Annotated in this window: 53 protein-coding genes and 2 pseudogenes (1 of these 55 cut by a window edge); 34 read left to right on the top strand and 21 right to left on the bottom strand. The window is 69.8% G+C overall.

What is annotated here, in order from left to right:
* The first annotated feature begins 149 nt into the window (after window positions 1-149).
* The 3 genes from ACU6WZ_RS09130 to ACU6WZ_RS09120 all read left to right on the top strand — a co-directional run bounded on the left by ACU6WZ_RS09130 (window position 150) and on the right by ACU6WZ_RS09120 (window position 3,521).
* Window positions 150-1,466 (top strand): Nramp family divalent metal transporter, encoded by a 1,317-nt coding sequence (locus tag ACU6WZ_RS09130; RefSeq protein ID WP_447032614.1) that lies wholly within the window; start codon window positions 150-152, stop codon window positions 1,464-1,466.
* Window positions 1,467-1,642: 176 nt separating this feature from the next.
* Window positions 1,643-2,569: an NADP-dependent oxidoreductase gene (locus ACU6WZ_RS09125; RefSeq protein WP_447032613.1), complete on the top strand. Its 927-nt coding sequence runs from the start codon at window positions 1,643-1,645 to the stop codon at window positions 2,567-2,569.
* Window positions 2,570-2,573: 4 nt separating this feature from the next.
* Window positions 2,574-3,521 carry an AraC family transcriptional regulator gene (locus ACU6WZ_RS09120; protein WP_447032612.1) on the top strand — a complete coding sequence of 316 codons (948 nt, stop codon included), beginning with the start codon at window positions 2,574-2,576 and terminating at the stop codon, window positions 3,519-3,521.
* Between the two features lie 75 nt (window positions 3,522-3,596).
* On the opposite strand, the gene ACU6WZ_RS09115 is transcribed toward ACU6WZ_RS09120, so the two are convergent.
* Entirely contained in the window at window positions 3,597-5,318 is a 1,722-nt protein-coding gene (locus ACU6WZ_RS09115) for a chitinase (protein WP_447032611.1), read from the bottom strand.
* 317 nt (window positions 5,319-5,635) lie between these two features.
* Here ACU6WZ_RS09115 and ACU6WZ_RS09110 point away from each other — a divergent pair, with 317 nt between their 5' ends.
* The 13 genes from ACU6WZ_RS09110 to ACU6WZ_RS09050 all read left to right on the top strand — a co-directional run bounded on the left by ACU6WZ_RS09110 (window position 5,636) and on the right by ACU6WZ_RS09050 (window position 17,668).
* On the top strand, window positions 5,636-6,523 hold the full coding sequence (locus ACU6WZ_RS09110) for a hypothetical protein (protein WP_447032610.1): 888 nt from the start codon (window positions 5,636-5,638) through the stop codon (window positions 6,521-6,523).
* A gap of 131 nt (window positions 6,524-6,654) precedes the next feature.
* Window positions 6,655-7,362, top strand: coding sequence for a Flp pilus assembly protein CpaB (cpaB, locus tag ACU6WZ_RS09105; protein ID WP_447032609.1), 708 nt, complete (start codon window positions 6,655-6,657; stop codon window positions 7,360-7,362).
* A 10-nt stretch (window positions 7,363-7,372) separates the two neighbouring features.
* Window positions 7,373-9,013, top strand: coding sequence for a CpaE/TadZ family protein (locus ACU6WZ_RS09100; RefSeq protein WP_447032608.1), 1,641 nt, complete (start codon window positions 7,373-7,375; stop codon window positions 9,011-9,013).
* Window positions 9,010-9,459 carry a TadE/TadG family type IV pilus assembly protein gene (locus tag ACU6WZ_RS09095; RefSeq protein ID WP_447032607.1) on the top strand — a complete coding sequence of 150 codons (450 nt, stop codon included), beginning with the start codon at window positions 9,010-9,012 and terminating at the stop codon, window positions 9,457-9,459. The genes ACU6WZ_RS09100 and ACU6WZ_RS09095 overlap by 4 nt, the downstream gene beginning before the upstream one ends.
* A gap of 249 nt (window positions 9,460-9,708) precedes the next feature.
* Entirely contained in the window at window positions 9,709-11,046 is a 1,338-nt protein-coding gene (locus tag ACU6WZ_RS09090; protein ID WP_447032606.1) for a TadA family conjugal transfer-associated ATPase, read from the top strand.
* 7 nt (window positions 11,047-11,053) lie between these two features.
* The gene (locus ACU6WZ_RS09085; protein ID WP_447032605.1) at window positions 11,054-11,989 is read left to right on the top strand and encodes a type II secretion system F family protein; all 936 of its coding nucleotides are present in this window, start codon (window positions 11,054-11,056) and stop codon (window positions 11,987-11,989) included.
* 57 nt (window positions 11,990-12,046) lie between these two features.
* Window positions 12,047-12,934, top strand: coding sequence for a DUF5936 domain-containing protein (locus ACU6WZ_RS09080; RefSeq protein ID WP_447032604.1), 888 nt, complete (start codon window positions 12,047-12,049; stop codon window positions 12,932-12,934).
* Between the two features lie 9 nt (window positions 12,935-12,943).
* Window positions 12,944-14,359 (top strand): sensor histidine kinase, encoded by a 1,416-nt coding sequence (locus tag ACU6WZ_RS09075; protein WP_447032603.1) that lies wholly within the window; start codon window positions 12,944-12,946, stop codon window positions 14,357-14,359.
* A gap of 47 nt (window positions 14,360-14,406) precedes the next feature.
* Window positions 14,407-15,327 (top strand): response regulator, encoded by a 921-nt coding sequence (locus ACU6WZ_RS09070; protein ID WP_447032602.1) that lies wholly within the window; start codon window positions 14,407-14,409, stop codon window positions 15,325-15,327.
* A 167-nt stretch (window positions 15,328-15,494) separates the two neighbouring features.
* Entirely contained in the window at window positions 15,495-15,731 is a 237-nt protein-coding gene (locus tag ACU6WZ_RS09065; RefSeq protein WP_447032601.1) for a hypothetical protein, read from the top strand.
* Window positions 15,731-16,348 (top strand): pilus assembly protein TadG-related protein, encoded by a 618-nt coding sequence (locus ACU6WZ_RS09060; RefSeq protein WP_447032600.1) that lies wholly within the window; start codon window positions 15,731-15,733, stop codon window positions 16,346-16,348. The genes ACU6WZ_RS09065 and ACU6WZ_RS09060 overlap by 1 nt, the downstream gene beginning before the upstream one ends.
* Complete coding sequence (locus ACU6WZ_RS09055) at window positions 16,345-16,992, top strand: hypothetical protein (RefSeq protein WP_447032599.1); 648 nt, start codon at window positions 16,345-16,347, stop codon at window positions 16,990-16,992. The genes ACU6WZ_RS09060 and ACU6WZ_RS09055 overlap by 4 nt, the downstream gene beginning before the upstream one ends.
* Before the next feature lie 4 nt (window positions 16,993-16,996).
* Entirely contained in the window at window positions 16,997-17,668 is a 672-nt protein-coding gene (locus ACU6WZ_RS09050) for an OmpA family protein (RefSeq protein WP_447033943.1), read from the top strand.
* A 225-nt stretch (window positions 17,669-17,893) separates the two neighbouring features.
* Here the strand turns inward: ACU6WZ_RS09050 and ACU6WZ_RS09045 are convergent, their stop codons facing one another.
* From ACU6WZ_RS09045 to ACU6WZ_RS09030, 4 genes are all read right to left on the bottom strand, one after another.
* Entirely contained in the window at window positions 17,894-18,025 is a 132-nt protein-coding gene (locus ACU6WZ_RS09045; protein WP_447032598.1) for a hypothetical protein, read from the bottom strand.
* Window positions 18,022-18,330 (bottom strand): hypothetical protein, encoded by a 309-nt coding sequence (locus tag ACU6WZ_RS09040; RefSeq protein WP_447032597.1) that lies wholly within the window; start codon window positions 18,328-18,330, stop codon window positions 18,022-18,024. Before ACU6WZ_RS09040 ends, ACU6WZ_RS09045 begins: the two co-directional genes overlap by 4 nt.
* 184 nt (window positions 18,331-18,514) lie before the next feature.
* Window positions 18,515-18,706, bottom strand: coding sequence for a hypothetical protein (locus ACU6WZ_RS09035; RefSeq protein ID WP_447032596.1), 192 nt, complete (start codon window positions 18,704-18,706; stop codon window positions 18,515-18,517).
* An 11-nt stretch (window positions 18,707-18,717) separates the two neighbouring features.
* Window positions 18,718-19,569, bottom strand: coding sequence for a helix-turn-helix domain-containing protein (locus tag ACU6WZ_RS09030; protein ID WP_447032595.1), 852 nt, complete (start codon window positions 19,567-19,569; stop codon window positions 18,718-18,720).
* A gap of 295 nt (window positions 19,570-19,864) precedes the next feature.
* On the opposite strand from ACU6WZ_RS09030, the gene ACU6WZ_RS09025 reads away from it, so the two are divergent.
* Both ACU6WZ_RS09025 and ACU6WZ_RS09020 read left to right on the top strand, forming a co-directional pair.
* Window positions 19,865-20,353, top strand: coding sequence for an ATP-binding protein (locus tag ACU6WZ_RS09025; RefSeq protein WP_447032594.1), 489 nt, complete (start codon window positions 19,865-19,867; stop codon window positions 20,351-20,353).
* A gap of 262 nt (window positions 20,354-20,615) precedes the next feature.
* Complete coding sequence (locus ACU6WZ_RS09020; protein WP_447032593.1) at window positions 20,616-21,368, top strand: class I SAM-dependent methyltransferase; 753 nt, start codon at window positions 20,616-20,618, stop codon at window positions 21,366-21,368.
* Window positions 21,369-21,705: 337 nt separating this feature from the next.
* Here ACU6WZ_RS09020 and ACU6WZ_RS09015 read toward each other — a convergent pair.
* Window positions 21,706-22,173: pseudogene (locus tag ACU6WZ_RS09015) on the bottom strand (nuclear transport factor 2 family protein); the annotation flags it as partial.
* A 107-nt stretch (window positions 22,174-22,280) separates the two neighbouring features.
* Between ACU6WZ_RS09015 and ACU6WZ_RS09010 the strand changes: the two are divergent.
* The 4 genes from ACU6WZ_RS09010 (at window position 22,281) to ACU6WZ_RS08995 (ending at window position 25,667) form a co-directional block, all read left to right on the top strand.
* The gene (locus ACU6WZ_RS09010; protein WP_447032592.1) at window positions 22,281-22,889 is read left to right on the top strand and encodes a PadR family transcriptional regulator; all 609 of its coding nucleotides are present in this window, start codon (window positions 22,281-22,283) and stop codon (window positions 22,887-22,889) included.
* Window positions 22,876-23,448: a GNAT family N-acetyltransferase gene (locus ACU6WZ_RS09005; protein WP_447032591.1), complete on the top strand. Its 573-nt coding sequence runs from the start codon at window positions 22,876-22,878 to the stop codon at window positions 23,446-23,448. Before ACU6WZ_RS09010 ends, ACU6WZ_RS09005 begins: the two co-directional genes overlap by 14 nt.
* Window positions 23,449-23,487: 39 nt before the next feature.
* On the top strand, window positions 23,488-24,297 hold the full coding sequence (locus ACU6WZ_RS09000) for a prepilin peptidase (protein ID WP_447032590.1): 810 nt from the start codon (window positions 23,488-23,490) through the stop codon (window positions 24,295-24,297).
* Between the two features lie 170 nt (window positions 24,298-24,467).
* On the top strand, window positions 24,468-25,667 hold the full coding sequence (locus tag ACU6WZ_RS08995) for a baeRF3 domain-containing protein (protein WP_447032589.1): 1,200 nt from the start codon (window positions 24,468-24,470) through the stop codon (window positions 25,665-25,667).
* A gap of 456 nt (window positions 25,668-26,123) precedes the next feature.
* Here the strand turns inward: ACU6WZ_RS08995 and mgrA are convergent, their stop codons facing one another.
* Window positions 26,124-27,113 (bottom strand): L-glyceraldehyde 3-phosphate reductase, encoded by a 990-nt coding sequence (gene mgrA, locus ACU6WZ_RS08990; RefSeq protein WP_447033941.1) that lies wholly within the window; start codon window positions 27,111-27,113, stop codon window positions 26,124-26,126.
* A 225-nt stretch (window positions 27,114-27,338) separates the two neighbouring features.
* On the opposite strand from mgrA, the gene ACU6WZ_RS08985 reads away from it, so the two are divergent.
* From ACU6WZ_RS08985 to ACU6WZ_RS08965, 5 genes are all read left to right on the top strand, one after another.
* A complete protein-coding gene (locus tag ACU6WZ_RS08985) occupies window positions 27,339-28,100 on the top strand; it encodes an isoprenyl transferase (protein WP_447032588.1) in 762 nt (253 codons plus the stop codon).
* Between the two features lie 353 nt (window positions 28,101-28,453).
* Window positions 28,454-29,776: an RNA 5'-3' helicase PhoH2 gene (phoH2, locus tag ACU6WZ_RS08980; protein ID WP_447032587.1), complete on the top strand. Its 1,323-nt coding sequence runs from the start codon at window positions 28,454-28,456 to the stop codon at window positions 29,774-29,776.
* Window positions 29,777-30,252: 476 nt separating this feature from the next.
* Entirely contained in the window at window positions 30,253-31,020 is a 768-nt protein-coding gene (locus ACU6WZ_RS08975; protein ID WP_447032586.1) for an aggregation-promoting factor C-terminal-like domain-containing protein, read from the top strand.
* Window positions 31,021-31,217: 197 nt separating this feature from the next.
* Window positions 31,218-32,555, top strand: a complete 1,338-nt coding sequence (locus tag ACU6WZ_RS08970; protein WP_447032585.1) for an AI-2E family transporter — start codon at window positions 31,218-31,220, stop codon at window positions 32,553-32,555.
* Window positions 32,552-33,280, top strand: coding sequence for a hypothetical protein (locus ACU6WZ_RS08965; RefSeq protein ID WP_447032584.1), 729 nt, complete (start codon window positions 32,552-32,554; stop codon window positions 33,278-33,280). The genes ACU6WZ_RS08970 and ACU6WZ_RS08965 overlap by 4 nt, the downstream gene beginning before the upstream one ends.
* A gap of 74 nt (window positions 33,281-33,354) precedes the next feature.
* Here ACU6WZ_RS08965 and ACU6WZ_RS08960 read toward each other — a convergent pair whose 3' ends face one another.
* Window positions 33,355-33,888 (bottom strand): alkyl hydroperoxide reductase, encoded by a 534-nt coding sequence (locus ACU6WZ_RS08960; RefSeq protein ID WP_214920191.1) that lies wholly within the window; start codon window positions 33,886-33,888, stop codon window positions 33,355-33,357.
* A 3-nt stretch (window positions 33,889-33,891) separates the two neighbouring features.
* Window positions 33,892-34,446, bottom strand: coding sequence for a peroxiredoxin (locus tag ACU6WZ_RS08955; RefSeq protein ID WP_447032583.1), 555 nt, complete (start codon window positions 34,444-34,446; stop codon window positions 33,892-33,894).
* A gap of 132 nt (window positions 34,447-34,578) precedes the next feature.
* Here ACU6WZ_RS08955 and ACU6WZ_RS08950 point away from each other — a divergent pair, with 132 nt between their 5' ends.
* The gene (locus ACU6WZ_RS08950; protein WP_447032582.1) at window positions 34,579-35,532 is read left to right on the top strand and encodes a hydrogen peroxide-inducible genes activator; all 954 of its coding nucleotides are present in this window, start codon (window positions 34,579-34,581) and stop codon (window positions 35,530-35,532) included.
* A 93-nt stretch (window positions 35,533-35,625) separates the two neighbouring features.
* Here ACU6WZ_RS08950 and ACU6WZ_RS08945 read toward each other — a convergent pair whose 3' ends face one another.
* Both ACU6WZ_RS08945 and ACU6WZ_RS08940 read right to left on the bottom strand, forming a co-directional pair.
* Window positions 35,626-35,886: a type II toxin-antitoxin system antitoxin gene (locus ACU6WZ_RS08945; RefSeq protein ID WP_447032581.1), complete on the bottom strand. Its 261-nt coding sequence runs from the start codon at window positions 35,884-35,886 to the stop codon at window positions 35,626-35,628.
* Complete coding sequence (locus ACU6WZ_RS08940) at window positions 35,883-36,776, bottom strand: SPFH domain-containing protein (protein ID WP_447033939.1); 894 nt, start codon at window positions 36,774-36,776, stop codon at window positions 35,883-35,885. Before ACU6WZ_RS08940 ends, ACU6WZ_RS08945 begins: the two co-directional genes overlap by 4 nt.
* 349 nt (window positions 36,777-37,125) lie before the next feature.
* Between ACU6WZ_RS08940 and ACU6WZ_RS08935 the strand changes: the two genes are divergently transcribed.
* Window positions 37,126-39,480, top strand: a complete 2,355-nt coding sequence (locus tag ACU6WZ_RS08935) for a transglycosylase domain-containing protein (protein WP_447032580.1) — start codon at window positions 37,126-37,128, stop codon at window positions 39,478-39,480.
* Between the two features lie 88 nt (window positions 39,481-39,568).
* Here ACU6WZ_RS08935 and ACU6WZ_RS08930 read toward each other — a convergent pair whose 3' ends face one another.
* The 4 genes and pseudogenes from ACU6WZ_RS08930 to ACU6WZ_RS08915 all read right to left on the bottom strand — a co-directional run bounded on the left by ACU6WZ_RS08930 (window position 39,569) and on the right by ACU6WZ_RS08915 (window position 45,546).
* The gene (locus tag ACU6WZ_RS08930) at window positions 39,569-41,032 is read right to left on the bottom strand and encodes a catalase (protein ID WP_447032579.1); all 1,464 of its coding nucleotides are present in this window, start codon (window positions 41,030-41,032) and stop codon (window positions 39,569-39,571) included.
* 180 nt (window positions 41,033-41,212) lie between these two features.
* Window positions 41,213-43,069: a SpoIIE family protein phosphatase gene (locus ACU6WZ_RS08925; protein ID WP_447032578.1), complete on the bottom strand. Its 1,857-nt coding sequence runs from the start codon at window positions 43,067-43,069 to the stop codon at window positions 41,213-41,215.
* A 367-nt stretch (window positions 43,070-43,436) separates the two neighbouring features.
* Window positions 43,437-44,117, bottom strand: a pseudogene (gene fomD / locus ACU6WZ_RS08920) (cytidylyl-2-hydroxypropylphosphonate hydrolase); the annotation flags it as partial.
* Window positions 44,118-44,151: 34 nt separating this feature from the next.
* Entirely contained in the window at window positions 44,152-45,546 is a 1,395-nt protein-coding gene (locus tag ACU6WZ_RS08915; RefSeq protein WP_447032577.1) for a class II fumarate hydratase, read from the bottom strand.
* Window positions 45,547-45,660: 114 nt separating this feature from the next.
* Between ACU6WZ_RS08915 and ACU6WZ_RS08910 the strand changes: the two genes are divergently transcribed.
* On the top strand, window positions 45,661-47,199 hold the full coding sequence (locus ACU6WZ_RS08910; protein WP_447032576.1) for a ricin-type beta-trefoil lectin domain protein: 1,539 nt from the start codon (window positions 45,661-45,663) through the stop codon (window positions 47,197-47,199).
* A gap of 183 nt (window positions 47,200-47,382) precedes the next feature.
* Here the strand turns inward: ACU6WZ_RS08910 and ACU6WZ_RS08905 are convergent, their stop codons facing one another.
* A complete protein-coding gene (locus tag ACU6WZ_RS08905) occupies window positions 47,383-49,059 on the bottom strand; it encodes a fumarate hydratase (protein ID WP_447032575.1) in 1,677 nt (558 codons plus the stop codon).
* A gap of 172 nt (window positions 49,060-49,231) precedes the next feature.
* On the opposite strand from ACU6WZ_RS08905, the gene ACU6WZ_RS08900 reads away from it, so the two are divergent.
* Both ACU6WZ_RS08900 and ACU6WZ_RS08895 read left to right on the top strand, forming a co-directional pair.
* Window positions 49,232-49,936 (top strand): DUF1707 SHOCT-like domain-containing protein, encoded by a 705-nt coding sequence (locus ACU6WZ_RS08900; protein WP_447032574.1) that lies wholly within the window; start codon window positions 49,232-49,234, stop codon window positions 49,934-49,936.
* Between the two features lie 169 nt (window positions 49,937-50,105).
* Window positions 50,106-50,474 (top strand): WhiB family transcriptional regulator, encoded by a 369-nt coding sequence (locus ACU6WZ_RS08895; RefSeq protein ID WP_447032573.1) that lies wholly within the window; start codon window positions 50,106-50,108, stop codon window positions 50,472-50,474.
* Window positions 50,475-50,553: 79 nt separating this feature from the next.
* On the opposite strand, the gene glpX is transcribed toward ACU6WZ_RS08895, so the two are convergent.
* Entirely contained in the window at window positions 50,554-51,585 is a 1,032-nt protein-coding gene (gene glpX, locus ACU6WZ_RS08890; protein ID WP_447032572.1) for a class II fructose-bisphosphatase, read from the bottom strand.
* Between the two features lie 160 nt (window positions 51,586-51,745).
* On the opposite strand from glpX, the gene ACU6WZ_RS08885 reads away from it, so the two are divergent.
* Window positions 51,746-52,276, top strand: a complete 531-nt coding sequence (locus ACU6WZ_RS08885) for a DUF4245 domain-containing protein (protein ID WP_447032571.1) — start codon at window positions 51,746-51,748, stop codon at window positions 52,274-52,276.
* Window positions 52,277-52,360: 84 nt separating this feature from the next.
* Here ACU6WZ_RS08885 and ACU6WZ_RS08880 read toward each other — a convergent pair whose 3' ends face one another.
* From ACU6WZ_RS08880 to ACU6WZ_RS08865, 4 genes are all read right to left on the bottom strand, one after another.
* Window positions 52,361-52,951, bottom strand: a complete 591-nt coding sequence (locus tag ACU6WZ_RS08880; protein WP_447032570.1) for a malonic semialdehyde reductase — start codon at window positions 52,949-52,951, stop codon at window positions 52,361-52,363.
* Window positions 52,952-53,089: 138 nt separating this feature from the next.
* Complete coding sequence (locus tag ACU6WZ_RS08875) at window positions 53,090-53,302, bottom strand: exodeoxyribonuclease VII small subunit (RefSeq protein WP_447032569.1); 213 nt, start codon at window positions 53,300-53,302, stop codon at window positions 53,090-53,092.
* 90 nt (window positions 53,303-53,392) lie between these two features.
* Window positions 53,393-54,601: an exodeoxyribonuclease VII large subunit gene (xseA, locus tag ACU6WZ_RS08870; RefSeq protein ID WP_447032568.1), complete on the bottom strand. Its 1,209-nt coding sequence runs from the start codon at window positions 54,599-54,601 to the stop codon at window positions 53,393-53,395.
* Between the two features lie 28 nt (window positions 54,602-54,629).
* Window positions 54,630-55,997: an APC family permease gene (locus ACU6WZ_RS08865; protein WP_447032567.1), complete on the bottom strand. Its 1,368-nt coding sequence runs from the start codon at window positions 55,995-55,997 to the stop codon at window positions 54,630-54,632.
* 86 nt (window positions 55,998-56,083) lie between these two features.
* Here ACU6WZ_RS08865 and ACU6WZ_RS08860 point away from each other — a divergent pair, with 86 nt between their 5' ends.
* Window positions 56,084-56,240 carry the 5' end (the start) of a 4-hydroxy-3-methylbut-2-enyl diphosphate reductase gene (locus ACU6WZ_RS08860; RefSeq protein WP_447033937.1) on the top strand. The gene runs 833 nt beyond the window's last position, so only the first 157 of its 990 coding nucleotides appear in the window; it begins with the start codon at window positions 56,084-56,086; its stop codon lies off the right edge, out of view.

The raw sequence follows: 56,240 nt of genomic DNA, 5'->3' as shown, positions 1-56,240 counted from the left end.
ATGGAGTGCGGGTGCTGGCCACATGGTGGGGGCATGGCATGGCCCGGTCAAGAGGCTGCGTTCGGCCATCGTCGCCCCCTTGCGCGATTCCCCCCGCCCCGCTTTGGTGAAGTGGATCACTTTCGGGGACGAGCGGGAGGACGCGGCGGATGGCAGGCACGGCAGAGCACGAGGCAAGCGCGACAGGCAGCCGCAACACCTCGCCCCGCAAGTCCAGTTGGAAGTACATCGGCCCCGGCATCGTCGTGGCGGCCACCGGCGTCGGCGCGGGCGACCTCGTCGCGACGCTGATCGCGGGCAGCAAGTTCGGCTACACCCTGATGTGGGCGGCCGTCATCGGCTGCGTCGTGAAGATCTCCCTCGCCGAGGCCGCCGGCCGCTGGCACCTCGCCACCGGCCGCACCCTCTTCGAGGGCTGGCGCAGCCTCGGCCGGTGGACGACCGTCTACTTCGCGATCTACGTCGTCGTCTGGGGCTTCGTCTACGGCGCGACCGCGATGTCGTCCTCCGCGCTCCCGATCGTCGCGCTCTTCCCGGACGGACCGAACCTCAAGACGTGGGCGATCATCATGGGCCTGATCGGCCTGGTCTTCGTCTGGTTCAACCAGTACGCCGTCTTCGAGAAGGTCATGACGGTCCTGATCGGCGTGATGTTCGTCGTGGTCGTGTACGTCGCCGCCCGCGTCGGCCCCGACGTCGGCGCGTCCTTCGCCGGCCTGGTCCCCGTACTCCCGGACGGCTCGCTCCTCTACACCCTGGGCCTGATCGGCGGCGTGGGCGGCACGATCACCATGGCGGCGTACGGCTACTGGGTCAACGCCAAGGGCTGGACCGACTCGACCTGGATGAAGGTGATGCGGCTCGACAACCGCGTCGCCTACATCACCACCGGCATGTTCGTCGTCGCCATGCTGATCGTCGGCGCCGAACTGCTGCACTCCTCGCAACTCGCCCTCACCAAGGGCGACCGCGGCCTGATCGACCTGGGCGCGATCCTGGAGGACCGTTACGGCGCGGCGACCGCGAAGCTCTTCCTGGTCGGCTTCTTCGCCACCTCGTTCACCTCGCTCATCGGCGTATGGCACGGCGTGAGCCTGATGTTCGCCGACTTCGTCGAGCGCCTGCAGCGCGACCGCAAGGGCGCCCCGGTGGACGAGGGCACGGTCGGGGAGGTCGCCGCGGGCGTGAAGGAACGCTCGACGTGGTTCCGCGTCTACCTGCTGTGGCTGACGTTCCCGCCGATGGCCCTGCTGTGGCTGGACCAGCCGTTCGGCCTGGTGGTGGCGTACGGCGTACTCGGCGCCTTCTTCATGCCGTTCCTGGCACTCACCCTGGTGTGGCTGCTGAACTCCTCACGTACGCCGCCGGAATGGCGCAACGGCATCCTCAGCAACGTGATGCTGACGGCGGCCGGCCTGCTGTTCGTCGTCCTGTGCGTGCAGCAGGTGCGTGAACTGCTCTGGTAGCGCGCACAGATGCTTGTGAGCGGGCGGCAGGCCCGGCTCGGAGCATTCGGGCGGAAGACGATGGGACATGTTTTCGAGACGGCAGACCATTACCCAGCTCGTTCGATCTCCGTAACGTTCAGGGCATCGACCCGATCGACACCCGATCGGCACCCGAGCCAAAACGGAGAGTTCCCATGCGTGCCGTTGTCCAGAATTCCTTCGGCGGCCCCGAGGTCCTGGAGACCGTCGAGATCGACCGGCCCGAACCACTCGGCGCCGAAGTGCTCATCCGGGTCCGGGCGAGTGGGGTGAACCCCGTGGACGTCGGCGTCAGGTCGGGGGACTATCCGCTGCTGGGCGAGCCGCGTTTCGGGGTGGGCTGGGACATCTCCGGCGTGGTGGAGGAGGCCGCCCCGGGGGCCCGGTTCAAGGTCGGGGACGAGGTCTACGGGATGCCGTTCTTCCCGCGTGCCGCGACCGGGTACGCGGAGTACGTCGCCGCACCCTCCCGGCAGGTCGCCCGCAAACCCGCCTCGCTCGACCACGTGCAGGCCGCCGCCGTGCCGCTGGCCGCGCTGACGGCTTGGCAGGGACTGGTGGACGCGGCGCGGGTGAAGGCCGGCGACCGGGTGCTGATCCACCGCGCCGCCGGGGGCGTCGGGCACTTCGCCGTGCAGATCGCGAAGGCGCGCGGGGCGTACGTGATCGGGCTGGCGAGTGAGCCGCGGCACGATTTCGTACGGGGCCTCGGGGCGGACGAGGTGATCGACTACCGGGTCACCGACTTCACGGAGGCGGTGCGCGATCTCGACATCGTCTTCGACTCGAACGCCCAGGGTTTGCAATCCCTGAGCGTGCTGCGACCGGGCGGCACGCTGGTCAGCATCATGGAGCACTGGAGCCAGGAGCTGGCGGCCGAGGTCGAGGCGGCGGGCCGGCACTTCGCGGGGGTTCTGGTCGAGCCCGACTACGCGTCGCTGGAGGCGATCACCGAGCTGATCGACGCGGGGCGGATCCGGCCCCACGTACAGCAGACGTTCCCGCTCGAAGAGGCGGGCAAGGCGCACGAACTGGTCGGCTCCGGGCAGGTGCAGGGCAAGGTCGTGCTGACCGTAGGGTGAGAGCGTGGACATCCTGACCGAGGCGCTGAGCTCGATGCGGACGGGTCTGCCGACGTCCGTCCGCACCGACGGCCGCGCCCCCTGGGGGCTTCGGCTTCCGCCCGTCGCAGGGGCGGGCTTCCATGTGGTGCTGTACGGGACGTGCTGGCTGGTGCCCCTGGACGACGCCCCCGCCCCTGTGGAGCCGGTGGCCCTGAGCCCGGGTGATGTGGTCTTCCTACGCGACGGCCGGGGTCACATCCTCGCCGACCACCCGTCCACACCGGCCGAGGTGGAGAAGATCGAGCAGTTTCGTCCGGGGTCGCCGATCGGCACGGTCACGCTGGGCGGCGACGGTCCCCTGACCAGCCTGCTGTGCGGCAACTACCACCTGGACCAAGGCCGGCCGCATCCACTCGTACAGCAGCTGCCCGAGATCATCCATCTGCGGACGCGACACGGCTCCCACCCCGAACTGAGCGCCGCCGTCCAACTGCTCGGCGCGGAGCTGGAGAACCCGCGCATCGGATCGGACGGCATCGTCCCCACCCTGATCGACTCGCTGCTGATCTACGTCCTGCGCGCCTGGTTGGAGGACCAGCCCCCGGCGGCCGCGCGGGGCTGGGCCGCCGCGCTCGGTGACTCGGCGGTCGCGCCCGCACTGGCGGCCATCCACGACGACCCCGCGGCGAAGTGGACCGTCGAGTCGCTGGCGGAGCGGGCCGGGCTCTCCCGCGCCGCCTTCGCCCGGCGGTTCGGGGCGCTGGTCGGGGAGCCGCCCATGGCCTATCTGACCCGCTGGCGGATGACGACCGCGGCCCGGCTCCTGCGCGAGTCCGACACCCCGCTGACCACCGTCGCCGCGCGGTCCGGATACGGCTCCGAATTCGCCTTCGCCAAGGCCTTCAAACGCGAGTACGGCCTGGCCCCCGGCGGCTACCGCCGCCAGGCCCGCCAGACCCGAGCCGCCTGACGCCCGGACGGCCACCACCGCCACCGCCCCGGCAGCGCCGCACGCCGGGGGAGCGCGGCGTGCCGGGGCGCCGGGTTACGGGAGGTTGTGGACGTGTGGGCCGACCGCGTTGGACCAGGCGTTGCCGGCCGTCGCGTCCCAGTTGGTGGACCAGGTCATCGCGCCCCGCAGGCCCGGGTAGGTCTTCGACGGCTTGAACGACCCGCAGCCGGTCCCGCGCGTCAGGCAGTCCAGCGCGTTCTTGACCACGGACGGGTCGACGTACCCGCTGCCCGCGCCCCGCGTCGACGCCGGTACGCCGAGGCCCACCTGGCTCGGGGCCAGGCCGCCCTCCAGCTGGATGCAGGCGAGCGCGGTGAGGAAGTCCACCGAGCCCTGCGAGTAGACCTTGCCGTCGCAGCCGAGCATCGAACCGCTGTTGTAGTACTGCATGTTGACGACGGTGAGGATGTCCTTCACGGCCAGCGCCGTCTTGAAGTACTCCGTGCCCGTCGACTGCATGTCGATGGTCTGCGGCGCCATCGTGAGCACCATCGACGACCCGGCCTTCGCGGACAGCTGCCGCAGTGCCTTCGTCAGGTAGGTCGAGTTGATGCCGTGTTCGAGGTCGATGTCGACGCCGCTGAAGCCGTACTCCTGCATCAGGGCGTATGCGCTGTTGGCGAAGGCCGTCGCGGAGGCGTCACTGTTGATCGTGACGTTGCCCTTCTCGCCGCCGACCGAGATGATCACGGACTTGCCGGCTGCCTTCTTCGCCGCGATGTCCGCCTTGAAGTCGGAGACGCCTCCGTAGCCCACCGCCGGGTCGAGGTTGAAGACGATCTGGCCCGGTGTGGCGGTCGAGTCCGCGAAGGACACGGCGATGATGTCGTACTGCGCCTGCACGTCCCGCAGCTTCTGCACCGTCGCGCCGTTGTTGAAGTTCTGCCAGTACCCGGTCAGCGCGTGCTTGGGGACGCCGGGACCGGGGCCGGGGCCTGGGTCGCCGCCGCCGGGGGCGGTCCGGCCTCTGACGGTCGCGGACTTCGGGGACTCCCCGGCCGCGTTGGTCGCGGTGACCTGGAAGTCGTACGCCGTGTCCGCGGCCAGCCCGGCGACGGTCGCCGAGGTCCCGGTCACGGACTGGACCTTCGTACCCCCGCGATAGACGTTGTATCCCGTCGAGCCGCTGACGCCCGACCAGGACAGCGCGATCGATGACGGCGTGGTGGCGCCGACCGTCAGTCCGGCGGGCGCGGACGGGATGCCCGGCTCCGGGTCGGTGCCGCCACCGCCGTCGGGGCCGAAGACCGAGACGTCGTCGACGTAGTAGGCGCTCTGGCCGTACCAGCCGTGGGTGTAGACCGTCACGGATGTCGTCGAGGGGCCGGCCTTGAAGCTGGTGGTGAGCTGCTTCCAGCCGGACGAGTCGGGCGTCCAGGTCGACACATCGGTGGTACCGGTGCCGCTCGCGCCGAGGTAGGTGTAACCGCCCTGCACCCAGGCGCTGAGCTGGTACGCCGCACCGGGCTTGACGGCGACGGTCTGCGAACAGCGGGCGTTGTCCTGCCCGGCGGGAGTGGCCTTGAGGGCAGCGGCGCCACCGTGGGCGGGGGAAGGAACGGTGGCACCGCTGCCGGCCGTACAAGTCCAGTTGCTGAGCCCGGACTCGAAACCTGCGTTCTTGGCGACGTTCAGATCGGCGGCCTGCGCGGTGCCGGCTCCGCCGACCAGCGCGAGCCCGGACCCGACGACGAGCGCCAGGGTCCCGCCGAGCCAACTTCGTCTGCGGGCGCCCGCGAGCGTGGTGCGGTCCACTTGGTGCCTCCGGTGGGGGAGAGGTGGGGGAATGGAGGTGCTGCGGAACGGTGGCCACCGTTGACGTAAAGCTGGTCCAGACCAATGCGGTTGTCAAGAGTTCACGCATCAGCAGCTTGCTTACGCGCGCGGCTCGCACCCCATGCACGCCATGCCAAGACCCTTATGGGTGCCCGTATGTGTGAAGGCGTACAAGAAAGAGGAAAAGTGTTCTCCACCAGGGAGGCCGTGGATAAAGTGCTCGTGCAGCACGACGGAGCAGCATCGATCTGCGCACGCCGGGATCAGCGGTGTACGGAGTGAACGGGGAAACCAACGTGCCGACCGCGATAGCCGTCACCAGCGCCGACCTGGTGCTCGCGCCCACCGACCAGCAGACCCCGACGGCCGCCCTGCTTCCGGCCCCGGGCGATCAGCCGCTCGAAGCCGCGCTCGTCGACATGAGCGTGCTGCTGGAGCGGCACGGTTACGTCGTCGCCGTCTACCCCGCGTCGATCCCCGCAGCCCACGAGCAGCGGCTGCGCAGCATCCGCTCGATGCTGGAGACCGACCGCCTCGCGCTGCTGAAACTGGACCTGCCGCCGCTGGGGGTCGCCGTACTCGTACGCCAGTTACGGCAGTTGTCGATCTGCGACTTCAGCCCCGGGGTCGTCGCGTCCGCCGCCCGGCTGCTGTCGCACTACATCTACGCGGGCGCGCTGCTCAACTCGGTGACGAAGCTGGACCGGGTGCCGGTGAGCCTGAAGTCGCATGCGAAGTCGTGGGTTCCCGGGTCGCAGTTCGCCGTACTGACCCAGCCGAGAACACAGTTGATCAAAATCGGCGGCCGGGCGGGCGCGGAGGCGCAACCGGGGCTCACAGGGCCGGAGTTCTCCACCCGGCTCATGGTCGCGGGCGGCGCACTCGTCTCCGACTGGGTTACGGGCACCCTCGCCCCCGCCTGGCAGGTCCAGGCCGTCCACGAAACCGCGCTGCCCGCCGATTCGCCGCGGTGGTGGGGGACGCAGAAGATGATCGAATTCGCGGCCTACCTGCCCGACATCTCGGTGCTGTACCAACTGGTCGCGTCGGTACGGCGTGAGCAGTGCCATTGGTGCGGGGTCGAACTCATCGGCGACCGCTGCGGCTTCTGCTCGGCGCCCCTCGCGCCACCACCCGAGGACCGGCCCCGCGCGATCGGTGTCCTGAACCGGGGGTCGCAGTAGGGCCGCGCGGGGCACGATGTCCCTGAGGGAGCACGACAGCAGCACAACAGCAGCACAAGAGGTGCACCACCCCGCTCACTGTCCGTCACTGTCCGTAGATCCGATGTTCCTGAACGAGGTTGTCCGTCCCCATGAACTCACGTCAGCGTCGCGGCATAGTCCTGCTGCTCCTGTCGGTTCTCTGCGCCTTCGGTGCGTTCGCCGGCGTGCTTTCGGTGATCAGAGATGTGAACTCGAAGGTGGGCCCGGAGGTCGCGGCGTACCGGCTGAAGGACGACGTGGCGCCGTACAAGCAGCTGGACGCGGGCCAGTTCGAGAAGATTTCGATGCCGAAGCGGTGGCTTTCGGTCAATGCGGTGACCGACCTGTCCGAGGTACGCGGCAAGATCGCCGTGACGCAGCTGCGGAAGGGCTCGCTGTTGCAGAGCGACATGATCGTGGCGAAACCCGAACTGGGGGCGGGGGAGCAGGAGATCGCCATCATGATCGATGCGGCGACCGGGGTGGCGGGCAAGATCAACCCCGGTTCCAGAGTCAACATCTACGCCACGTTCGAGGCCGCCGACAAGAGCAAGCCGAACAAGTCCACGGTCATCGTGGCAGGCGCTCGCGTCATCGACGTCGGCAAGATCACCGCGCTGGAGCCGGGCGGCAACGAGCGTCGGCGCGACGCCACCGAAGCAGTGCCCATCACCTTCGCTCTGAACACGCTCGACGCCCAGCGCGTGGCCTACGCGGAGTCGTTCGCCGAGCACGTGCGGCTGGCTCTGGTGGCCGAAGGCAGCGACACCAGGATTACTCCGGGCGACCGCGAGTACACCCTCGACGGGGACAAGTGAGGACCGGCGTATGACGACTCGTATCCTCCCGGCGGTCGGCGATCCTGATGCCGCCCGCGCCATCATCACCCTCCTCAGCCAGCTCCCCGACGCCGAACCGGCCGCACCCGTCACCGACTCGACGGCGCTCCTCGACACCCTCGCCCGGCTGGCGGGCGAATCGCTCGACGAGCTGCCCGAGGTGGTCCTGGTCCACGAGCGCATCGGCCCCGTACCCCCGCTCGAACTGATCAGGGAGGTCGCCCTCCGCTTCCCGGCCGTCGGTGTCGTCCTCATCACCGCCGACGCGGGACCCGGCCTCTTCACCGCGGCGATGGACTCGGGAGCCCGCGGCCTCATCGGTCTCCCCATGGGATACGAGGAACTCGCGGCCCGCGTTCAGGGCGCCGCCGCCTGGTCCATTGGTGTACGCCGCCACCTCGGCGCGGGCGCGGACGTCTTCACCGGCCCCGGTGGAACGGTGGTCACCGTCACCGGGGCGAAGGGCGGCGTGGGAGCCACGGTGGCCGCGGTGCAACTGTCGCTGGCGGCACAGGCGTCGGGGCGCACCGTGGCGCTGGTCGACCTCGACCTCCAGTCGGGGGATGTGGCGTCGTACCTGGACGTGCAGTTCCGGCGCTCGATCGTCGACCTGGCGGGCATCGCCGACATCTCGCCACGGGTCCTCCAGGACGCCGTCTTCGTCCATCCCACCGGCATCGGTCTGCTGCTCGCACCGGCCGAGGGCGAGCGGGGCGAGGAGGTCACCGACCGGGTCGCGCGGCAGGTGGTCAGCGCGCTGCGCAATCGCTACGAGGTCGTCGTCGTCGACTGCGGCACACAGATGAACAGTGCGAACGCGGCGGCCGTCGAAATGGCCGACCGGGCGCTGCTGATCGTCACCCCCGACGTGGTGGCGGTCCGGGCGGCGAAGCGCATGGTGCGGATGTGGGACCGCCTCCAGATCCGCAAGGCGGAGGAAACGACCACCGTCGTCAACCGCCACACCCGCAACACCGAGATCCAGCCGCCGCTGGTGGAGCGGATCACGGGTACGAAGACGGCGCGGGCCGCGATCCCGGCCAACTTCAAGGAGTTGCAGTCGGCGACCGACTCCGGCCGCATGCAGGACCTGGACAGCCGGAGCACGGTCAAGCAGGCCCTGTGGGCGCTCGCGGGCGAGCTCGGCCTGGTGAAGGTGGCGGAGGGCGCGGGAGGCAAAGGCGGCGTAAGGGGTGTCGGGAAGCTCAGGGGCGACCGGGGAGCGATCGGAGTACGGGGCAGGGGCAGGGGCATGGGCGATGACCGGGGCGCGGTCACGGTCGAACTGGCCGGCATGGCCCCGCTCATCATCTTCGTCATGATCGCGATGTGGCAGGCCGTGCTGTTCGGCTACACGTTCACCCTGGCGGGCAACGCCGCCGACGAGGGGGCCCGCGCGGCGACGGCGGCAGCGACGACCGGCGGTGGCCAGGCGGAGTGTGAGACGGCGGCGCGGGAACACCTGCCGTCGTCGTGGGGCGGGGGCGCGGAGATCACCTGCGCGCCGGAAGGCAATCTCTGGCAGGCGAAGGTCGGGCTCAGCACGCCGATCCTGTTCCCCGGGGCGGGCAACTTCCCGTGGACGGTGGACGGCACTGCGGGTGCGGCGAGGGAGGGGGACGGGAAATGAGACCTCGGAGCAAGGAGACGGCGCGCCGGACGATGATCCGCGCCCGCGCCCGCGCCCGCGTGGGCGTCCGCGTCCGCGCCCGCGCATGCGGCCCGGCGCACCGCGAACGCGGCGCGGCCATGCTGGAGTTCACCGGCTTCCTGCCCATCCTCCTGCTGGTCGCCATGGCCGGCATCCAGCTCGGCATCGTCGGTTACGCCGCGTCCCAGGCGGGCACCGCGGCGAGGGCCGCCGCCCGTACGGAGGCGCAGGACGAGCTGGCCGGCCAGGGCGTGGCGACCGGCAAGGCCGCGATGAGCGGCTGGATGGCCACCCGTACCTCGATCGAGCCCGGCCCCGCTGGGGACACCGTCACCATGACCGCGACCGTCTCGATCCCCTCACTCGTCCCCGGCATCCCGGATTTCGGGAAGGTCGAGCGGTCGGTCACGATGCCGGCCGACTAGTCGCACCACCCAACCCCCGCCGCACACCCCCAGCCCGTCCGGCGATTGAGGACTTCGGGAAGGGGCGGGTAGGGGAAAACCCCCGCCTGTACCGCCTGTACCGCCTGTACCGCCTGTACCGCCTGTACCGCCTGTACCGCCTGTACCGCCCGTACCGCCTGTACCGCCTGTACCGCCCGTACCGCCCGTACCGCCCGTACCGCCCGTACCGCCCGTACCGCGCGATCCGCAAGAGCGAGGAGCCAACCGATGAGTCTGCGGGCACGCATCACCGCCCCCGACGAGCACACCGGGGGACGGGAGGACGGCCACCTGGTCGCCACGTACCGGACGAAACTCCTGGAGGAGATCGACCTCGCGGAGATGTCCTCGCTCGCGGCCGGTGAGCGGCGGGCCCGCCTGGAGCGCGTACTCGCCCACATCATCAGCCGCGAAGGCCCCGTCCTCTCCACCGCCGAGCGCTCCCAGCTGATCCGCCGAGTCGTCGACGAGGCCCTCGGCCTCGGCGTACTCGAACCGCTCCTCGAAGACGCGTCCATCACCGAAATCATGGTGAACGGCCCCGACTCGATCTTCGTCGAACGGGCCGGCCGCGTCGAACAGCTCCCCATGCGCTTCGCGTCCAACGAGCAGCTGATGCAGACCATCGAACGCATCGTCTCGACCGTCAACCGCCGCGTCGACGAGTCGAACCCGATGGTCGACGCCCGCCTCCCGTCCGGTGAGCGCGTCAACGTCATCATCCCGCCGCTGTCCCTCACCGGCCCCACCCTCACCATCCGCCGCTTCCCGCGCGCGTACCGGCTCCAGGAGCTGATAGCCCTCGGCACCCTCGACGAGCAGATGCTGATGCTGTTGTCGGCCCTGGTACGCGCCCGCTTCAACATCATCGTTTCCGGGGGCACCGGCTCCGGAAAGACGACGCTGCTCAACGCACTGTCGGGCCTGATCCCCGACCACGAGCGCATCATCACCGTCGAGGACGCCGCCGAGCTCCAGCTCCAGCAGGCCCATGTCGTACGGCTGGAGACGCGGCCGGCCAACGTCGAGGGCAAGGGCCAGATCACCATCCGCGACCTCGTACGCAACTCCCTGCGCATGCGCCCCGACCGCATCATCGTCGGTGAGGTCCGCGGCGGCGAAACGCTCGACATGCTCCAGGCGATGTCCACCGGCCACGACGGTTCACTCGCCACCGTCCACGCCAACAGCGCCGAGGACGCCCTGATGCGCCTCCAGACCCTCGGCTCCATGTCGGAGGTCGAGATCCCCTTCGAAGCGCTCAGGGACCAGATCAACAGCGCCGTCGACGTCATCGTCCAGCTGTCCCGCACGGCCGACGGCTCCCGCAAGATCAGCGAGATCGCGGTCCTCGTGTCGCACGGACGTGAACCGTTCCAGATCACGTCCGTCTCCCGCTTCCTCGCCCAGCCCATGAGCGCGGACCGGCTGGTCCACGGCCGCTTCGAACACCTCGGCCTGCCCCGGCGGCTGGCCGACCGCCTCCACCTCGCGAACGAACCGCTCCCACCCGCCTTCGGCGTCACGCACGACAGAGACCCGCTCTACCTCCGAGAGGCCCAGTAGGTACGACATGAACAGTCCCGCAATGCTGGCGATCGGCGGCACCCTGCTCTGCGGCGCCCTCGGCGTCGCCGGACTCCACACGTACGTCTCGGGCAGGGCCCAGCGCGCCGCCCTGGTCGAACGGCTGGCGATCACCGGGCCCCACCCGATGGGCCGGTCCCGGCGCTTCGCCGGCGTCGACCGCCGACTCCGCGGGACGGCGCTCGGCAAGAAGATCCACCGGCGGCTCTCGGCCACCGGACTCGACCTCAGCGCGGGGGAATTCCTCGTCTACCTGGTCGTGGGAGTGGCCGCGCTGTGGCTGATCGCCTCCTCCGTGCTCGCCCCCTTCTTCGGGCCCGTCGCCGGTCTCGTCGCCGTCTGGGGAGGCAGCGCCTTCCTCAACTGGCAGCGGCAGAAGCGGATCGAGGCGTTCATCAACCAGCTGCCCGACCTCTCCCGCATCCTCGCCAACGCCACCGCCGCAGGACTCGCCCTCCGTACCGCACTGAGCATGGCGGCCGAGGAGCTGGAAGCGCCGGCGGGCGAGGAACTGGCGGGTGTCGCCAACCAGCTGGCGGTCGGCCGGTCCATCGACGACGCACTCGGCGAGCTCGCCGAACGCCTGCCGTCCCGCGAACTCGTCGTCCTCGTCACCACGCTGGTCCTCTCCAACCGGGCGGGCGGCACCGTCGTCGGCTCGCTCCGCAACCTCACCGAGACGCTGGAGGAGCGCAAGGAGACCCGACGCGAGGTCCGCACCATGCTCTCCGAGGTGAACGCCACCGCGTACACGATCCCGCTGCTCGGACTCGGCGCGATGATCATGCTCAACTCCGTCACGCCGGGCTCCATGGCCCGGATGACCAGCAATCCCGTAGGCCAGATCATCGTCATCGTGGCCATAGGGCTCTATGCCCTCGGCTTCCTCGTGATGCGCCGCCTCGGCAAGATCGACGTCTGACCTGACCGGGGCGACACCCCGAACCGAAGAGTCCGAACCCGAAGAGGAGGTACCGGCATGGGACTGCTACTCGCACTGGCGGTCGCCCTGAGCGTCGCGGGCGCCTTCCAGGGCATCAAGATGTACCGCGCCGAAGCCAAGATCCCCAGCGACCTGGCCGTCGCCCTGGAGATCGGCGCCTCACGCGTCTCCGGCGCCGAATCGGCCGTCGACCGTCTCGGCATGCGTTTCGCACCGGCCGTTCTGCGCGCCATGGGACCGAAGCTCGTCGACAAGAAGCGCCGGAAGATCGACATGGCCGGCAACCCGGGCGGCCTGACCGTCGACCGTTACGCCGCCCGACGCGCGGTGTACGGAGCCTTCGGCGGCCTGTCGGCCCTCGTCCTCCTGCTGGCCGACCTGCCGCTCTTCGCCGTCTTCTGTGTCGCGTACGGGTGGTTCGCCGCCGACGTCACCATCTGGCAGGCCATCCGCGAACGCAAGGACGTCATCGAGCGCACGCTTCCCGACTTCCTCGACGTCCTCGCCGTCGTCGTCAGCGCGGGCCTCGGCTTCCGCCAGGCGCTCGACCGGGTGGCGGAGAAGTACGAAGGCCCGTGGGCCGACGAGCTGCGCATCACCCTGCGCCAGATGGACATGGGCGTCAGCCGCCGCCAGGCCTTCGACGAACTCCGCAGGCGCAACGAATCCGAACAGGTCTCCCAGTTCGTCTCCGCCCTCCAGCAGGGCGAGGAACTCGGTGCCCCGATCGCCGACACCCTCATCCAGATCGCGAACGACATGCGCCGCACCGACGCCCAGAACTCCCGGCGACGCGCCGCCAAAGCGATCCCCAAGACCACCGTCGTCACGCTCGCCTTCATGGTCCCGGCCACGCTGCTCCTCATCGTGACCAACATGTTCCTGGGGTCGGAGACCGACTTCGGCTCGGTCTTCGGCGACTGACGGACTGCCATGGCCCTCTCGACGATCCGGCTGGGCGACCACGGCCGCGTGCCCCACCCCCGTCCATTAGCGAGAGCCGCGGACCCCCCTGCCGCCGCCTCCTCCGCCGCCTCCGCCCTCGCCGACGACGTGCCCGCGCCGAGCATCCCCATCCAGATCAACGCCCTGCAGGCCCTGTGCCGACAGGTCTTCGGATTCCGCCTCGCCATGATCGCGCTCGGCACGCCCTTCGCCCTCGCCAGGGTTGAGGGGCAGGTCGGCGGCTGGCTGGTCGGCGGAGCCGTCGTCTTCAGCTTCGTGGGCTCGTACGCCGTACTCCGGGACTGGGAACTCCTGGGGCCGCTGCTGATCAAGTACCGGACGCTGATGGGCGTAGACCTCGTCTTCGGCTCCGTTCTGCTGCTCACGGCCTCGCCCGACTCCGCCCTCGGCTACGCCGCCGTCTGTACGCCGCTGCTGGCCGGCCTGCTGTACGGCTGGCGGGGAGCGGGCATCTTCACCGCCATCCAGATCCTGCTCCTGGCGGCCGCGTACAGCGCTTGGGCGGACCGCGTCGCCGGGCCGGCGGGCACGCTCCTGATCAGCGGCTTCTGCGTGGCGGCCGGAATCATCGGCGTAACCCTTCGAAACCTGATGTTCCAGTTCGGCACGGCCACCCGGGCGCTGTCCGAGGCGAACGCGCGGCTCGCGGTCGCGGACGCGGTGGAGGGCGAACGCGCCCGTCTGGCACGGGAGATGCACGACTCGGTCGCCAAGACGCTGCACGGCGTCGCCCTGGCGGCGGAAGGCCTGGCCGAGTCCGCCGACCGCATGGACCCGCTCACGGTGAGGAACCAGGCAGGCATGGTCGCCCGCGCGGCGCGGCGCGCGGCGGCCGAGTCCCGCGAGATCCTCTCGGACCTGCGCAGGCAGGCGGACTTTGAGGCAGGGGGCGTGGACCTGGGGGCCGAACTGTCGCTCCGCTTGGCCGACTTCGGGGCGCGCACCGGCATCGAGACAGGACTCCGGGTGCTGGACGGCGCTCGCGCGGGGCGCCCCCCGCTCCCACCAGTTCAGTACGCCGTGGCGCGCCACATCCTGACCATCGCGTCCGAAGCGATGGAGAACAGCCACCGGCACAGCCACGCCACCCGCGTCACTGTGGAAGTCGGCCGCACGGCCGAGGCCGGAGGAACGCTGCTGGTCAGCGTCCTGGACAACGGCTGCGGACTCCCACCCGGCATCAGCCTCGCCGGCCTGCGCAAGGCCGGGCACTTCGGCCTGGTGGGCATGGTCGAGCGAGCGGCGGGCATCGGCGCCCGGATCAGCATCGGACGGGGGCGCAGCGCGGGAGGCACGGAAGTACGTCTGGAACTGCCGGTCGAGCTATTCGGCGGCGGCCATGACCCTGGCGCACCCGCCCCTATGCCCCCGAAGCTGAACTGACTGACCATTCGACAGTCGTGCCACATCACGGAGAGGAGGCCGCACCCATGCCGGACGAAGGCATGCACGGCTCGTTGCCGGACCCACTGCCCCCACCTGCCGCAACCATCCTGCGGGTGGTGATCGCCGACGACAATCCGGTCGTACGGGCCGGCCTCACGGCTCTCCTCGGCGGCCGGGACGACATCGACGTGGTGGCGGACGCGGCGGACGGCCAGCAGGCCCTGGTGGCGGTACGGCACCATCGCCCGGACGTCGTGCTGCTCGATGTCCGGATGCCGGGGGTCGACGGCATCTCGGCGCTGCCGTACCTGGTTCAGGTGGCGCCGGTGATGATGCTGACGTACAGCAGGGAGAGCGAGATCGTGCACGAGGCGCTACGGCTGGGCGCGGGCGGCTACTTGGTGCACGGCGAGTTCACCGCCGATCAGCTGTTGGCGGCCGTACGGGATGTCCAGGCGGGCCGGGCGCACTTCACGGCGTCGGCGCAGGACGTACTGCTGGCCCACATGCGCGGCACGGCAGCTAGGCCGGGGCTTCCCGAGGGTCTGGGTGAACGATACGCGGTGGTCGGCGACCGGATCCCTGGCCCTCCAGCCACCCACGATGCGAGTGCACATACTCCGCGGGAGGGCAATGCCGGGCCAGATGTCTCGGATTCGGGGCGTTCGGAAGAAAGGCCTTCGCACATGCAATCTGTCATGGCACAGTATTCAACGAACCGGCAGCGCACGCCGCACAGAACGAACAACGTGGCAGATTTCGGACTGAGTACGAGGGAGGTGGAGGTCATGGACCTCATTGCGACCGGTATGAGCAACCAGCAGATCGCCGCCACCTGCTTCATCAGCGAGAAGACCGTCAAGAACCACATCAACCGCATCTTCGCGAAACTTCACAGCGCGAGCAGGAGCGAAGCGATCGCCCTGTGGCTGGGCTCGGCGAGGAGGGCGATCGGTCATGGCTGAGGCCGGAGCGCGACGAACCGCGGTATGCCGCCAACTGCGGCTCTGGGCCCGGAATTGGGCCCTGGGGCCCTTCACCGGTTCCGTCTGCCGCCCATACGCTGGCCGCGTCGAAAGCGAGACGCACGTGTCGGCCGGGTGCAGGTCGACCGAAGTCGGAGGGGTCACCCATGTCGAAGAACATCACGCTCAAGACCGCCACGAAGGCGCAGCTCACGATCAACCACTGGCGGAACACGGTCGTGACGCGCATGCAGAAGCGCGCGGACGACGGCGCGAGCGTCGTGGAGTACGCGGGCTTGGTCGTGGTGATCGCGCTGATCGTGGTGGCGGTGCGGGGGTTGGACCTGGACACCACGATCTCGGAGGCGATCGGCGACGCAGTCGACGACATCACCGGAGGCTGATGATCGTCGGGTTCCGGCAGGACCGAGGGCAGACCCTTCCCATGTACGTCGTGGTGGTAGGGGGTCTGCTCTTTCTTGCGTTCGCTTACTTCGCCTTCGCGCAGGCCGCAGCTGCGCGGAACAGCGGTCAGTCCGCCGCCGACGCAGCTGCCCTTGCGGCTGCCCAGGAGGTACGGGATGAGTTGACCGATGGCTTCTACGACGCTCTGGCGGACCCGGCGGCTTGGCTCAAGTGGCTCATGGCCGAGGAGGAATACCCGGATGCGGAGTACCAGGCCGCAGCGGACGAACTTGCGGCTCGGAACGACTCGGATGTGGAAGGCGCGGTGGTGCCGACCGAAGTTGACGGCTATCCCGCCTTCAAGGCCACGATCAAGACCCGGTTCACTGTCGGTGACTCCGTCATTCCCGGTACGGAGAGTAGGCGGGTGAATGCAGACGCGACGGCTGTAATTGAGCCTCGCTGCGCGGTCTCCCCTGGGAGCGAGTCGCAAGAGCTAATCGAGATCGACTGCAAGGGTAGCGGTCACTGGGAGATTGATCCGACGACCCCGCTCGACGAGATGGAAAATGCACCTGAGGCTAGAGACCTGTTCTCTGTTCATCTGGCCGAGTGACGAGCGACCGTAAAGAAAAGGAAGAGTTACTGATGAGCATGCGGCACACCATGAAGGCCCGAAGGGCACTGACCGCGGTGGCGATCACGACTGGCTTGGCCCTCACGGTGGCTGGTTGTGGTGGGGGCGAGGGTGAGAGTGAGAAGCCCAGTGCGGGTTCGTCTTCTAGTTCCACGGGCAAGGGCGAGGAAGGCGACGACAAATCGAACAGCGAGGAGCCACAGGCGCCTGCAGAGGAATCGGTCCTGGCTGAAGTGACCGGCGGTGGTGACAACGCCAAACTCGTCATCAATTCGGCCACCCGGGACGAAGGTGGATTCCTAACCGTTGCTGGAAAAGTGAAGAACGGCAAGGGGAAATTCTGGAATCCCGCCTATTGGAAGGGTGATGAGAAAGAGCTCTCTGGGAACTCGGCTTCCTTGGCAGGCGCCTACCTCGTGGATAAGAGGGGAAAGAAGAAGTACCTCGTTCTTCGTGACACTGATGGTCGTTGCCTGTGCACCAAATTTACTGGGGGCTTCAAGTCGGATGAGGAGAAGCCTTGGTATGCCCAGTTCCCGGCGCCCCCGGCCGGGACCACGCAGGTCGACTTTCAGATCGCCGACATGCCTCCGGTGGCGGTTGAGGTCTCCGATGGCGAGTGACCCCATGCCCTTCACCCTCTCCCGAAGTCGCCCAGCACACTTCGCCAAGGCCACCCTCGCGACGGCGGTGCTCATGACGGGCCTGTCCGTGACGGGCGTCCACGCCGAGCCCTCGCCCAGCGCGCCCCCCGGCAGTACGACGTCATCGCCGCCCCCAGAGGTGGACGGCAACTCACCCGGATTGAAACTGGCGGACGGCGGCACCCTCGCCCCCGCCCGCGTAATCGACATCAAGTCCGTAGTCGAAGACCTCGGCGGCGAAGAGCGCCGCGAGGACACCAACTCCGACGTGAAGTTCGCGTTGCAGGCCGAAGTCCTCTTCGGAAAGGACAGCGCGAAGCTCAACGCCGAAGCGGCCGGCCGCATCAAGGGGATCGCAGAGGAGATCCTGGCTCAGAAGGCAACCAAGATCCGCGTCTTCGGTTTCACCGACGACCTCGGCTCGTACGAGCACGGAAAGGTGTTGTCCAAGAAGCGGGCGGACGCCGTGCAGCAGGAGTTGAACAAGTCGCTCAACTCCAGCATCACCTTCGAGATCCGCGGCTACAGCGAGGACTACCCGATCGCCGACAACGACTCGGAAGAGGGCCGCAAGAAGAACCGCCGCGTCGAGGTCTCGTTCCCCCGCGGCGAAGCGCCCGACGCCGACTCAGGTTCCAGCTCAAGCCCCGGGTGACCAGAGTTGACCGCCCCGCGAGCCGGGCTTCTGAAGCACCGCAGGCTGGCGGTCACACGGCGACCGCCTCAATGTCACAGCCCGACAGAGTCGCGGCGTATGCCTTGATGTCGTCACGGTCGGACGTGAGAACTGTGCCACCGGCGTGCTTGGCCAGTAGTACAGCCAGGGCGTCTACGAGGTCGGGCCGCTTCTTCGGGGGAAGCGCTGCCGCGCCGATATGTGTCAGTGCAGGGCGGCCCGGAGCGATTGGAACGGCCCTCTGGCGGCGATGAACCCGGCGTGCAGTGCGCGCGCTCCGCGGTCCTGGTTGACCAGCGCCATCAGCATGCCCGTGCCACAAATGGTGACACTCAAGCTCCGGCCTCATGGCGTGTGCCCCGGCCGAGGATCGCATCCACCTCGGCCTGCTCCTCAGGGGTTGGCGCGAGGTGGTCGGTCCAGGTATCAGTTCCGGGCTGCGAGGCAGCCTCGGCCTCTGCCTCGGATCGCGCCTTCTCGAACGGCTCGAAGATCCGCCTTACTCTGTCCTGCTGATCCATCTGAGCGCACGCGGCGATGCTCAGGAAGGTGGACACGTCCAGACCGGCACGAGCGGCGTGCTCCTTGATCTGGTCGCGGATCTCGGCGGGCATGCTGACCGAAAATCGGACGGTTCCCATGCTCAGACGGTAACCCGCGGTGTTACTGACGTCTCGGCTCGATGTTCGGTTCCGTATGCGAGCGATGCTTCTCTCAGCCACGATGACGCCTGCCCGGGGGAAGCGCTGGAGCTTCGGAGCCGACGCCGGCTCGGCCCTCGAAGGGAGCAGGCGCGAGGGCCGGAGCGCGGCTGGGGAGCGGGTCCTACAGCAGGTGGTCGGCCTTGCCGGCCTTGATGTCTCGGATCATGTTGCGCAGGGCCTCGTGGCTGTCGGTGAGGTAGTGGCCCTCCTGGCCGAGTACGGCGATGTAGCCGTTGCCCTCGGTGTCCGTTCCGAGACGGAAGCAGCTCGCTCCCTCGCCGCAAAACGGTTCTTGCCATGCGATATCCGGCACGGAATCTCTCCTCAAAGGTGACGCGCGATTTCGTGGATGAAGTCCCGCGATCGCTCGGGCGTCAGGGCGATGCGCTCCATCCAGTCGAAATGTGCACGGTACTTCGCCAGTTGGGCTTCGCCATAGAGGAACTCGGGCCCGTGTGTGCTGTCCATCTGGACGGTGTCGAGTTGGGGCACCGGGCCCTCCGCGTAGTTGACGGTCTGGCCGGCGCCCGGAAAGGCCCCGGCCTCGAATGGGATCACCACCAGAGTGATGTGCTCCCGTTCGGACCCGGTGAGCAGGTTGTCGAGCTGAGCGCGTGCCACCTTCCGTCCGCCGAACTGCATGCGCAGAGCGGCCTCGTGTACGACGCCGAAGTACTCGGTGGGGTTCTCGCCGCCGAGGATCTGCTGCCGCTCGATGCGGTGGGCAAGGCGCAGTGCGGTCTCGTGTTGTGGCAGCGGCGGGACGACGGCGCGGAAGACCGCGCGGGCGTGGTCGCTCGTCTGCAGAACCCCCGGGATGTGCACCGAATGGGCCGACCGTATGCGGTGTGCGTCCGCCTCCAGTTCGGCAATGTCCAGGAGTCCGGCGGGCAGTCTCCCCCGGTAGCGCTCCCACCAGCCGCGGTTACGCGGCTGGGCCATCTTGACCAGTGCGTCGATGTACTTCTCGTCGGCGCAGTCGCAGTTGCAGGCGAGGGTGCGCAGCCGCTCTTCACTGATGGTTCGTGTGCCGAGCTCAATGTTGGAGATCTTGGAACGGTCGACGCCAAGGAGACCGGCTGCGGTCTCGGCGGAGACGTCTGCCGAGGTACGCATCTTCTTCAACTCGCTTCCCAGACGCCTCTGGAGTTCGGTTGGGGAAGTCCTTGGCGGCATGGCGCTCCTTCCGTGTGCGTTAAGTGCAGTTTGCCGTGCGTCGGCCTGGCACGGCACCAGGTGCACCGAAGTGTGGAGTTCGGTGGCCAATTGGCCACTCCGTGCTCTACGGTTAGTAACGCATTGCTCACGCAGATGAGTTGAAGTGCATCGCGCGGTCCTGCCCGCACTCTCCTTCCCTGGGAGGGGCGGGCCCGCGTCAGGGAGACAGGCCACCACTCGTCACGTCACCACACGAACGCGTAGGACCGCGTGAGCGTCCGCCCATCCACCCCCCTCATCCAGGGAGTCGACGATGCCCCCGTACCTCTGCAGCCCGCTGTGCCCAGTCGCCAGCGCCGGTCCTCGGCCCGGCGGTGGCCCGTACCTGAACCGGCGACCGGACGACGGGCTCGGGCTGAGCCTGACCGTGCCCGGCGTACCCCGCAGCGCCGCCATCGTCCGTAACGCGATCAATTCCGCGCTGTACGCCCACGCCCTCACCCGCTTCGGGCCGCCCGCCGCTCTCGCCGTGACCGAACTCGTTGCCACAGCAGCCAAACTGACCCCCGGCGAGGACGTGTACCTCTCCCTCCGCCACCGCGACAACGCGCTGCGCCTGGTCGTGTGGGACCAGCACCCCCGCCACGCCGACCCCGACGCCGTGAGCCTCTGCGACGAACGCCGTCGACGCACACTGTGGCTGCTCGCCGCCGTGGTGGACGACTGGGGCGGCTCTTGGGGCGTCGGAGACGCCCGCCCGCCGCAGCGCGGGGTCAGGTCCTGGGTCGTTCTGCCCCGCTGACCGGGACGGGACGCGACCGCTCGCGAAAGCGCTCAGAAAGTCGCCTGGCGTGCGCCAGACCGCACTCGTACCGGCATTCGGCAGGGGCGCCGGCGGCGGCGTACCCACGAACGTGGGGGCGCGGGGACGGCCGCCCTCCCGCAAGCCATCAGGCGCCCGTCGGCGTTTTCCCGCACGGGTTGCTGCACGGCTCGTGGATGCTTCCTGACCTGGGATTTTGGTGCCCTCGCGGCTAGAATTACCGTACTGGGAAGGGGGCTTGATGAACCGCAGCATCCGTACTGTCGACGACGTACTCGACCTCATGGACAACCTGTTCGCCCCGGAGGCGGACCGCTGGACGACCGGCGCCGCCTCCTGGTGGGACGAGTTCTACGCGGACCGCTCGAAGCCGGTGCCGTTCTTCGTGGCGAAGCCGGACGAGAGCCTCGCGTCGTACGTCGACCGAGGCCTCGTCACCCCGGGCCGTGCACTCGACCTCGGCTGCGGCGCGGGGCGCAACTCGCTCTACCTGGCCTCCCTGGGCTTCGAGGTGGACGCCGTCGACCTGTCGCCTGGAGCCCTCGCCTGGGCGGGGGACCGGGCGCGTGAGGTGGGGACGGTGGCGGGCGCGGAGGTCGACTTCCACTGCGGCGACGCCTTCGCTCTCGCCGCGACCGGCGTGCTGAGCGGCCCGTACGACTTGATCCACGACTCCGGCTGCTTCCACCATCTGCCGCCCCACCGCCGTATCAGCTACCTGGCCCTCCTCGACCGCACCCTCGCCCCCGGCGGCCACTTCGCCCTCACCTGCTTCGCGGTCGGCGAAATGGGCTCGACGCTCCCCGACGCGGATCTCTACGGCCAAGGCCGCCTCGACGGCGGCCTCGCGTACACGGCCGAAGAGCTGCGCTCGATCTTCGCCGACCTGGCGGAGGTCGAACTGCGCCGCATGCGCGACGAGCCGCCCGAATCCCCGCTGTTCGGCGAACCCTTCCTCTGGACGGCCCTCTTCCACCGCCCCGCTCAGCCGTAGTTCAGGCACCGGTGGTCAGCCCGCCTTGGCGTCCCTCTGGCGCGCTCACCGAGCGGCGGACTGGCTACCAGTCGGTGAGGTCCACGACCCCGGAGCTGCCCGGAACCGGCCCAGCCTCGCCCCGCCGCGTCAGCCGGAGCCGTTCGGGTGCAGGACGACCTTGGTCCAGCCGTCGTCGCGGGCGTCGAAGTGCTCGTACGCCGAAGGGGCTTCGTCGAGGTTCAGCTCGTGCGAGACCAGGCCGTGTAAGGGCCTGCGCCTGGACGGTTCGTGGTCCGTGCTGCCCCGGTGGCGGTGGCGGTGGCGGTGGCGGTGGTGTGGCGGGGGCGGGTGTGGTGGCGGGTGCGAGGCCGTCGGCCACCAGGCCCGCCAGTACCGCTTCGCCCAACGCCTGGACCGCCGACAGTGGCCGCACCATCACCGTGAACTCCTTGATCAGGCCGTCCTCGTCGAAGTGCAGCAGGTCGATGCCGTGGATCGACCTGCCGTTCACGACGGCACGGAAGACCAGGACGGCGGAGGGGTCGTCGCCCTGGCCGCCACCCGCCTCCTTCGTCTCCGTCGCCTCGGTGCCGGTCTGGGCTGTGCCACCGAATTCGCCGACATAGCGGAAGTCCTCGAAGGTGCGCAGGAGTACGCCGAGGAGGCCCATCACCATCGGTTTGCCCTCGAAGGGGCGGAACTTGACGGGGCTGTTGAGGCGGATGTCGTCCGTGAACAGCGCGCCGAGTGCGGCCAGATCCCCCTGCTCCACTGCGGCGCGGAAGCGTTGGGTGGTGGGAGCGGGTGTGTGTGCGGTGGTCATGGGGTGCGCCCTGCCGTTCCGGTCAGTAGTCATCAGCATGAGTAGTCAGTTTCTTGACTATGCTGCGATGCTGCTACGGGAGTCGTCGAAAAGGAAGGGGGTCGACCATGGCGCTGCGACACGCGGTGCTGGCCGCGCTGCTCGGCGGGGAGCGCGAGGGCGATGGCGCTGGGGGTGGCGAGGGCGGCGGGTACAGCGGGTACCAGCTGGCCAAGGCCTTCGATATCGGCGTCGCGAACTTCTGGCACGCCCTGCCTCAGCAGCTCTACGCCGAGCTGGCCAAGCTGGAGCAGGAAGGGCTGGTCGCGGGGACGGAAGTGGTGCAGGAGAGCCGGCCGAACAAGCGCTTGTTCCGCGTCACCGACGCCGGTCTCGCCGAGCTTGAGACCTTCGCCTCCGCCGCCTCGAAACCGTCCTTCATCCGCGACGACCTGCTGGTCAAGGTGCAGGCGGCCGACTCGCTCGACACCAGACCGCTGATCGAACAGCTGGAGGAGCGTGCGTCGGTCGCCGAGGCCAAGACCGAGCTCTTCGGCAACCTGTTGCGCACGCTGCGCGCCGAACTGGAGGAGGACGAGTTTCTGCGGCGCGGCGACCGGATCGGCCCGTACCTGACCTGCCTGCGTGGCTTGGCGCTGGAGCGGGAGCACCGTGAGTGGTGCGTGCGGGTGGCGGCCGTACTGCGGGAGAGGCGGGCGGCGCATGCCGAACGGTGAGGGCGGGGCGGCGGGCACGGCGGGCGCGACGAACTCGCTGCGCCTGGAGAAGATCACTTCCGCCAATTTCGAGGCCGCTATCGCGCTCATGGTCCGGCCCGACCAGGAGCACGCGGTCGCGCCGGTCGTGAAGTCCCTCGCCGAGGCGTACGTGTCGCCCGAAACGGCCTGGCCCCGCCTCATACTCGACGGCGAGCGGCCCGTCGGCTTCCTGATGGCCTTCCTGGACATCGACTTCACCGGCGACGGCACCGATATCCGCTCGGGCCTGTGGCGCCTGAACATCGCATCCGGCGAACAGGGCCGCGGCTACGGCCGCTTCGCGGTCGAGTCCGTGGCCGCCGAGATCCGCCGCCGTGGCGGCACCCGCCTCACCACCTCCTGGGCGACGGGCGACAACGGCCCCGAAGGCTTCTACCTCGGCCTCGGCTTCCACCCGACGGGGGAGATGAGCGGCGATCAACGGGTGGGCGAGCTGGACCTGACCACGCAACTCCTGCCGTCTGGCAGCGCCTTGCATGCAGAGCAGCCCCCTGCGGACAGGCCCCCCTGTGGGTAACGCAGACAGCGCCGCCCGCCCACCTCTAGGCTCCAAACTGTGTACGCCACGCCGCCGTTGCTTCTGATCGTGGCCGCCGTCCTCTGGGGCGGCGGTGCCGGAGTGTTCGTGCCGCGCGCCGCGTATCGGCTCGCCGTGGAGCCGGGAGAGGCGTGGCGGGTGGCCTGCCCTGCCGGGCATCCCTTCGCCGGGCCCGCGCGGGGATGGATCGGCGCCGTACGGTGCGGCGACTGCGCGGCGCTGGTGGGTGCGGCGGCCGTCGCGCCGGTCCGTGGTTCGGTCCCGCCCGGCCCCGGCGCGTACTCCGCCGGCCCGGTCCTCCCCGTCGTCACCGCCGTGTCCTGCGCCCTGCTCGCCGCCGCGACCGGGGGCAGGCCCGAGCTCGCGGTGTGGGTGCTGCTCGCGCCGTTCGCCGTGCTGCTCGCGGCCGTGGACCGGCGGGTGCACCGGCTGCCCGACGTACTGACCCTGCCGCTCGCCGCAGCGACCGCCGCCCTGCTCGGCCTCGCAGCCCTGCTGCCCGGCGGCGGCGGATCGTGGCCCAACGCGCTGCTCGGTGGCCTCGGCCTCGGCGGCGGCTACTTCATTCTCTTTCTGATCAACCCGAACGGCATGGGTTTCGGCGACGTCAAACTCGCCGTCGCGCTGGGCACTGCCCTCGGCTGGTACGGGTGGACCGTGTTCTTCGCCGGGGCCTTCGCAGGCTTCCTCCTCGGGGCGGCGTACGGCGTCGGGCTGATGATCCTGCGGCGCGCGGGACGCAGGACCGCGATCCCGTTCGGCCCCTTCATGATCGCCGGGGCGTTCCTGGGTCTGCTGCTGGGCGGCGCAGCGGTTTCCGGTGCGTGAGACCGGCCGGTCCGAGTCGGGCGTACGACCGCGCGCGCCGAAGGGGCAATCGTGAGAAATTGCCATGAGATGCATGTGTGTGCCCGTACCCGTCCCGTACCCATCCCGCCATGGCCCACCGCCACGCCCACCGCGACCCACCGCCGCAGCCGCCAGCCAGGAGCGCCTGAATGACGCAGCCGACTCGCCCCACCCCGGAACTGCTCGCCGAACTGCGCAAGCCCCGCACCTACCCGGCCGTGTCGCTCACACTGCCCACGCACCGCCACCGGCCGGAGAACCAGCAGGACCTCATCCGGCTGCGTAATCTGCTCGCCGAGGCCAACAGACGGCTCGCCGACGACCCCGAGGTCTCCAAGGACCAGGCGGCCGCGGTGGCCGAGCAGCTGGCCGCGGCATCCGACGGTGTCGACGCCGAGCACTTCCGCGACGGCCTCCTCATCTTCGCCTCCGCCGACGAGAACCAGACCTTCCTGGTCGGGGCGTCCGTACCGGAGCGCGTCGTGATCAACACGACGTACCTCACCCGCAATCTCGTCGCCTCCGCGGCGCGCCGGGGGCCCTACCTGGCGCTCGTGCTGAGCAACGGTGAGGTGCGGCTGTGGCGGGGGCGCGGCGAGCAGGTGGCCGAGGAGCGGGACACCGGTTTCCCGGTCATCACCTCCGGCGTGGAGCGCGACCGCACACCCCACCGCGACGGCGGCCACGCCGTCAGCCAGGACTTCCGGAACATGCTCGCGGAGGCCGACAGGAAACTCACCCCGCTGCTCCAGTCCGAGAAGGATCTGCCGGTGATCCTTGTCGGGCTGCGTGAGCAGATCGCGACGTATCGCGAGATCAGCCGCCACGGGCAGGCGTTCGCCGCCGAGCTGGAGGTGGGCGGGCTACTGAACACCACCCCGCCCGAGATGGCCGCGCAGCTGGCCACCGCCCGCACCGCGCTCGCGGAGGCGGACACGGCGCGGGCGATGCGCGGGCTCGACGAGGCGCGCAGCGGTCGGCGGTACGCCGCGGGCGTGCAGGACGCCTGGCAGGCGGCGGGCGAGGGTCGGGTGGCGTTGCTCGTCGTCGAGGAGGGGCTGCGGGTGACGGCCCGCCCGGAAACGGTCGAGGGCGCCGAACGCGCGACGCTCACCCTGCTGGACGGGGGGGAGGCGCGGGAGGCGGGCGCGGTCGGTACGGCCGCTGCTGGGGCTGCGGGGATCGCCGGGACCGCCGGGGCCGGGCAGCCGGGCGCCGAGGAGGGTGTGGAGGAGGACATCGTCGACTCCCTCGTGGAGACGGTCCTCTCGGCCGACGGCGAGGTCGTCTTCGTTCCGGACGAGGCTTTGGGCGAGGCGCAGGGGGTGGCGGCGGCCCTGCGGTTCTGACGCCGGACCTCCTGCTCCCGCGGGGCTCGTGCGGCCCCGCCAAGCAGCGCGTTCTCGCCCGACCGACCCCGACCGACCCCGCCCGATGCCGGCCCCGACATTGCCTGGCGCGGTCTTTCGTAAGCGGAGCGTCAAGTTGGCTCCGGTCACACGATTAGCTCTTGAGGGGGACGGTTGGCCCCCCGTCCAGGAGCGTTTTCCTTAGGGGCGACTGGGCCGAGGGGCCCTCGCGTCGGTCCGCTCGGAAAATTGGTGGCGACTTTCGGCACGGCGTGGCTCCCAGCACCCCTCACGAAGGGTTATGGTGGAAACCCCCCCTCGGGCCGGTCCGTATCCCCCCACGGACCGGCCCGTTTTTTTGTCCGGATGCTGCCGGGCGATGCTGCCGGGCCCGGCCAGGCCCGAGTCGGCTCAGCCGGAGCAGGCCCGAGCCGCCCGGAGCAGGCCCAGCCGAAGTCAGCCCCGACCGGCCCAGATGTTCGTCCCCTCGGTGTCCACCGCGAAGGTGTCGATCTCCTTCAGCTCCGCTTCGGTCAGGGCCGGCGCGCCCAGCGCCGCGACGTTCTCGTCCAACTGCCGCACGCTCGACGCCCCGATCAGCGCCGACGTCATCCGCGGGTCGCGCAGCACCCACGACAGCGCCAGCTGCGCCAGCGACTGTCCGCGCCGCTGCGCGATGTCGTTCAGCCCGCCCAGGCGCCGCACGACCTCATCCGACAGCAGGCCCGGGTCCAGCGACTTGCCCTGCGTGGCCCGCGAGCCCTCCGGGATGCCCTTCAGGTACTTCCCGGTGAGCAGTCCCTGCGCCAGCGGCACGAAGGAGATGCAGCCCATGCCCGCCGTCTCCAGGGTGTCCAGCAGGCCGTCGTCCTCGGTCCAGCGGTTGATCATCGAGTACGAGGGCTGGTGGATCAGCGCCGGTACGCCCATCTCCTTGAGCAGCGCGGCCGCCTCGGCGGTCTGCTCCGCGTTGTACGAGGAGACGCCGGCGTACAGCGCCTTGCCCTGCTGCACGGCGGACGCCAGCGCGCCCATCGTCTCCTCGAGCGGGGTCTCCGGGTCGAAGCGGTGCGAGTAGAAGACGTCGACGTAGTCGAGCCCCATCCGTGCCAGGGACGCGTCCAGCGAGGACAGCAGGTACTTGCGCGAGCCCCACTCGCCGTACGGGCCGGGGTGCATCAGGTAGCCGGCCTTGGTGGAGATGACCAGCTCGTCGCGGTACGGCGCGAAGTCCTGCGCGAAGAGCTTGCCGAAGTTCAGCTCGGCCGACCCGGCGGGCGGGCCGTAGTTGTTGGCGAGGTCGAAGTGGGTGACGCCGAGGTCGAACGCGCGGCGCAGGATCGCGCGCTGCGCGTCGAGCGCCTTGTCGTCGCCGAAGTTGTGCCAGAGGCCGAGAGAGATCGCGGGCAGCTTCAGTCCGCTGCGGCCGGTGCGCCGGTACTCCATGGAGTCGTAGCGGTCGTCGGCGGCGCGGTAGGAGGAGGAATCAGTCACATTCCCCTGCTTATCACGGACTTGTGACAGGACTTGTGACAGACCGGGTTGGGTGCCTGAGGCGCCCGCCCAGTAGTGTGTCAGCTTCGGGCCTGCACGTGTACGGAGGGAACCACCGCGCGTGCCGACCGGCCCCGGGGGACGACCGACCCGCACGATGCCATGAGGTGAGACCCAGTGAACCTGCGCGACCTGGTGTACAGGCTCTACGCACGCAGGGTGGAAGGCCGCCTCGATCACGACCAGGTGCCCAAGCACATCGGGGTCATCCTCGACGGCAACCGGCGCTGGGCGAAGGCATCGGGCGGCACCACGGAGCAGGGCCACAAGGCGGGTGCCAGCAAGATCCAGGAGCTGCTCGGCTGGTGCGCCGAGACGGACGTCGAGGTCGTGACGCTCTGGATGCTGTCCACCGAGAACCTGGATCGCCCCGAGGCGGAGCTGACGCCGCTGCTCGGCATCATCGAGGGTGCGGTGCGCGACCTCGCCGCCGACGGCCGCTGGCGGGTGCACCACGTCGGGACGCCGGACGTGCTGCCCGCCCGTACCCAGTCCGTACTCAAGGAGGCCGAGCAGGCCACGAACGGCAACGACGGAATACTCGTCAACGTCGCCGTGGGCTACGGAGGCCGCCAGGAGATCGCCGACGCGGTGCGTTCGCTGCTGCTGGAGCACGCGGAGAGGGGGACCTCGCTTGAGGAGGTCGCCGAGATCGTCGACGTCGAACACATCTCCGAGCATCTCTACACGCGCGGCCAGCCCGACCCGGACCTGGTGATCCGCACGAGCGGTGAGCAGCGGCTCTCCGGCTTCATGCTGTGGCAGAGCGCCCACTCGGAGTACTACTTCTGCGAAGTCTTCTGGCCCGCTTTCCGCAAGGTCGACTTCCTGCGCGCCCTGCGCGACTACGCGGCCCGGCACCGGCGCTACGGGGCCTGACGGCCGGGCCGTACCAGGCCTGACGGCCGCGGCCGGTGCCCGCGCGCGGGCACCGGAACGGCCCCCGGGCGCACTACCGGCGCGCTCCCGGTCCACGAGGTGTCATATGCCATGGCATGGCGGCGCGTGTTCGAGGGAATACCCCTTCCAGGTCGACGTCCGGTCCACGGACGCCGTATCTCAGTGAGCGGCAGGTCCGCTCGCCCGGGAGGCCCTTTGCACCAGGACGACCACGCGCTGAGCGTGGACGAGGCACAGGGCCGGAGTTCGGCCCTCGCATGGTGGCCCGAGCCCGGCCCCAACGCCCGCGACGCCGTCGCACCCCTACCTCAGCCGAGGGGGTCTGTCCTTCCGTGGTGACCAGCAACAAGCGCCGCATGCCCGACAGGCGCACTTACGTTCTCGACACCAGCGTCCTGCTGGCCGACCCGAACGCCATGTCCCGCTTCGACGAGCACGAGGTTGTGCTGCCGATCGTCGTGGTCACGGAGTTGGAGGCCAAAAGGCACCATCCGGAACTCGGCTACTTCGCCAGGCAGGCCCTGCGCCTGCTCGACGACTGCCGCGTCAGGTACGGCCGGCTCGACGCGCCCATCCCCATGGGCGAGCTGGGCGGCACGCTCCGTGTCGAGCTCAACCACTCCGATCCCGGCGTGCTCCCGGCCGGCTATCGATTGGGGGACAACGACTCCCGGATCCTCGCGGTCGCACGCAATCTCCAGGCCGAGGGCTTCGACGTGACCGTCGTGTCGAAGGATCTGCCGCTGCGGATCAAGGCATCGTCGGTCGGCCTGCTCGCCGAGGAGTACCGCGCCGAGCTCGCCATCACCGACTCCGGCTGGACCGGCATGGCGGATCTGCAACTGACCGCCGAGCAGGTCGACCTGCTCTACACCGAGGAGACGGTGTACGAACCGGCGGCGGCCGACATGCCCGTCCACACCGGTCTGGTGATCCAGTCGGAGCGCGGCAAGGCGCTCGGCCGGGTCACCGCCGACGGCATGGTCAAACTCGTACGCGGCGACCGCGAGGCGTTCGGCATCCACGGGCGCAGTGCCGAGCAGCGCATCGCGCTCGACTTGCTCCTCGACCCCGAGGTCGGCATCGTCTCGATGGGTGGCCGGGCCGGCACCGGCAAGTCGGCGCTGGCGCTCTGCGCGGGGCTTGAGGCGGTGCTGGAGCGCCAGCAGCACAAGAAGGTGATGGTCTTCCGGCCGCTGTACGCCGTGGGCGGGCAGGAGCTCGGCTATCTGCCCGGCTCCGAGTCCGAGAAGATGAGCCCCTGGGCGCAGGCGGTCTTCGACACGCTGTCGGCCGTGGCGGGCCGCGAGGTGATCGAGGAGGTGCTGGGGCGCGGCATGCTCGAAGTGCTGCCGCTGACGCACATCCGGGGCCGCTCGCTGCACGACGCGTTCGTCATCGTGGACGAGGCCCAGTCGCTGGAACGGAACGTCCTGTTGACCGTTCTGTCCCGCATCGGGGCGAATTCGCGGGTCGTTCTGACCCACGATGTCGCGCAGCGCGACAACCTCAGGGTGGGCCGGTACGACGGAGTGGTCGCCGTCGTCGAGAAGTTGAAGGGCCATCCGCTGTTCGCGCACGTCACCCTCACCCGCTCGGAGCGTTCGCAGATCGCGGCGCTCGTGACCGAAATGCTGGAGGATGTAGCCCGCTGAGAGGTCTAGGGGCTCTGGGAGCTCTGGGAGCTCTGGGAGCTCTGGGAGTTCTGGGAGCTTTGACAGCTCCGAGACGCATCACCCCTTAGCGGGTGAAAGGCAGTTGGCGCCGCCCGGCGAAGCGCAAGATTCTAGCCGGGCGGCGCCGTGCTGCACATAGGATTCCCCAAAACGGGTGGTGTAAAGGGCATGTGAGCTTTCCCACGCAACGCAGAATTGCTTCCCGGCGTCCGCTTCCGGCAGAGTCTTGCTTCCGTCAGGCCCCGCATACGGCACACCCGCACCACGCAAGGTGCAGCACCACACAACTCAACAGCCGTCGCCGTATGCCGCCCGAGTCACTACGCGGCGCTCCCGCAAAGGAGTTGCCCACCGGGTCCGTGCCTCCCGAGACCCAGCAATGGGGGGAGGCCAGCGCCAGGGGCACGATTGCGTCCGCGAGGTCACCCGAGCGGGCACTGCTGGAAGGAAACCGTGTGAGCCGGATTTCGGTCCGGGGATTCGCCGTGGCTTCGGCTACCGCGGTCACCACTGTCGGCGCCGTTGTGGGCGTCGCCTCGGGCGACACTCAGCCCTCGAACGACACGTTCGAGGCGACCGCAGCCGACACGACGCTCCTCGCAGACATCCCTGCCGGCCAGCAGGCCCAGGTGCAGACCGCGTCCCTGACGCAGCAGGCCGACGCACAGGCCTTTGCAGCGGACGCGACCGCGAAGAAGTCCGCGGAGGAATCGGCCCGTATTCAGGCCGCCAAGGACGCCAAGGCCAAGAAGGAATCGGCCGAGGCCAAGGTCGAGGCCAAGGTCGAGGCCGAGAAGAAGGCAGCCGAAGAGGCAGCCGAAGAGAAAGCCAAGGCCGCAGAAGAGGCCAAGGAGCGCGAGGCGGAGCAGAAGGCCGCCGTCAGCCGCTCCGCGAAGCGTGACGCGTCGAGCTTCTCTCCGCAGAGCTCGTACTCCGTCGCCGAGGTCCAGGCGATGGCGCGGCAGATGGTCCCCGGCGACCAGTTCCAGTGCTTCAGCAACATCGTGAACCACGAGTCCACGTGGAACTACCGGGCGAGCAACCCGTCTTCGGGTGCCTACGGTCTCGTCCAGGCGCTGCCCGGCTCCAAGATGTCGTCCGCGGGCGCCGACTGGCAGACGAACCCGGCCACCCAGATCAAGTGGGGCCTCAGCTACATGGACGAGCGTTACGGCAGCCCGTGCGGCGCCTGGTCGTTCTGGCAGGCCAACAACTGGTACTAGTACCAGCCGTACGCACAACCGCTCAGAGCCCTTCGCCGTCCTACGGCGAGGGGCTTTGCGGCGTGTACGGTCGGATGCGACGTCTCCCCGGGGGAGGCCGACAGGGCAGAAGAGAGAGCGACATGTCACCAGAGGCGCAGCCACACTCGCAGCCGGAGCAGCAGCCGCAGTCTGAGGGGGGTGGTTTGCTCGGCCGGATGGGCGCCGGACTGACCCGAATAGGAGCTCGGTTGAACGAGCGCCGGGCCGACGACGAGGACAGCCACGACGGCCCGCACGGCCGCACGGGGCACGACGGCGGTCAGCCCAACGGCTCCCCGGACCACGTTCCCGCGCCGCCCGACTACGCCCCGGCCGTCTCCGCCAGGCCCGACCCGGCGGCCGCCGTGCCGTGGGGCGTGCGGGTCGCCGCCGAGGCCGGCTGGCGGCTGCTCGTACTGGCGGGCACGCTCTGGGTGCTGATGAAGGTGATCAGCGCCGTACAGCTGGTGGTCCTCGCCTTCGTCGCGGCCCTGCTGGTCACCGCGATGCTCCAGCCGACCGTCGCGCGGCTGCGGCGGCTGGGACTGCCGCGCCCCCTGGCCACCGCCGTCACAGCGGTCCTCGGCTTCGTCATCATGGGCCTGGTCGGCTGGTTCGTGGTGTGGCAGGTCATGGAGAACGCCGACATCCTCTCCGAGCGGGTCAAGGACGGCATCGAGGAGCTCAAGCGCTGGCTGCTCAACAGCCCGTTCCATGTGACCGAGTCGCAGATCAACGACCTCGCGGATAACCTGAGCGACGCGGTCGGCACCAACACCGAATCCATCACCTCGGCGGGCCTCCAGGGCGTCACGGTCGTCGTCGAGGTGCTGACCGGGATGCTGCTCGCGATGTTCTCGACGCTCTTCCTGCTGTACGACGGCAAGCGCATCTGGCACTGGACGCTCAAGCTGGTGCCCGCCCAGGCCCGCCCCGGTGTCGCGGGCGCCGGGCCGCGCGCGTGGCGCACCCTCACGGCGTACGTGCGGGGCACGGTGATCGTCGCCATGATCGACGCGATCTTCATCGGCCTCGGCCTGTACTTCCTCGAAGTGCCGCTCGCTGTGCCGCTCGCGGTGTTCATCTTCCTGTTCGCCTTCATCCCGCTGGTCGGCGCCGTGGTGTCGGGGGCGCTGGCCGTGGTCGTCGCGCTCGTCACCCAGGGCGTGGGCACGGCGCTGCTGGTGGTGATCGTCGTACTCGCGGTGCAGCAGCTGGAAGGACACGTGCTGCAGCCCTTCATCCTCGGTCGCGCGGTGCGCGTCCATCCGCTGGCCGTCGTCCTCGCCGTCGCGGTGGGCGGGCTGGTCGCCGGGATCGGCGGCGCGGTGGTCGCGGTGCCGCTGGTGGCGGTGATCAATACGGTGGTCGGCTACCTGCGCCGGTACAGCGAGGAGACGGCCATGCGGGCCGCTCCGGTACAGCAGACAGTGGTCACCAAGACGGCGGTGACGACGGCGTCGGTTGCCCCTGTGGCCGGCGCGCCGGTGGAGCGCCCGGCGGGCGGGGAGTGATCTCCGAGCCGGAGCTGGTGGGGGGCCTTCCCATCGGGGAGCCGCCCGAGACCCTGACCGGCGAGCGGGCACCTTCGTCGCCGCGCGGCCGCCGGCCGTGGCTGTGGGCGGCCGGCGGCGCCCTGTGCGCCTCGGCGCTGTGGGCGGGCGGGCTGTACGCGGCCGGCTCGGAACCGGGGGTGGACACGCGGGGGTACACGGTCGGGGAGGGGCTGTGCGAGAAGGCCGAACTGGCGGCGCTGGGGCTGAGCCTGGGGAAGCGGTCGCGGTCGTACGAGCCGTTCGAGGTGACCACTGAGCACGCCGCTCTGGACACGGCCACCTGCACCGTGAGCTTCGTGCCGACGAAGCCCCCGAAGAAGGGGTGGATGGTGACCTACGAAGTCCAGCTGGCGGCGGAACTGCACAAAAAGGCCGACCCGGAGCCGGAGTTCGAGGCCCTCGCCAGCCGCCCCGACTGGGGAAACGCGCTGTCTCCCCAGCCGCAGGAAGTCCCTGGGCTGGGAGACAGGGCGCTGCTCATCCCCCCGGCCGCCGAATACGAAGGCCCGACGCTGAAGGTCCTGGACGGGGGCGCGGTGCTGGAGATCAAGGTCACCCCCGGGACCGAATCCAACGGGGGCGAGGACCAGACCGACGAGGAACCACCCCAGCCGGACCTCTCGGCGCTGCCGTCCCTCATGGCCGAGGACATCCGCGATCTCATGGCCGCGCTCAAGCGCTGAGACGCGGGTACGTACGAAGGGAGGGCCCGGCAGACATCGCGTCTGCCGGGCCCTCCCTTCGTACGTACTGCTGACTACTCGGCCAGAACGGCCTCGGAGTCGAGGGTCACGCCGACCGCCTGGATCACAGCGGCGATCTTGAACGCTTCCTGAATGGTGTCGCGCTCGACACCCGCCTTGCGCAGGACCTGCTCGTGCGAGTCCAGGCACTGGCCGCAGCCGTTGATCGCGGAGACCGCGAGCGACCACAGCTCGAAGTCGACCTTCTCGACGCCCGGGTTGCCGATGACGTTCATCCGCAGGCCGGCGCGCAGCGTCCCGTACTCCGGGTCGGAGAGCAGGTGGCGCGTGCGGTAGAAGACGTTGTTCATCGCCATGACCGCGGCAGCGGACTTGGCGGCGGTGTACGCCTCCGCGGACAGGTTGGCCTTCGCCTCGGGCTCCAGTTCACGCAGCACCTTCGGCGAGCGCGAGGCGATCGCGCAGGCCAGGACGGTGCCCCACAGCTGCTGCTGCGGGAGGTCACTGTTGCCGATGACCGAGCCGAGGTTCAGGCGCAGGTCCTTTGCGTAGTCCGGTACGGCGGACTTCAGCTCGTCGAGGGCCATGGGTCACTCACCGGCCAGCAGCGCGACCGGGTCGAGGGTGTTCTCGCCCTTGGTCCAGTTGCAGGGGCACAGCTCGTCGGTCTGCAGGGCGTCGAGGACCCGCAGGACCTCCTTGGGGTTACGGCCCACGGAGCCGGCGGTCACCATCGTGAACTGGATCTCGTTGTTCGGGTCGACGATGAAGACGGCGCGCTGCGCGAAGCCGTCCTCGCCCTCGATGCCGAGGTCACGCATGAGCTCGTGCTTCGAGTCGGCCAGCATCGGGAACGGCAGGTCGGTCAGGTCCGGGTGGTCCTTGCGCCAGGCGTGGTGCACGAACTCGGAGTCACCGGAGAAGCCGAGGATCTGCGCGTCACGGTCGGCGAACTCGTCGTTCAGCTTGCCGAAGGCGGCGATCTCGGTGGGGCAGACGAAGGTGAAGTCCTTCGGCCACGCGAAGACCACACGCCACTTGCCCTCGAAGGACTTGTGGTGGATCTGTTCGAACTCGTTACCGGTCTCCAGGGAAACGCAGGCAGTGAGGTCGTACGTGGGGAACTGGTCACCAACAGTGAGCACGCGCTCTCCTTGCATTGTGGGAAATTCCGTTACGGGAGTTTCCTGGGGGTTGGACGGATCCCCACAGTGACACAGCACGTATTGATCGCAGAAATAGCTAGACTGGCTTGATTCGATCGGAGGTGCCTATCAGTGGCCGTGACCAACCGGGCCAGGCAGCCGAGCCTGGCGCAGCTGCGCGCCTTCGCGGCAGTGGCCGAACATCTGCACTTCAGGGACGCGGCCGCCGCGATCGGAATGAGCCAGCCGGCGCTCTCGGGCGCGGTGTCCGCCCTGGAGGACACGCTGGAGGTGCAGCTCGTCGAGCGTACGACGCGCAAAGTACTGCTGTCACCGGCCGGCGAGCGCCTCGCGGTGCGGGCCAGGGCGGTGCTGGAAGCGGTGGGGGAGCTGCTGGAGGAGGCGGAGGCGGTACGGGCGCCCTTCACCGGGGTGCTCAGGCTGGGGGTGATCCCGACGGTGGCGCCGTATCTGCTGCCGACGGTGCTCACCCTCGTACACGAGCGGTATCCGGAACTGGACCTCCAGGTGCACGAGGAGCAGACGTCATCGCTGCTGGAGGGGCTCGCCGCGGGGCGCCTCGACCTGCTGCTGCTCGCGGTGCCGCTGGGGATGCCGGGGGTGGCCGAAATCCCCCTGTTCGACGAGGACTTCGTACTGGTCACACCGCGGGGTCACTGGCTGGGCGGGCGCGAGGACATCGCGCGCGAGACGCTGGGCGAGCTGCATCTGCTGCTGCTCGACGAGGGCCACTGCTTGCGCGACCAGGCGCTGGACATCTGCCGTGAGGCGGGCCGCACCGAGGGCGCGCCCGTGACGACGACCGCCGCCGGGCTGTCGACGCTGGTGCAGCTGGTCGCGGGCGGGCTCGGCGTGACGCTGCTGCCGCGGACGGCGGTGAAGGTGGAGACGGAACGCAACGACCAGTTGGTGACCGGGTACTTCGCGGACCCCGCGCCGTCGCGCCGGGTGGCGCTGGCGGTGCGGACGGGGGCGGCGCGGCAGAGCGAGTTCGAGTCCTTCGCCCAGTCCCTGCGCGAGGCGATGAGGCGGTTGCCTGTGCGGGTGGTGGCCGGGGCGGCGTGAGGGGTGCGGCGGGCTTTCGCCTGCCCGCCCCTTCCCGAAACTGGGGGCAGGCCCCCAGGCCCCCAGGCCCCCGGACGCCCTGCGGGCGTGTCCTCAAACGCCGGACGGGCTTGAGTTGCCGGGTGGCTTCGGGGGCCGCCCCCGGCGCGGGATCGGGCCGGCGGCGCCGGGGAGGCGGCCGTTCTCGGCCAGCGCCCGGCGCAGTACGTACTCGATCTGCGAGTTCGCGCTGCGCAGCTCCTCCGCCGCCCACCGGGCCAGCGCCTCGTGCACCGCGGGATCCAGCCTCAGCAGCACCTGTTTTCGCTGCTGCCGAGGCTGCCCCGGCTCCGGCGGCCGCGCGTCGTCCGTCACTGGTAGAGCGTGCCCGTGTTGAGGACCGGCTGCGCGGCCCGGTCGCCGCACAGCACCACCATCAGGTTGCTGACCATCGCCGCCTTGCGGTCCGGGTCGAGTTCGACGATGTCCTGCTCGGCGATCCGGTGCAGCGCCATCTCGACCATTCCGACCGCGCCCTCGACGATCTGCTTGCGGGCCGCGACCACCGCCCCGGCCTGCTGCCGCTGCAGCATCGCCGACGCGATCTCGGGGGCGTACGCGAGGTGCGTGAAGCGGGACTCGATGATGTGGACGCCCGCCGCCTCCACCCGCGCGTGCAGCTCGACCGCCAGCTTCTCGGTGATCTCCTCGGCGTTGCCCCGCAGCGACAGGCCGTCCTCCTCATGGGCGTCGTACGGGTACTCGATCGCGATGTGGCGCACCGCCGCCTCGGTCTGCGTGGCCACGAACTCCAGGAAGTCGTCCACCTCGAACGTCGCCTGCGCGGTGTCCTCCACCTTCCACACCACGACGGCGGCCAGCTCGATCGGGTTGCCGTACGCGTCGTTGACCTTGAGCACCGCGGTCTCGTGGTTGCGGATCCGGGTCGAGATCTTGGAGCGGGTCGTCAGCGGGTTGACCCAGCGCAGGCCGTCGGTGCGGATCGTGCCCCGGTAGCGGCCGAAGAGCTGGACGACCCTGGCCTCGCCCGGCGCGACCATGTTGAGGCCGCACATCGCCAGGAAGGCGGCGAACGCGAGAACGATGCCGGCGACGATCAGGGCCACCTTCGGCCCGGTCGAGGTGAACGTCGCCCCGGTGGCGATCAGTCCGGCCCCCGCGAGCAGACCGAGGAGGCCGAGCAGCAGGGCGAGGCCGCCCGCGATGCTGTGCGCGGCGCTCTCGCGGACCCGCGGGGCGGGCATCTCGGGCAGATCGGTCGGCGGTGCGGTGCCGGTGGTGCCGGCGGTGTTGCTGGTGCCGGTAGTGCTGGTGCTGCGCATGGTGGTCCCCCGTATCGGTGCTGGTCACGCACGGTTCGGTGCGGTCTCCAGTCGGCTCGTACCGTCTAGCAAAATGATATCACTTTCTTGAGAACCGTAAACCCGTGCGAGCCTGCTCGCAACCCTCGGGCCCTCTCGGGAGTCGGTTCCAGAGAGGCGGGTGCTGATTCTCACGTACGGAAAAGACCGGATCGGCAGCCCTTTGTCCGCAGGTGCGGTGTTAGCTTTCGGAGCTGATGTCCGGGGGCTCGATGAGCGGAGTTGCGCAGCGATGGGCCGAGCAGAAGCACGACAGGACCGGAAGCGTGGTGCGCGCCGGGCGAAGAAGGCGGGAGGCAGACGCCGCTTCTTCTCCTGGCGCAAAGTGCTGGGCGCCTTCTTCGGGCTCTGCCTGGTCCTCATGGGCGTGTTCGTGGCGCTGTACATCTGGGTGCCCGTGCCCGAGGCCAACAAGCAGGCGAAGCTGCAGAGCAACGTCTACAAGTACAGCGACGGCGAGATCATGGCCCGCAGCGGCAAGGTCAACCGCGAGATAGTCGAGCTGGACAAGATACCCGGGGACGTCCAGACCGCCTTCGTCGCCGCCGAGAACCAGAACTTCTACGAGGACTCCGGCGTCGACTTCAAGGGCACCGCCCGCGGCCTGCTGAACACCGTCACCGGCAAGGGCAAGCAGGGTGGCTCCACCATCACCCAGCAGTACGTCAAGAACTACTACCTCACCCAGGACCAGACCATCAGCCGCAAGCTGAAGGAGCTGGTGATCTCGATCAAGGTGGACCGCCAGGACGACAAGTCGGAGATCCTGGCCGGCTACCTCAACACCAGCTACTTCGGCCGCGGCGCCTACGGCATCCAGGCCGCCGCCCAGGCCTACTACGGCGTCGACGCGAAGAAGCTGACCGTCGAGCAGGGCGCCTACCTCGCGGCGCTGCTCCAGGCCCCCAGTCAGTACGACTGGGCGTCCGCCGGCCCGACCGGCAAGAAGCTGGTGGTGGAGCGCTTCGGCTACGTACTCGACAACATGGTCGAGATGGGCGAGCTGGACCAGGGTGAGCGCGCCGCGCTGAAGTTCAGGAAGCCGCAGAGCCCCAAGGCCGCCGCCGGCATGGAGGGGCAGGCCGGCTACATGGCCGAGGCCGCCGCGGCCGAGCTGGAGAAGCGGGGCGTCAGCAAGTCCGACATCGACGCCGGCGGCTGGACGATCACGCTCAACATCGACAAGAAGCGCCAAGAGGCGCTGGAGAAGGCGGTCGACCGCCAGCTGGAGTCCAAGCTCGACCGCAAGAAGAACAAGGTCGACGCGACCCTCCAGGCCGGCGCCACCTCGGTCGACCCGAAGACCGGTGAGGTCGTCGCGATGTACGGCGGTGAGGACGCCACCAAGCACTGGACGTCCAACGCCACCCGCTCCGACTACCAGCCGGCCTCGACGTTCAAGCCGGTCGTTCTGGCGTCGGCGCTGGACAGCAACGCGAAGACCCAGGACGGCACGCCGATCACGCCCAGCACGATCTACGACGGCACCAGCAAGCGCCCCGTCGAGGGCAGCCCCACGCCGTTCAATCCGCAGAACGACCTGGGCAAGAGCTACGGCCCCATCCCCGTCCAGACGGCCATGAACAAGTCGGTCAACTCCGTCTTCGCGCAAATGCTCGTGGACGTCGGCCCCGGCCGCGTCAAGGAGACTGCGCTGAGCATGGGCATGGCTGACAAGGGCGGCTTCGACGAGCGTCCCGCGATGTCGCTGGGCGTGATGGGCGCCAGCACGATGGACATGGCGAGCGTCTACGCCACGCTCGACAACCACGGCAAGAAGGTCACCCCGACCATCGTGAAGTCCGCCGAGCACAAGGACCGCCCCAACGGCCGGGTCGACCTGCCGAAGCCGGCCGGTGAGCAGGTCGTCAGCCGTTCGACGGCGGACAGCGTGACCAAGGTGCTCACCGGCGTCGTGAAGAGCGGCACGGGCTTTGAGGCGAACAGCCCCAACTACAACGCGGCCGGCAAGACCGGCACCTCGGAGAAGAACCGATCCGCCTGGTTCGTGGGCTACACCCCGGAGATCTCCACCGCGGTCGCCCTCTTCGGTGAGGCGCCGCCGCGGGACGGCGGCAAGCAGGTCTCCCTGGCCGGTACTGCGAACGCCGGCCGCGCTAACGGCGGCGGCTTCCCCGCGAGGATCTGGGCTGACTACACTCTGGGCGCCCTCGGTAACGGCTCCGACGCCGACTTCGACCTGGAGATCGACCAGGACGACGTCTACACGCCGCCGCCGACCAAGGCCCCCGAGCCGAGCCGTGCGCCGACCGAGACCCCCACCACCCCCAGCGCCCCGCCGACCACCCCGACCTCGCCCCCGCCGTCCTCGTCCAGCCCGCCCCCGAGCGAGACACCGCCCAGTGAGTCGGCCGACCCGAGCGACTCGGCCAGCCCGCCGGACGACGGCCTGATCGGCGGGGGCGACGGCGGCGCGGACGGTGGCGCGGACGGTGGCGCGGACGGTGGGGCCGACGGTGGCACGGACGGCGGCTCCGGCTCCGACGGCGGCACCGATGCCGGTACCACCCAGGGCAGCATCGGCGGCGAAGAGCGGCCACCGCGCCGCCCCCGCCCCCGCCCCTGACCCACCAGGGCCGGCGGCCCTGTACATGCTTGTGGCGGACACCCGAAGGTGTCCGCCACAAGCATGTACAGGCAGGGCGGCAGTCGGCTCAGCCGCCGTTGACCTTGGTGGCGATGCGGTCGCCGAGCGCCTTGTCGACATTGCGCCAGTACTGGAGCGCCCGGTCGAGCACCGGCCTGCTCACGGCGTCCAGCAGATGCCCGCTGACGTTCGACGCGAGCCGCTCACGCGCCGCGTCGTCGAGCACCTCGCGGACCATCGTGCCCGGCTGGACGAAGTCGTCGTCCTCGGCGTGCGGCTTGGTCGCCTCGCGCACCAGCTCGCCGGTGGCCTCCCAGCCGGCCGGGTCGCCGAAGCGCCCGAAGTCGGCCGCCGGGCCGCCGTACGAATTCGGGGCGTAGGGCATCGACGCGTTCGACGCCACGTACCGCATCGGGCCGTCCTTGGCGTACGAGTTCACCGGCGAACGCGGCCGGTTCGGCGGCAGCTGCGCGTAGTTCGGGCCGATCCGGTACCGGTGGGTGTCGGGGTACGAGAACAGCCGGCCGAGCAGCATCTTGTCCGGCGACGGGCCGATGCCGGGGACCATGTTCGACGGCTCGAACGCGGCCTGCTCGATGTGGATGAAGTAGTCCTCGGGGTTCTTGTCCAGCGTCATCCGGCCGACATCGATCAGCGGGTAGTCGCCGTGCGGCCACACCTTGGTGAGATCGAACGGATTGAACCGGTAGTCGGCCGCGTCCTCGAACGGCATGACCTGGACCTTGAGGGTCCACGACGGCGCGTTCCCTGACTCGATCGACTCGTACAGGTCGCGGCGGTGCTTGTCCGCGTCCGAACCGGCCAGCTCGTCCGCCTCCGCCTGGGTGAGGTACTCGATGCCCTGGTCGGTCTTGAAGTGGTACTTCACCCAGAACCGCTCGCCGCCCCCGTTGATCCACATGTAGGTGTGGGAGCTGTAGCCGTTCATGTGCCGGTACGTCTTCGGGACACCCCGGTCGCCCATCAGCCAGGTGACCTGGTGCGCCGACTCGGGGGAGAGGGTCCAGAAGTCCCACTGCATGTCGTTGCTGCGCAGCCCGGTGGCCGGGTGGCGCTTCTGCGACCGGATGAAGTCCTGGAACTTGATCGTGTCGCGTACGAAGAAGACCGGTGTGTTGTTGCCGACCAGGTCGTAGTTGCCCTGCTCGGTGTAGAACTTGAGTGCGAAGCCGCGCGGGTCGCGCCAGGTGTCCGGCGAGCCCTGCTCACCCGCGACCGTGGAGAAACGCGCCAGCATTTCGGTCCGTTTGCCCGGCTGGAACAGGTCGGCCTTGGTGAACTGACTGACATCGTTGGTTACTTCGAAGGTGCCGTACGCACCGGAACCCTTGGCGTGGACCACCCGCTCGGGGACCCGTTCGCGGTTGAACTGGGCCATCTTCTCGATGAGGTAGTGGTCCTGCAGCAGGATCGGCCCGTCGCGCCCGACGGTGAGCGAATGCTCGTCGCTCTCCACCGGGATGCCGGCGTTGTTGGTGGTGAATGCAGCCTTCGGGTGTGCTTCGGACACGAGTGTCCTCCCGGGGTGAGGGTGCCGCCTGAGGTATATGGAGCTGTCAGGTCGTTCGGTCCATCGGTGCAGTGCCTATCGGTGCACTGTCCATCAGTGCAGTCAACTCCGCCGACGAGCTGTCGGCAACACCGCCACACTTGGACCGAGTCCAATTCTAGTCCCCCTCCCCGCACAGTCTCAGGTATGAGTAGCGATCTCGAACCAGACCACCTTGCCGGACGACAGCCGCGTCGCGCCCCACCGTCTGGCCAGCCGGTTCACCAGGAAGAGCCCGCGCCCGCCCTCGTCGGTCTCGCGCGCCCGCCGCTGTCGCGGCAGCTGCGGCGAATCGTCGCCGACCTCGCAGCGCAGTACGTCCGTACGCAGCAACCGCAGCGTCACCGGCCGCTCGGCGTACCGCACCGCATTGGTCACCACCTCGCTGACCAGCAGCTCCACCGAATCGCTCAGCTCCTCCAGCCCCCAGCGGGTCAGCGCCCGCCGGGCCAGCCTGCGGGCCCGCCCCGGCGCCTGCTCCTCCGGCTCCAGGAACCAGTACGCGACATCGCTCGGGGCGATCCCATCGAAGCGGGCGGCCAGCAGCGCGATGTCGTCGTCCCGGTCGCCGGGCCCGAGCATGTCGAGCACGTCGTCGCAGAGCGCCTCCAGCGGCGGCGAATGGTCGGGGCCCGTCAGCTGCGCGGTGGCGGCCAGCCGCTCCCGCAGCAGCTCGATGCCCGTCCACACGTCCCGTAGCCGCGACTCCACCAGGCCATCGGTGTAGAGCAGCAGCGTGGCACCCGCCGGGGCGTCCAGCTCGACGGCCTCGAAGTCGACCCCGCCCACCCCGATGGGAGCGCCCGGCGGCACCCGCAGCACCTCCGCGCGCCCGCCCAGGTGCAGCAGTATGGGCGGCGGGTGCCCCGCGTTGGCGATGGTGATCCGGTGCGAGACCGGGTCGTACACGGCGTACAGGCACGTCGCCATGCGGTCCGAGCCCAGGCGCTGCGCCTGCTCGTCGAGGTGGTGCAGCACCTCCTGCGGGGGCAGGTCGAGACCGGCCAGGGTCTGCGCCGTCGTCCGCAGCTGTCCCATGATCGCGGCGGAGGTCATGGAGTGGCCCATGACATCGCCGACGACCAGCGCGACGCGGCTGCCCGGCAGTGGGATCGCGTCGTACCAGTCGCCGCCGACACGGGCCGTCTCGGCGGCCGGCAGATAGCGGGAGGCCAGCTTGACGCCGGTGGGCTGGGGCAGCGAATCGGGCAGCATCGTGCGCTGGAGCTCGTCGGCGATGTATGCCTCACGGCCGTACAGCACCGCCTTGTCGATGCCCAGCGCCGTGTGCGTCGCCAGCTGCGCGGCCACCAGCAGATCGTTCGCCTCGAACGCGGGGCGCTCGGGGCGGCGCAGGAAGACGGCGGCGCCGATCACCCGGCGCCGCCCCCGCAGCGGCGCGAGGACCGCGCGCTGCCCGCCGGGCAGGGCCATGGCCTCGCCCAGCAGCTCGGCCAGCGCCTCCCGCGCGGACGGCGTGTCGCCGAACACCGGACGTACGCCCCGCAGGACCTCAGCCAGCGCCCCGCCGTTGCGCACCTCGCACAGCTGGGGCGCGGGCAGCGGGTCGGGCTGGATGTCCAGCTCCTCCGCGCCCTCGTCGGCTGAACGCAGCCGGTCCGTGCGGCGCAGCCGCAGCATGAACGGCACGGCGGGACGCTCGTCGCCGACCGGCAGCGGGTCGCGGAGATAGACGAGGATCGCGTCGGTGAAGGTCGGTACGGACGCCCGGCACAGGCCGAGCACGATCTCGTCCAGGTCGATGCCACGCGCGATCCGCCGGGTCGCCGCCCCCACGAAACGCAGCCGGTCCCCCTCACCCCTCGCCGCCCCGGCCGGCTCCGGGATCCCCCCGCCGGTGGCGGGGGCGGGCGAGGCCGAGGACGCCGGGCCGGGCACCGCGGCGGGCGCCTGCTCCTGCCGCGGCCGGGTGCGCTCGTGCGGCCGGGCGGCCAGGGGCTGGCTGACTTCGTGCGAGGTGGACTGGTGCTCCGTCACGCGTGGGGTTCCGTCCGTCCGGGGAGCTGACGCGATGTAATCGCTTTGTGTGGCGATATACCCGCTCTGCGGGCGGTCTCGACAAGGCGGCGGCCCCCGAACTTGGCAGATCTGCATTCGGGCACGGCTCCACCCCCCTGAAGTGACATACGGTCAGTTTGAGCTCTGCGGCTACTGATTGCTACTGCTTGCAGGGGCCACTGTCTTGCGGAGGACGATCCTACGTTTGACCCATGGGGGTGTATCAAGGGTCTCACGGAGCCACATGATCCGACGATGCCTCCGTCGACTGAGCAGCCCGAGCAGCCGGAGCAGCCCGAGCAGCCGGGGCGACGGGAGCGGCCGGAGCAGCCCGAGCGGCCGACGGAGCCGGCGGAGGCACCGGAGCGCGGTCCCAGTCCTCGGGCAGCCGGGGCACACCCCACCGCGGGTCGGGCCGCCAGTGCTCCCAGCCGTCGCGGAACGGTGTCCCCCACGCGGTGATCAGCTCGACCGCCGCGCGCCCCGCCTCCTGTACGTGCCGGACCTGGGCGGCGTTCAGCAGTCCCACCCGGCGGGCCTGCTCGAACTCGTCCTCGTCCAGCCACTGCCAGGCCCGGTCGGGGTGCACGGCGATGTCCAGGAAGTGGTCCTCGGAGTCGACCCCGCCCGACCAGCGGGCCAGCGGCTCCTCCAGGTTCACGTACCAGTTCTTGAACCGCCAGCCGCGCTCCCAGAACAGCCACACCGACCACGGCTCGTCCGGCCGCGCCAGTTTCAGCACGCCCGCACCCCACCAGCGCGAGGTGGTCGTGGTGCGCGGGGCCGTGTACCGGGTCGCGAGGGGCTCCTCGTGCACGGGCGTCCCGTCGGCGAGCACCGGGCGCACGCACTGGGTGCCCGGTGCCATCCACACCGCGAGGAGTTCGTCGGTGTCGCTGACCACCGTGACCGGACGGCAGATGTGGATCCGGTCGGACGCGTTCTCGCGGTACCGCCACAGGATGTGGTCCCCCGGCGCCCAACGCGCCCCGCCCGCCCCGCCCGCACCACCCGCCGTGTCTGTCATGAGCAGATCTTAGGGTGGCGGCGGACGGGCGGATTCAGGGACGCGTCATGCGCAGCACGTCCAGCGCCTCGTCGAGCTGCGCCTCGGTGAGGTCGCCCCGCTCGACGTACCCGGAATCCAGCACGACTTCGCGGATGGTACGGCGCTCGGCCAGCGACTTCTTGACGACCTTCGCGGCCTCTTCGTAGCCGATGTACTTGTTGAGCGGGGTGACAACGGACGGCGACGACTCGGCGTACTCGCGGGCCCGTTCGGCGTTCGCCGTGATCCCGTCGATCGCACGGTCGGCCAGCAGCCGGGACGCGTTGGCGAGCAGCCGCACGGACTCCAGCAGATTCTTGCCGATCACCGGGAGCATGACGTTCAGCTCGAAGTTGCCCGCTGCGCCGGCCACCGCGACCGTCGTGTCGTTGCCCGTGACCTGAGCGGCGACCATCAGCACGGCTTCCGGAATGACCGGATTGACCTTTCCGGGCATGATCGACGAGCCGGGCTGAAGGTCGGGAAGGCTGATCTCGGCCAATCCTGTGCGCGGCCCCGACGCCATCCAGCGCAGGTCGTTGCAGATCTTGGTCAGGGAGACCGCGATCGTACGGAGCTGGCCGGACGTCTCGACGAGACCGTCCCGCGCGCCCTGCGCCTCGAAGTGGTCGCGCGCCTCGGTGAGCGGCAGGCCGGTGGTGCGGGCGACCTCGGCGATGACGGCGGCCGAGAAGCCCGGTGGGGTGTTGATGCCGGTGCCCACGGCCGTACCGCCGAGGGGGAGTTCTGCCAGGCGGGGCAGGGAGGCACGCAGGCGCTCGACGCCGTACCTGACGGCCGCCGCGTAGCCGCCGAACTCCTGGCCCAGGGTGACGGGGGTGGCGTCCATCAGGTGCGTACGACCCGACTTGACGACGTCCGCGAACTCGCCGGACTTGCGCTCCAGGGCGGCGGCGAGGTGGTCGAGGGCCGGGATCAGGTCGCCGGTGACGGCGGCGGTCGCCGCGATGTGGATGGACGAAGGGAAGACGTCGTTGGACGACTGCGAGGCGTTGACGTGGTCGTTGGGGTGGACGGGGCTGCCGAGGCGCTCGGTGGCCAAAGTGGCGACGACCTCGTTCATGTTCATGTTGGAGGACGTGCCGGAGCCGGTCTGGAAGACGTCGACCGGGAAGTGCTCGTCCCAGCGCCCCCGCGCGACCTCGTCCGCCGCTTCCCGGACGGCCTGCGCGATCTCCTGGTCGAGTACGCCGAGTTCGGCGTTGACCTGGGCCGCGGCCGCCTTGATCCGGGCCAGGGCCTCGATGTGCGCGCGCTCCAGGCGCTGCCCGGAGACGGGGAAGTTCTCCACCGCACGCTGGGTCTGCGCCCGCCACTTGGCGTGGGCGGGCACGCGTACCTCACCCATCGAGTCGTGCTCGACGCGGTGGCTGTCGTCGGTCGTCATGGTCACGTACCTCCTCGTGCTCGTGAAAAGTTGAGCAGTTGTCTTGTTCTGCGTATTCCCAAGTCGCCTACTGGCCAGTAAATACCGGTGGTACCAACAACCCGGGGAGGCGCAATGCAGCGCACACGACTCAGACTCCGCTCCACAGTCGCGGCCGCCGCCGCACTGGCGGTGGCCGTCGCAGGCCTGACGGTCACCGGCCCCGCCGCGGCGGCCGATTCGCCGAGACCACCGGCGGCGAGGGGCACCGTATCCACCCCCCTGCCGGCCGAACTGGAAGCGGTCCGCGCGGCCGAGGCGGCCAAGCTCTATGGTGACCCTGCCGAACGGCCGATGGACCAGCGCAAGAGCGGGCTGATCTCGCTCGGCGACAGTGAGATCTCCGGTGAGGGAGTCGGCACCTACGAACCCGGCACGAACGGCCCCGACAACTGGTGCCACCGCTCGCCGGACTCCGCGATCCACCGCACCGGCATCGCCGCCGACGTCACGTACAACGTCTCGTGCTCGGGCGCGTACACCGGAAACATCCGGATCGGCGGCAGCAAGCAGTACGCCGACGAACTCGTGCAGAGCGACAACCTGGCGATCAAGGCCCGCAACACCCGGATCAAGATGGTCCTGCTGGTCGCCGGCGCCAACGACGACCTGCAGTTCGGCCCGGTCATGACGGACTGCGTCACCCGCTACATCCTCCTCCAGGGCCCGTGCGAGCCGAAGTACGCAGGCGGCTGGCAGGCGCGCGTCGACGCGCTGGTCCCCAAGGTCGAGCAGACCGTGCGGGACCTGCGCACCACGATGCGCGGCGCGGGGTACGCCGACGGCGACTACAAACTCGTCGTGATGGGCTACCCGAGCCCCATCGGCCCCGACTTCCGCGACAACCCGGGCTTCCCCGGCAAGCTGATCTGCGGCGGTCTCGGCTACGACGCCGACACCGTCTGGGGCCGCAACAGCGCAGTCCCGGCCTTCGAGCGCGGCATGCGCGCGGCGGCGGCGACCACCGGGGCCACCTACCTCGACAACTCCCGCCTCTTCCACGGCCACGAGGTCTGCATGGACGACAGCTGGGCCCGCGGTCTTTACGTCGACCTCACCAACCCCTTCCCGCCGGACGCCAACTCGGTACGGCAGTCCTTCCACCCCAACGCCAAGGGCCACGGCGCCTTCGCGTCCTGCCTCACCCAGCTGTACGACTCGGGGCGGCGCGAGGCCAGTTGCGCCGACCCGGCGAGCACGGGCAAGCCGGTGCTGGAGGCACTCGCCTGGGACGACGTGTTCGAGCCACTGCGCAACGAGGCCACCGGCAGCTGCGTCGACGTACCGGACTCGGTCACGCGTAACGGCACCAAAGCGGGCGGCTGGGACTGCAACGGCGGGCGCAACCAGGGCTGGTGGCACGACAGCGTGCGCAAGTCGCTGCACACCGAGCTGACGCAGGACCGCTGCCTGGACGTGCCGGGCGGGGACTACAGGGCGGGCGTGGGCCTGGTTCTGTGGAACTGCTCGGGCGCGGCGAACCAGCGGTTCGTGCGCGACGGCGCGACGATTCGCCCCGCGGCTGCGACGGGGCTCTGCGCGACCCTGGCCGCGCCGAAGGACCCGCTCCGTCTCCAGCCGTGTACGGACGCGCCGAACCAACGCTTCGCCTAGAAGCTGCTGCCCATGGGGCTCCGCCCCGGATCCCGGACGCCCTTCGGGCGTGTCCTCAATCGCCGGACGGGCTGGATTACCGCCCGTAGGGCTGGACGTGCCGCTTGCGGCAGTCTCCGGCCCCTCCGGCGCTTGAGGAGCGGGGTCCGGGGGTTGGAGCCCCGCACGCGCCGAGCCGCCCCGCTAAACCAGCCCCGGGCCCCGCACCGGGATCGACGTGAACGTCGGGGCCGGGGCCGGCTCGGTGAAGAAGTCGTTGCCCTTGTCGTCGACCACGATGAACGCCGGGAAGTCCTCCACCTCGATCCGCCAGACCGCCTCCATGCCCAGCTCCTCGTACTCGACGACCTCGACCTTCTTGATGCAGTCCTGCGCGAGCCGCGCCGCCGGCCCCCCGATCGACCCGAGGTAGAAACCGCCGTGCGCGCCGCACGCGTCGGTGACCTGCTTGCTGCGGTTGCCCTTGGCGAGCATGACCTTGGAACCGCCCGCCGCCTGGAACTGCTCGACGTAGGAGTCCATCCGCCCCGCCGTCGTCGGCCCGAAGGACCCGGACGCGTAACCCTCCGGGGTCTTGGCCGGGCCCGCGTAGTACACCGGGTGGTTCTTCAGGTACTGCGGCATGTCCTCGCCCGCGTCCAGCCGCTCCTTGATCTTCGCGTGCGCGATGTCGCGGGCGACGACGAGCGGGCCGGTGAGCGAGAGCCGGGTCTTGACCGGGTACTTGGTGAGCTCGGCGAGGACCTCGTCCATCGGCCGGTTCAGGTCGACGCGTACGACGTCACCGGCGTCGGCCGATTCGCCGAGGTGTTCGTCCGTCGTGTCCGGCAGGAACCGCGCCGGGTCCGTCTCCAGCTGCTCCAGGAAGACACCCTCGGCGGTGATCTTGGCGACCGCCTGCCGGTCCGCCGAGCAGGACACCGCGATCGCCACCGGCAGCGAGGCCCCGTGCCGAGGCAGCCGCACCACGCGCACGTCGTGGCAGAAGTACTTGCCGCCGAACTGCGCGCCGATGCCGATCTTCTGCGTCAGCTCGAAGACCTTCTCCTCCAGCTCCTTGTCGCGGAAGCCGTGGCCGGTGGGCGAGCCCTCGGCGGGCAGCTCGTCGAGGTAGTGCGCGGAGGCGTACTTCGCGGTCTTCAGCGCGAACTCGGCCGAGGTGCCGCCGACCACGATCGCCAGGTGGTACGGCGGGCACGCGGCCGTGCCGAGCGAGCGGATCTTCTCCTCCAGGAACTTCATCATGGAGGCCTCGTTGAGGACCGCCTTCGTCTCCTGGTAGAGGAAGGACTTGTTGGCCGAGCCGCCGCCCTTCGCCATGAAGAGGAACTTGTAGGCGCCGCCGTCGGTCGCGTACAGCTCGATCTGCGCGGGCAGGTTCGAGCCGGTGTTCTTCTCCTCCCACATGTTCAGCGGGGCCATCTGCGAGTAGCGCAGGTTGAGCTGGGTGTACGCGTCGAAGATGCCGTGCGACAGAGCTTCCTCGTCGCGGCCTTCCGTGAGGACGTTCTGGCCGCGCTTGCCCATGACGATCGCCGTGCCGGTGTCCTGGCACATCGGCAGCACGCCGGCCGCCGCGATGTTCGCGTTCTTCAGCAGGTCGAGGGCGACGAACTTGTCGTTGGACGACGCGTCGGGGTCGTCGATGATCCGGCGCAGCTGGGCGAGATGCGCGGGCCGCAGGTAATGCGAGATGTCGTGCATCGCCTCGGCGGCGAGGGTGCGCAGCGCCGCGGGGTCGACCTTGAGGAACGTACGGCCGTCCGCCTCGAAGGTGGCGACACCGTCGGCCGTCACCAGGCGGTACGGCGTGGTGTCCTCTCCCAGCGGGAGCAGATCGGAGTACGCAAATTCTGGCATTACGGCCATTCCTCACTCGGCAGACGGCGACTGGCCTCCATTGGCGCAGCGCGCCCACCAGCGTAAGACGCCGGGGGAGAGCCCGGTCTGTGAGGTAAGGCTCAGTTGCAGCCCGCAGCCCGCAGCCCGCAGCCCCTAGTCGCGATCTATCGCGTTTGGGTACGCTGGGGTGGTGGACCTCGAAAAGAAGCACTCAGCGGCCCCCGGCCGCGGTCACCCCCAGCAGCCGACCGCCCCCGCGGTGCCCGCCGAGCCCGCCATCCGTGCGTCCGACGCGGACCGTGACCGGATCGCGGACATCCTGCGCGAAGCCATGGCCGAGGGCCGGCTGACGGCCGAGGAGCACTCGGAGCGCATCGACTCGGTCTACCGCGCCAAGACCGTCGCCGAGCTGGAGCCGCTCGTCCAGGACCTGCCCGGGTCCGGCGGCGGCCCCAGGCGAGAGCCGGCCTCGGCGGCGTACGACCCGGACGCGGGCTCGGGGCCGGTCTCGGCTGAGAACCTGGTCGCCGTCTTCAGCAGCTCGACGCGCAAGGGCCGGTGGCGCATCGGCCGCCGGACGAACGCCTTCGCGCTCTTCGGCAGCGTCGAGATCGACCTCACCGAGGCGCTCTTCGGACAGCGGCTGACCGTGATCAACGCGACCTCGATCTTCGGCAATGTCGAGGTGCGCGTCCCCGAGAACATCACGCTGCGCGGCAGCGGCACCGGGATCTTCGGGAACTTCGAGGTGAACACCCTGGAGGCGAGCGACCCCGAGGCCCCGGTCGTGGTGGTCAACGGTTACTCGGTCTTCGGCAACATCGAGGCCAAGCCCAAGCGCGGCAAGCGGATCGCGGACCTCCAGGACCGCATGCGCAAACACCTCGGGCACTGAACCGGGCGCCGAGGCGTGCGTCGGTCATACGTGACTCGTACGTCAGTCGTAGGGCGGGCGCACGACCGGCGCACGGATGCGCATGGGAACTCTGTGCATAGGCCTACGCACAGCGGGTAGGGACTGCTGCATCGCTGCTCGCTCCCGAAGCCGTCGTCAGGAGTAGACCGTGCTGCCTTCGCCGCATCAGTCCCTGCAGGTCGCCGCCGTCCCGCCACAGCGTGCGCCGGCGCGGGAGCAGGCCGGCCCCTGGCACACGGAGGCGGTGTGCCGCCGGGACGAAGCCGGCCTGTTCTTCGCCCCGTCGAAGGAGCCGACGGCCGCGCGGCTGGCGCGGGAGGAATCGGCGAAGCGGGTCTGCGCACGATGCCCCGTGATGGTCGAGTGCCGGGAGCACGCGCTGCTCCAGCCCGAGCCGTACGGCGTCTGGGGCGGCCTGACGGCGGCCGAGCGCCGGGTGGTGCTGGCCCGGCGCAGGCGCCGTGAGATGGAGCTGGGCCAGGCCGCGCAGACGGACCAGATCGCCGCAGCCGGCTGACCCCGCCGTACGGGGCCGAGAACGAGTACGAGGCGGCACCCCACGAGCGTGGGGCGCCGCCTCGTACTCGTTGCCGCTGCTACTTCGCGCGGTCGAAGTCGATGGCGCTGTACGCGCGCAGCTTCGAGAGGCGGTGCGTCGAGTCGATCTGGCGGATCGTGCCCGACTTGGAGCGCATCACCAGGGACTGTGTGGTGGCGGTCTCGGCGCGGTAGCGGACACCGCGCAGCAGTTCGCCGTCCGTGATTCCGGTGGCGACGAAGAACACGTTGTCGCCGCTGACCAGGTCGTTCGTGTGCAGTACGCGGTCGAGGTCGTGGCCCGCGTCGAGCGCGCGCTGACGCTCGGCGTCGTCCTTGGGCCACAGTTTGCCCTGGATCGTGCCGCCCAGGCACTTTATGGCGCAGGCCGAGATGATGCCCTCAGGCGTACCGCCGATGCCCATGAGCAGGTCGACGCCGGTGCCTTCGCGCACCGCCATGACCGAACCCGCGACGTCGCCGTCGGAGATGAACTTGATGCGGGCGCCCGTCTCGCGGATCTCCTTGACGATGCCCTCGTGCCGGGGGCGGTCGAGGATGACCACGGTGACGTCGTCGGGGGTCGAGTTCTTCGCCTTGGCGACCCGGCGGATGTTGACCGAGACGGGGGCGTTGATGTCGACGAAGTCGGCGGCCTCGGGGCCGGTGACGAGCTTGTCCATGTAGAAGACCGCGGACGGGTCGAACATGGTGCCGCGGTCGGCGGCGGCGAGCACGGCGATGGCGTTCGGCATGCCCTTGGCGTTGAGCGTGGTGCCGTCGATCGGGTCGACGGCGATGTCGACCTCGGCCCCGGTGCCGTCGCCGACGTGCTCCCCGTTGAAGAGCATCGGGGCTTCGTCCTTCTCGCCTTCACCGATGACGACGATGCCGTTCATCGACACGGTCGAGACGAGTGTCCGCATGGCCTTCACCGCTGCGCCGTCCGCGCCGATCTTGTCACCGCGGCCGACCCACCGCCCGGCGGCCATGGCGGCGGCCTCGGTGACCCGCACGAGCTCCAGGGCCAGGTTGCGGTCGGGGGCCTCGGGAGAGACCTCGAGCTGAGACGGAAGATGGTGCTCGGTCATCGGAGCGCACCTTTCTGTACGGCGACGGCCGGAGTAAAGAGGGTGCTGCCGACTCTATCCGTACGTCGACAAAATGAGCAGAGCGGGTCACGTATGAGCGGCATATCGGATGAGTCGCCCCTCGTGCGGGTCGCGCTGCGACATGGGGGACGATGGGGGGGTGGCAGGTATGAAAGGCAAGCAGACGGTCCGGGACATGGTGCTGTCGATGGCGTTGATCGGCGCCGTCGCCGGGAGTGTCTATCTGTTCATCCCGCACGACGAGAACGCCGACCCGGTCAAGGCGGTCGACTACCGCGTCGAGCTCATCACCGCGCGACGGGCCGCCCCGTACCCGGTGATGGCGCCGGAGGGCCTCCCCAAGACGTGGAAGGCGACCTCGGTCTCGTACGAGCGCACCGGCGGCGACGCCTGGCACCTGGGCTTCCTCGACCCCGAGCGGGAGTACGTCGCGGTCGAGCAGTCGACCCGGCCGGCCGAGAAGTTCATCCACGCGGTCAGCCAGCAGGCGACGAAGACCGACACGACGCAGCAGGTCGGAGCGCAGACCTGGCAGCGCTGGAAGGGCCCGAAGTACGACGCCCTGGTGCTCCGGGACGAGGGCACGACGACGGTGATCACGGGGACGGGGTCGCAGGAGCGGCTGACGGAGATGGCCGAGGCGCTGGAGGCCGAGGCCAAGAAGTCCTGAACGTGATCGGGAACGTGTGGAAGGCGCCGCACCCGTCGGGGGCGGCGCCTTCCACACGTTCGGCTGCCGGGCCGTGGTGACGGCTCAGACCGTGGTGATGACCTCGTCGTAGGCGAGGCGCGGCGAGCGGGCGAACCAGGCGTCGTCGCCCGGCTTGCCGATGTTGACGACCATCAGCGGCGTGTGGTCGCCGTCCAGGAACTCCTTCTGGACACCGGCGAAGTCGAAGCCCGTCATCGGGCCGGCGGCCAGGCCGGCGGCGCGCACGCCGACGATGAAATAGGCGGCCTGGAGTGCGGCGTTGACACCGGCGGACACCTCGCGGACGGGGCGCTCCGAGAAGAAGACGTTCTTGGCCTGCGGGAAGTGCGGGAGGAGGGCCGGCAGCTCCTCGTGGAACTCGTTGTCGGCGGCGAGGATCGCGACCAGCGGGGCGGTGGCGGTCTTCGGGCGGTTGCCCTCGGCCATGTGCCCGACCAGCCGCTCGCGGGCCTCGGGGGAGCGGACGAGGACGACGCGCAGCGGCGACTGGTTGAACGCGGTCGGGCCGAACTTGACCAGGTCGTAGATCGCCTGGACCTGCTCGTCCGTCACCGGCTCGTCGGTGAAGGTGTTCGCGGTGCGGGCCTCGCGGAAGAGGAGGTCCTGGGCGGCGGGGTCAAGTACGAGAGACATGCGGGCTTACCTTCCGGACGTGCGGGGGGATTCAAGCGATGACCCCACCGTAAGGGAAGTTATGTGAATCTTCAACTAAATCCGGCGCGTGGTGATCCGCTGCACAGCGACTGCTGCCGATCGATCCCGGTGAACCCGTCAGCTCTCGTCCGCCAGCGACGCGTCCAGCCGCGCCCTGGCCCCCTCCAGCCAGCGCCGGCAGACCTTCGCCAGCTCCTCGCCGCGCTCCCAGAGCGCGAGCGACTCCTCCAACGTCGTACCGCCCGCCTCCAGGCGCCGTACGACATCGATCAGCTCGTCCCGGGCCTGCTCGTATCCGAGCGTCACCGCGGTTTCGTCCGTCTCGGCCATGCGATCCACCCTATGTGTGCGTACGAAAGGTGCGCGTACGGAAAGTGTGCGTACGAACGGCGTGCGTACGATCGGTGCGCGTCCCTACGGTCACTCGGCGACCCGGACCGCGAACTCGCCCGCCGCGACCCGCGCCCGCAGCGCGTCCCCGGGCGCGACCTCGCCGGGGGAGCGGACCACGGCTCCGTCGCCCCGCTGGAGCACCGCGTATCCGCGCTCCAGCGTGGCCGCCGGGGACAGGGCCACCACCCGCGCCCGGGTGTGCGACAGCTCCGAATCCGCGCGGTCCAGCAGGTGGCCCAGGGTGCGGCGGCTGCGGGCCACCAGCGCGTCGACCTCCGCCTCCCGGTCCTCCACCATCCGCTGCGGCCGCTCCATCACGGGTCTGGCCAGCGCATGCGCCAGCCCGCGCTCCTCGCGGTCCAGCAGACCCTGCACGGTCCGCAGCGCACGGTCGCGCAGCAGCTGGACCCGGTCCAGCTCCTCGCCGACGTCCGGCACCACCTTCTTCGCCGCGTCCGTCGGCGTCGACGCCCGCAGGTCGGCCACCAGGTCCAGCAGCGGCGAGTCCGGCTCGTGCCCGATCGCCGACACCACCGGCGTACGACACCCGAACACCGTCCTGACCAGCTGCTCGTCCGAGAACGGCAGCAGATCCTCGACGCTGCCGCCGCCCCGCGCCACGATGATCACGTCCACGTCCGGCAGCTCGTCGAGCTCCTTGACTGCCTGGACGACCTGCGCCACCGCGTTCACCCCCTGCACCGCGACGTTGCGGACCTCGAAGCGCACCGCCGGCCAGCGCCGCCTGGCGTTCTCCAGGACGTCCCGCTCGGCCGCCGACGCGCGGCCCGTGACCAGGCCGATGCGCTGCGGCAGAAACGGCAGAGGCCGCTTGCGGTCGAGCGCGAACAGCCCCTCGCCCGCCAGCGTCCTCTTCAGCTGCTCCAGCCTCGCGAGCAGCTCGCCGATACCCACCGGCCTCATCTCCGTCGCGCGCAGCGACAGCTGCCCGCGCGGCGCGTACCACTCGGGCTTCGCGCGCACCACGACCCGGGCGCCCTCCGCCACCACGTCCGCGATCGGGTCGAAGACCTGGCGGAAGCACGTCACGCCCACCGAGATGTCGTGCGAAGGGTCGCGCAGCGTCAGGAACACGACCCCGGCGCCGGGTCTGCGCGACAGCTGCGTGATCTGCCCCTCGACCCACACCGCCCCGAGCCGGTCGATCCACCCGCCGATGAGGCGCGAGACCTCACCGACCGGCAGTGGAGCTTCCGCAGACGTATTCAAAGCCATGTGCGAAGGCTAGGGCCTGGCACTGACATCACGGCCCGCCTCGGCGCCGGCGTTGCGCAGTCAGTACCGCCAGGCCCACCGCCAGCCACACCGCGCCCACGACCTGAGCCGTCCCGGACGCCTCGGCGATCACCGCGATCACCACGACCGCGCCCAGCACCGGCATCAGCACATGCCGCCACCACACCGGCGGCCCTTCCTTGTGCAGTACGGCGAACCAGCTCACCACGGACGCGTGCAGCAGCACGAACGCCGTCAGCGCCCCGACGTTCACGACCGACACCAGGAGGTCCAGGCCGTCGTCGCGCCGCGAGGCCCAGACCGCCGCCACCAGCGTCACCACGGCCGCCACGCCCAGCGCGGTCCGCGGTACGCCCGACGAGGCGTCGACCCGCGCCAGCAGGCGCGGCAGCCGCCGCTCCCGCGCCATCGCGTACAGCAGCCGCCCCGCCGCCGCCTGCCCGGCCAGCGCCGCGAACGCCGCCCCGATGGCTTTGCTCACCGCCACCAGGTCGTGCAGCCACGTCCCGACACCGGCATCCACCGCGTCGTAGAAGGCCGTCCCCTGCTTGCCCGGATCGGCGGCCAGCTCCGCCGCCGGGACGGGCTGCAGCAGCGCTGCCAGATACGTCTGAGCCACGAACAGCAACCCGGCGAGCGCCAGGCAGAACAGCACGGCCCGCGCCACCTTCGCCGAGCCCCCCGTCACCTCCTCCGCGAACGAGGCGATCGCGTCGAACCCGAGGTACGACAGCACCGCCACCGACACCGCACCCAGGACCGCCGAAAACGAGAACGCGCCCAGCGAGCCGTCACCGCTCAGCGGCGACAGCCGGCCCCGCGCGGGCCCGTCCTGCGCCAGCACCACGACCGCTGCCACCACGAACACCAGCAGCACCACGATCTCCACGGCCAGCACGGCGAAGCCCACGCGCGCGGCCGCCCGTACACCCCACATGTTCAGGCCCGTCGTCAACGCGACCGCGATCGCCGTCCACACCCACTGCGAAACGGACGGCACGAGCGCGTGCATCGCGATGCCGGAGAACAGATAGGCGACCGCCGGGATCAGTACGTAGTCCAGCATCGCCATCCACCCGGCGATGAACCCGGGCCCCTCGCCGAGCGCCTTGCGGGCGTACGCGAAGACCGAACCCGCCTGGGGGACCACCCGCACCATCTGGGCGTAACTGAACGCGGTGAACGCCATCGCCCCCGTCGCGACCACGTAGACGAGGGCCACCGCGCCGTGCGACTTGGCGTCGAGCGTGCCGAAGACGCCCACGGGGGCCATGGGGGCGATGAAGAGCAGGCCGTACACGACAAGATCGCGGAACCCGAGACTTCGCCGCAGGCCCACCGTGGTGTCGTCGGTGTCGTCGCTGGGTGCGGTCATCGCGCCTCCGTACGCAGTACTCCTCGGCCAGGCGTCCAGTCTTGACCACGGCCGTGTTCCGCGAGGCGCGGGGCACGGCCCTTACGATGGTGAACATGACTGCTACTGCCGCCCGTCGTGTCCTGCTCGCCGCACCCCGTGGCTACTGCGCGGGTGTGGACCGTGCCGTGATCGCCGTGGAGAAGGCCCTGGAGCAGTACGGCGCGCCGATCTACGTCCGCCACGAGATCGTCCACAACAAAT

The organism is Streptomyces hypolithicus, from assembly GCF_052934925.1.
Note: the sequence above shows the minus strand (reverse complement) of the source record. Positions and strands in the feature narration are given on the sequence as shown.

Bases quoted from the DNA above. Each gene is read 5' to 3' on its own strand.
- ACU6WZ_RS08905 (WP_447032575.1), bottom strand. From the start codon at position 49,059: ATGCCAGAATTTGCGTACTCCGATCTGCTCCCGCTGGGAGAGGACACC.
- ACU6WZ_RS09090 (WP_447032606.1), top strand. From the start codon at position 9,709: ATGAGTCTGCGGGCACGCATCACCGCCCCCGACGAGCACACCGGGGGA.
- ACU6WZ_RS08935 (WP_447032580.1), top strand. From the start codon at position 37,126: ATGGGCCGAGCAGAAGCACGACAGGACCGGAAGCGTGGTGCGCGCCGG.
- xseA (WP_447032568.1), bottom strand. From the start codon at position 54,601: ATGGCTTTGAATACGTCTGCGGAAGCTCCACTGCCGGTCGGTGAGGTC.
- cpaB (WP_447032609.1), top strand. From the start codon at position 6,655: ATGAACTCACGTCAGCGTCGCGGCATAGTCCTGCTGCTCCTGTCGGTT.
- ACU6WZ_RS08915 (WP_447032577.1), bottom strand. From the start codon at position 45,546: ATGACGACCGACGACAGCCACCGCGTCGAGCACGACTCGATGGGTGAG.
- ACU6WZ_RS09125 (WP_447032613.1), top strand. From the start codon at position 1,643: ATGCGTGCCGTTGTCCAGAATTCCTTCGGCGGCCCCGAGGTCCTGGAG.
- ACU6WZ_RS09020 (WP_447032593.1), top strand. From the start codon at position 20,616: ATGAACCGCAGCATCCGTACTGTCGACGACGTACTCGACCTCATGGAC.
- ACU6WZ_RS09095 (WP_447032607.1), top strand. From the start codon at position 9,010: ATGAGACCTCGGAGCAAGGAGACGGCGCGCCGGACGATGATCCGCGCC.
- ACU6WZ_RS09080 (WP_447032604.1), top strand. From the start codon at position 12,047: ATGGGACTGCTACTCGCACTGGCGGTCGCCCTGAGCGTCGCGGGCGCC.
- ACU6WZ_RS09040 (WP_447032597.1), bottom strand. From the start codon at position 18,330: ATGGGAACCGTCCGATTTTCGGTCAGCATGCCCGCCGAGATCCGCGAC.
- ACU6WZ_RS09030 (WP_447032595.1), bottom strand. From the start codon at position 19,569: ATGCCGCCAAGGACTTCCCCAACCGAACTCCAGAGGCGTCTGGGAAGC.
- ACU6WZ_RS09130 (WP_447032614.1), top strand. From the start codon at position 150: ATGGCAGGCACGGCAGAGCACGAGGCAAGCGCGACAGGCAGCCGCAAC.
- ACU6WZ_RS09005 (WP_447032591.1), top strand. From the start codon at position 22,876: ATGCCGAACGGTGAGGGCGGGGCGGCGGGCACGGCGGGCGCGACGAAC.
- ACU6WZ_RS09085 (WP_447032605.1), top strand. From the start codon at position 11,054: ATGAACAGTCCCGCAATGCTGGCGATCGGCGGCACCCTGCTCTGCGGC.
- ACU6WZ_RS09100 (WP_447032608.1), top strand. From the start codon at position 7,373: ATGACGACTCGTATCCTCCCGGCGGTCGGCGATCCTGATGCCGCCCGC.
- ACU6WZ_RS09025 (WP_447032594.1), top strand. From the start codon at position 19,865: ATGCCCCCGTACCTCTGCAGCCCGCTGTGCCCAGTCGCCAGCGCCGGT.
- ACU6WZ_RS09010 (WP_447032592.1), top strand. From the start codon at position 22,281: ATGGCGCTGCGACACGCGGTGCTGGCCGCGCTGCTCGGCGGGGAGCGC.
- ACU6WZ_RS09060 (WP_447032600.1), top strand. From the start codon at position 15,731: ATGATCGTCGGGTTCCGGCAGGACCGAGGGCAGACCCTTCCCATGTAC.
- glpX (WP_447032572.1), bottom strand. From the start codon at position 51,585: ATGACCGAGCACCATCTTCCGTCTCAGCTCGAGGTCTCTCCCGAGGCC.
- ACU6WZ_RS09070 (WP_447032602.1), top strand. From the start codon at position 14,407: ATGCCGGACGAAGGCATGCACGGCTCGTTGCCGGACCCACTGCCCCCA.
- ACU6WZ_RS08970 (WP_447032585.1), top strand. From the start codon at position 31,218: ATGGGCGCCGGACTGACCCGAATAGGAGCTCGGTTGAACGAGCGCCGG.
- ACU6WZ_RS08910 (WP_447032576.1), top strand. From the start codon at position 45,661: ATGCAGCGCACACGACTCAGACTCCGCTCCACAGTCGCGGCCGCCGCC.
- ACU6WZ_RS09065 (WP_447032601.1), top strand. From the start codon at position 15,495: ATGTCGAAGAACATCACGCTCAAGACCGCCACGAAGGCGCAGCTCACG.
- mgrA (WP_447033941.1), bottom strand. From the start codon at position 27,113: ATGGAGTACCGGCGCACCGGCCGCAGCGGACTGAAGCTGCCCGCGATC.
- ACU6WZ_RS08880 (WP_447032570.1), bottom strand. From the start codon at position 52,951: ATGTCTCTCGTACTTGACCCCGCCGCCCAGGACCTCCTCTTCCGCGAG.
- ACU6WZ_RS08940 (WP_447033939.1), bottom strand. From the start codon at position 36,776: ATGCCCGCCCCGCGGGTCCGCGAGAGCGCCGCGCACAGCATCGCGGGC.
- ACU6WZ_RS08960 (WP_214920191.1), bottom strand. From the start codon at position 33,888: ATGGCCCTCGACGAGCTGAAGTCCGCCGTACCGGACTACGCAAAGGAC.
- ACU6WZ_RS09050 (WP_447033943.1), top strand. From the start codon at position 16,997: ATGCCCTTCACCCTCTCCCGAAGTCGCCCAGCACACTTCGCCAAGGCC.
- ACU6WZ_RS08865 (WP_447032567.1), bottom strand. From the start codon at position 55,997: ATGACCGCACCCAGCGACGACACCGACGACACCACGGTGGGCCTGCGG.
- ACU6WZ_RS08875 (WP_447032569.1), bottom strand. From the start codon at position 53,302: ATGGCCGAGACGGACGAAACCGCGGTGACGCTCGGATACGAGCAGGCC.
- ACU6WZ_RS09075 (WP_447032603.1), top strand. From the start codon at position 12,944: ATGGCCCTCTCGACGATCCGGCTGGGCGACCACGGCCGCGTGCCCCAC.
- ACU6WZ_RS08995 (WP_447032589.1), top strand. From the start codon at position 24,468: ATGACGCAGCCGACTCGCCCCACCCCGGAACTGCTCGCCGAACTGCGC.